Annotated in this window: 48 protein-coding genes and 1 pseudogene (1 of these 49 running past the window's edge); 37 read left to right on the top strand and 12 right to left on the bottom strand. The window is 40.5% G+C overall.

From position 1 onward, the window contains the following. On the bottom strand, positions 1 to 729 hold the 5' portion of the coding sequence (locus GSQ84_RS22720; protein ID WP_158799675.1) for a hydrogen peroxide-inducible genes activator. Its footprint begins 186 nt before the window's first position; only the first 729 of its 915 coding nucleotides appear in the window; it begins with the start codon at positions 727 to 729; its stop codon lies beyond the left edge, outside the window. Between the two features lie 284 nt (positions 730 to 1,013). On the opposite strand from GSQ84_RS22720, the gene GSQ84_RS22715 reads away from it, so the two are divergent. The 5 genes from GSQ84_RS22715 to GSQ84_RS22695 all read left to right on the top strand — a co-directional run bounded on the left by GSQ84_RS22715 (position 1,014) and on the right by GSQ84_RS22695 (position 7,352). Continuing rightward, positions 1,014 to 2,543, top strand: a complete 1,530-nt coding sequence (locus GSQ84_RS22715) for a catalase (protein ID WP_158799674.1) — start codon at positions 1,014 to 1,016, stop codon at positions 2,541 to 2,543. 50 nt (positions 2,544 to 2,593) lie between these two features. Then, positions 2,594 to 3,127 carry an ankyrin repeat domain-containing protein gene (locus tag GSQ84_RS22710; RefSeq protein ID WP_158799673.1) on the top strand — a complete coding sequence of 178 codons (534 nt, stop codon included), beginning with the start codon at positions 2,594 to 2,596 and terminating at the stop codon, positions 3,125 to 3,127. A gap of 131 nt (positions 3,128 to 3,258) precedes the next feature. Next, positions 3,259 to 4,734: a transposase gene (locus GSQ84_RS22705; protein ID WP_158799672.1), complete on the top strand. Its 1,476-nt coding sequence runs from the start codon at positions 3,259 to 3,261 to the stop codon at positions 4,732 to 4,734. Positions 4,735 to 5,017: 283 nt separating this feature from the next. Beyond that, entirely contained in the window at positions 5,018 to 5,857 is an 840-nt protein-coding gene (locus GSQ84_RS22700; RefSeq protein ID WP_158799671.1) for an outer membrane beta-barrel protein, read from the top strand. A gap of 58 nt (positions 5,858 to 5,915) precedes the next feature. Next, positions 5,916 to 7,352 carry a hypothetical protein gene (locus GSQ84_RS22695; RefSeq protein WP_158799670.1) on the top strand — a complete coding sequence of 479 codons (1,437 nt, stop codon included), beginning with the start codon at positions 5,916 to 5,918 and terminating at the stop codon, positions 7,350 to 7,352. A gap of 123 nt (positions 7,353 to 7,475) precedes the next feature. Here GSQ84_RS22695 and GSQ84_RS22690 read toward each other — a convergent pair whose 3' ends face one another. Further along, positions 7,476 to 7,766, bottom strand: a complete 291-nt coding sequence (locus GSQ84_RS22690; RefSeq protein ID WP_158799669.1) for a hypothetical protein — start codon at positions 7,764 to 7,766, stop codon at positions 7,476 to 7,478. 745 nt (positions 7,767 to 8,511) lie between these two features. Between GSQ84_RS22690 and ligD the strand changes: the two genes are divergently transcribed. Continuing rightward, positions 8,512 to 11,247, top strand: a complete 2,736-nt coding sequence (gene ligD, locus GSQ84_RS22685; RefSeq protein ID WP_158799668.1) for a DNA ligase D — start codon at positions 8,512 to 8,514, stop codon at positions 11,245 to 11,247. Positions 11,248 to 11,311: 64 nt separating this feature from the next. Here ligD and GSQ84_RS22680 read toward each other — a convergent pair whose 3' ends face one another. After that, positions 11,312 to 12,223 (bottom strand): DNA-3-methyladenine glycosylase, encoded by a 912-nt coding sequence (locus GSQ84_RS22680; RefSeq protein ID WP_158799667.1) that lies wholly within the window; start codon positions 12,221 to 12,223, stop codon positions 11,312 to 11,314. A 172-nt stretch (positions 12,224 to 12,395) separates the two neighbouring features. Here GSQ84_RS22680 and GSQ84_RS22675 point away from each other — a divergent pair, with 172 nt between their 5' ends. From GSQ84_RS22675 to GSQ84_RS22665, 3 genes are all read left to right on the top strand, one after another. Continuing rightward, a complete protein-coding gene (locus GSQ84_RS22675) occupies positions 12,396 to 12,674 on the top strand; it encodes an Ada metal-binding domain-containing protein (RefSeq protein ID WP_158799666.1) in 279 nt (92 codons plus the stop codon). An 80-nt stretch (positions 12,675 to 12,754) separates the two neighbouring features. Next, positions 12,755 to 13,444 carry a methylated-DNA--[protein]-cysteine S-methyltransferase gene (locus tag GSQ84_RS22670; protein WP_158799665.1) on the top strand — a complete coding sequence of 230 codons (690 nt, stop codon included), beginning with the start codon at positions 12,755 to 12,757 and terminating at the stop codon, positions 13,442 to 13,444. Between the two features lie 52 nt (positions 13,445 to 13,496). Continuing rightward, positions 13,497 to 14,348, top strand: coding sequence for a methylated-DNA--[protein]-cysteine S-methyltransferase (locus GSQ84_RS22665; RefSeq protein ID WP_158799682.1), 852 nt, complete (start codon positions 13,497 to 13,499; stop codon positions 14,346 to 14,348). Between the two features lie 5 nt (positions 14,349 to 14,353). Here the strand turns inward: GSQ84_RS22665 and GSQ84_RS22660 are convergent, their stop codons facing one another. Next, complete coding sequence (locus GSQ84_RS22660) at positions 14,354 to 15,121, bottom strand: DUF2625 domain-containing protein (RefSeq protein ID WP_174238686.1); 768 nt, start codon at positions 15,119 to 15,121, stop codon at positions 14,354 to 14,356. Positions 15,122 to 15,190: 69 nt separating this feature from the next. On the opposite strand from GSQ84_RS22660, the gene GSQ84_RS22655 reads away from it, so the two are divergent. Both GSQ84_RS22655 and GSQ84_RS22650 read left to right on the top strand, forming a co-directional pair. Next, a complete protein-coding gene (locus GSQ84_RS22655) occupies positions 15,191 to 15,772 on the top strand; it encodes a Crp/Fnr family transcriptional regulator (RefSeq protein ID WP_158799664.1) in 582 nt (193 codons plus the stop codon). Between the two features lie 82 nt (positions 15,773 to 15,854). After that, positions 15,855 to 16,544, top strand: coding sequence for a hypothetical protein (locus tag GSQ84_RS22650; RefSeq protein WP_158799663.1), 690 nt, complete (start codon positions 15,855 to 15,857; stop codon positions 16,542 to 16,544). Positions 16,545 to 16,795: 251 nt separating this feature from the next. Here GSQ84_RS22650 and GSQ84_RS22645 read toward each other — a convergent pair whose 3' ends face one another. Next, a complete protein-coding gene (locus tag GSQ84_RS22645; protein ID WP_158799662.1) occupies positions 16,796 to 17,104 on the bottom strand; it encodes a hypothetical protein in 309 nt (102 codons plus the stop codon). A 142-nt stretch (positions 17,105 to 17,246) separates the two neighbouring features. On the opposite strand from GSQ84_RS22645, the gene GSQ84_RS22640 reads away from it, so the two are divergent. After that, entirely contained in the window at positions 17,247 to 18,560 is a 1,314-nt protein-coding gene (locus GSQ84_RS22640; protein WP_158799661.1) for a DUF3887 domain-containing protein, read from the top strand. 96 nt (positions 18,561 to 18,656) lie between these two features. After that, a complete protein-coding gene (locus GSQ84_RS22635) occupies positions 18,657 to 19,322 on the top strand; it encodes an HAD family phosphatase (RefSeq protein ID WP_158799660.1) in 666 nt (221 codons plus the stop codon). A 21-nt stretch (positions 19,323 to 19,343) separates the two neighbouring features. Here GSQ84_RS22635 and GSQ84_RS22630 read toward each other — a convergent pair whose 3' ends face one another. Next, positions 19,344 to 19,574, bottom strand: coding sequence for a hypothetical protein (locus tag GSQ84_RS22630; protein ID WP_158799659.1), 231 nt, complete (start codon positions 19,572 to 19,574; stop codon positions 19,344 to 19,346). Positions 19,575 to 19,580: 6 nt separating this feature from the next. Beyond that, positions 19,581 to 19,829, bottom strand: a complete 249-nt coding sequence (locus GSQ84_RS22625; protein WP_158799658.1) for a hypothetical protein — start codon at positions 19,827 to 19,829, stop codon at positions 19,581 to 19,583. A 125-nt stretch (positions 19,830 to 19,954) separates the two neighbouring features. Here GSQ84_RS22625 and GSQ84_RS22620 point away from each other — a divergent pair, with 125 nt between their 5' ends. Then, complete coding sequence (locus GSQ84_RS22620) at positions 19,955 to 20,470, top strand: DUF892 family protein (protein WP_158799657.1); 516 nt, start codon at positions 19,955 to 19,957, stop codon at positions 20,468 to 20,470. A 13-nt stretch (positions 20,471 to 20,483) separates the two neighbouring features. On the opposite strand, the gene GSQ84_RS22615 is transcribed toward GSQ84_RS22620, so the two are convergent. After that, positions 20,484 to 20,828 carry a hypothetical protein gene (locus tag GSQ84_RS22615; RefSeq protein WP_158799656.1) on the bottom strand — a complete coding sequence of 115 codons (345 nt, stop codon included), beginning with the start codon at positions 20,826 to 20,828 and terminating at the stop codon, positions 20,484 to 20,486. A 401-nt stretch (positions 20,829 to 21,229) separates the two neighbouring features. Between GSQ84_RS22615 and GSQ84_RS22610 the strand changes: the two genes are divergently transcribed. The 10 genes and pseudogenes from GSQ84_RS22610 (at position 21,230) to GSQ84_RS22570 (ending at position 42,076) form a co-directional block, all read left to right on the top strand. Continuing rightward, entirely contained in the window at positions 21,230 to 23,833 is a 2,604-nt protein-coding gene (locus GSQ84_RS22610) for a PAS domain S-box protein (RefSeq protein WP_158799655.1), read from the top strand. 83 nt (positions 23,834 to 23,916) lie between these two features. Beyond that, complete coding sequence (locus tag GSQ84_RS22605; protein ID WP_158799654.1) at positions 23,917 to 28,107, top strand: two-component regulator propeller domain-containing protein; 4,191 nt, start codon at positions 23,917 to 23,919, stop codon at positions 28,105 to 28,107. A gap of 116 nt (positions 28,108 to 28,223) precedes the next feature. After that, positions 28,224 to 31,076, top strand: a complete 2,853-nt coding sequence (locus tag GSQ84_RS22600; RefSeq protein ID WP_158799653.1) for a TIM-barrel domain-containing protein — start codon at positions 28,224 to 28,226, stop codon at positions 31,074 to 31,076. A gap of 51 nt (positions 31,077 to 31,127) precedes the next feature. Beyond that, positions 31,128 to 34,268: a TonB-dependent receptor gene (locus GSQ84_RS22595; RefSeq protein WP_158799652.1), complete on the top strand. Its 3,141-nt coding sequence runs from the start codon at positions 31,128 to 31,130 to the stop codon at positions 34,266 to 34,268. 18 nt (positions 34,269 to 34,286) lie between these two features. Further along, positions 34,287 to 35,879, top strand: coding sequence for a RagB/SusD family nutrient uptake outer membrane protein (locus GSQ84_RS22590; protein WP_158799651.1), 1,593 nt, complete (start codon positions 34,287 to 34,289; stop codon positions 35,877 to 35,879). A gap of 23 nt (positions 35,880 to 35,902) precedes the next feature. Beyond that, positions 35,903 to 36,775 carry a hypothetical protein gene (locus GSQ84_RS22585; RefSeq protein ID WP_158799650.1) on the top strand — a complete coding sequence of 291 codons (873 nt, stop codon included), beginning with the start codon at positions 35,903 to 35,905 and terminating at the stop codon, positions 36,773 to 36,775. A 6-nt stretch (positions 36,776 to 36,781) separates the two neighbouring features. Continuing rightward, positions 36,782 to 37,054 carry a hypothetical protein gene (locus GSQ84_RS22580; protein WP_158799649.1) on the top strand — a complete coding sequence of 91 codons (273 nt, stop codon included), beginning with the start codon at positions 36,782 to 36,784 and terminating at the stop codon, positions 37,052 to 37,054. 12 nt (positions 37,055 to 37,066) lie between these two features. Continuing rightward, positions 37,067 to 38,287: pseudogene (locus GSQ84_RS28230) on the top strand (glycoside hydrolase family 2 TIM barrel-domain containing protein); the annotation flags it as partial. A gap of 36 nt (positions 38,288 to 38,323) precedes the next feature. Continuing rightward, a complete protein-coding gene (locus tag GSQ84_RS28225) occupies positions 38,324 to 39,214 on the top strand; it encodes a DUF4982 domain-containing protein (protein WP_371416423.1) in 891 nt (296 codons plus the stop codon). Between the two features lie 819 nt (positions 39,215 to 40,033). Continuing rightward, a complete protein-coding gene (locus GSQ84_RS22570; RefSeq protein ID WP_158799647.1) occupies positions 40,034 to 42,076 on the top strand; it encodes a M13 family metallopeptidase in 2,043 nt (680 codons plus the stop codon). 80 nt (positions 42,077 to 42,156) lie between these two features. Here the strand turns inward: GSQ84_RS22570 and GSQ84_RS22565 are convergent, their stop codons facing one another. After that, positions 42,157 to 42,738 carry a YceI family protein gene (locus tag GSQ84_RS22565; protein ID WP_158799646.1) on the bottom strand — a complete coding sequence of 194 codons (582 nt, stop codon included), beginning with the start codon at positions 42,736 to 42,738 and terminating at the stop codon, positions 42,157 to 42,159. Positions 42,739 to 43,026: 288 nt separating this feature from the next. Between GSQ84_RS22565 and GSQ84_RS22560 the strand changes: the two genes are divergently transcribed. The 6 genes from GSQ84_RS22560 (at position 43,027) to GSQ84_RS22535 (ending at position 51,258) form a co-directional block, all read left to right on the top strand. Continuing rightward, complete coding sequence (locus GSQ84_RS22560) at positions 43,027 to 43,590, top strand: hypothetical protein (protein ID WP_158799645.1); 564 nt, start codon at positions 43,027 to 43,029, stop codon at positions 43,588 to 43,590. 184 nt (positions 43,591 to 43,774) lie between these two features. After that, a complete protein-coding gene (locus GSQ84_RS22555) occupies positions 43,775 to 46,690 on the top strand; it encodes a CheR family methyltransferase (RefSeq protein WP_158799644.1) in 2,916 nt (971 codons plus the stop codon). Further along, positions 46,683 to 48,308 (top strand): PAS domain-containing protein, encoded by a 1,626-nt coding sequence (locus tag GSQ84_RS22550; protein ID WP_158799643.1) that lies wholly within the window; start codon positions 46,683 to 46,685, stop codon positions 48,306 to 48,308. Before GSQ84_RS22555 ends, GSQ84_RS22550 begins: the two co-directional genes overlap by 8 nt. Before the next feature lie 13 nt (positions 48,309 to 48,321). After that, positions 48,322 to 49,341 (top strand): chemotaxis protein CheB, encoded by a 1,020-nt coding sequence (locus GSQ84_RS22545; RefSeq protein WP_158799642.1) that lies wholly within the window; start codon positions 48,322 to 48,324, stop codon positions 49,339 to 49,341. Between the two features lie 28 nt (positions 49,342 to 49,369). Next, positions 49,370 to 50,020, top strand: coding sequence for a response regulator transcription factor (locus GSQ84_RS22540; protein ID WP_158799641.1), 651 nt, complete (start codon positions 49,370 to 49,372; stop codon positions 50,018 to 50,020). Positions 50,021 to 50,142: 122 nt separating this feature from the next. Further along, on the top strand, positions 50,143 to 51,258 hold the full coding sequence (locus GSQ84_RS22535; RefSeq protein ID WP_158799640.1) for a cell wall metabolism sensor histidine kinase WalK: 1,116 nt from the start codon (positions 50,143 to 50,145) through the stop codon (positions 51,256 to 51,258). A gap of 23 nt (positions 51,259 to 51,281) precedes the next feature. Here the strand turns inward: GSQ84_RS22535 and GSQ84_RS28220 are convergent, their stop codons facing one another. Next, a complete protein-coding gene (locus GSQ84_RS28220) occupies positions 51,282 to 51,413 on the bottom strand; it encodes a hypothetical protein (RefSeq protein ID WP_256377544.1) in 132 nt (43 codons plus the stop codon). Between the two features lie 70 nt (positions 51,414 to 51,483). On the opposite strand from GSQ84_RS28220, the gene rpiA reads away from it, so the two are divergent. The 5 genes from rpiA to rplT all read left to right on the top strand — a co-directional run bounded on the left by rpiA (position 51,484) and on the right by rplT (position 55,449). Further along, positions 51,484 to 52,176, top strand: coding sequence for a ribose-5-phosphate isomerase RpiA (gene rpiA / locus GSQ84_RS22530; protein ID WP_254070952.1), 693 nt, complete (start codon positions 51,484 to 51,486; stop codon positions 52,174 to 52,176). Between the two features lie 112 nt (positions 52,177 to 52,288). After that, positions 52,289 to 54,214 (top strand): threonine--tRNA ligase, encoded by a 1,926-nt coding sequence (gene thrS / locus GSQ84_RS22525; protein WP_158799639.1) that lies wholly within the window; start codon positions 52,289 to 52,291, stop codon positions 54,212 to 54,214. Between the two features lie 13 nt (positions 54,215 to 54,227). Continuing rightward, entirely contained in the window at positions 54,228 to 54,797 is a 570-nt protein-coding gene (infC, locus tag GSQ84_RS22520) for a translation initiation factor IF-3 (protein WP_158799638.1), read from the top strand. Positions 54,798 to 54,827: 30 nt separating this feature from the next. Continuing rightward, complete coding sequence (gene rpmI, locus GSQ84_RS22515) at positions 54,828 to 55,028, top strand: 50S ribosomal protein L35 (protein ID WP_158799637.1); 201 nt, start codon at positions 54,828 to 54,830, stop codon at positions 55,026 to 55,028. Positions 55,029 to 55,104: 76 nt separating this feature from the next. Beyond that, positions 55,105 to 55,449: a 50S ribosomal protein L20 gene (rplT, locus tag GSQ84_RS22510; RefSeq protein ID WP_037439531.1), complete on the top strand. Its 345-nt coding sequence runs from the start codon at positions 55,105 to 55,107 to the stop codon at positions 55,447 to 55,449. Positions 55,450 to 55,514: 65 nt separating this feature from the next. Here rplT and GSQ84_RS22505 read toward each other — a convergent pair whose 3' ends face one another. Together GSQ84_RS22505 and GSQ84_RS22500 are read right to left on the bottom strand one after the other, a co-directional pair. Next, on the bottom strand, positions 55,515 to 55,916 hold the full coding sequence (locus GSQ84_RS22505) for a hypothetical protein (RefSeq protein ID WP_158799636.1): 402 nt from the start codon (positions 55,914 to 55,916) through the stop codon (positions 55,515 to 55,517). 63 nt (positions 55,917 to 55,979) lie between these two features. Next, positions 55,980 to 56,756 carry a LexA family transcriptional regulator gene (locus GSQ84_RS22500; protein ID WP_158799635.1) on the bottom strand — a complete coding sequence of 259 codons (777 nt, stop codon included), beginning with the start codon at positions 56,754 to 56,756 and terminating at the stop codon, positions 55,980 to 55,982. A gap of 134 nt (positions 56,757 to 56,890) precedes the next feature. On the opposite strand from GSQ84_RS22500, the gene GSQ84_RS22495 reads away from it, so the two are divergent. Together GSQ84_RS22495 and GSQ84_RS22490 are read left to right on the top strand one after the other, a co-directional pair. Beyond that, on the top strand, positions 56,891 to 57,241 hold the full coding sequence (locus GSQ84_RS22495; RefSeq protein ID WP_158799634.1) for a GIY-YIG nuclease family protein: 351 nt from the start codon (positions 56,891 to 56,893) through the stop codon (positions 57,239 to 57,241). Between the two features lie 42 nt (positions 57,242 to 57,283). Further along, a complete protein-coding gene (locus GSQ84_RS22490; RefSeq protein ID WP_158799633.1) occupies positions 57,284 to 57,604 on the top strand; it encodes an ORF6N domain-containing protein in 321 nt (106 codons plus the stop codon). The last annotated feature ends 67 nt before the right edge of the window (positions 57,605 to 57,671 follow it).

The raw sequence follows: 57,671 nt of genomic DNA, 5'->3' as shown, positions 1-57,671 counted from the left end.
GAGGATCGTAGCGCCGTTATTTTCGTCTACCATGCGTTTTAACGTTTCGATACTGCCTGTATTGTATTCGTAGTGTTTAAATCCAATAGTACTTTCACGGCGCTGACAAATATTCAGCACCTGGTCGCGCATACAATGTCCTTCATTAAGAATCCAAAGCTCATCGATATTGATATCATCGGGGTGAATCGTTTTTTTCTTTGCCAGCTCGCTGTTCCGGGATACGTAGGCTACGAAGTTCTCGTAAAATAGGGGCGTTTTAATAAATTGGGTTTCCAATATCGGAGTGGAAAGAATACCGCAGTCAATTAAACCAAGTTTAAGTTGCTGGATAATCTCCTCTGTAGTTTGTTCCCATATCACAAGTTTCACCTGCGGAAATTTCAACATAAACTGGATAATGATTTTTGGAAGTATATAAGGTGCGATGGTAGGAATGATTCCAATCTTAAGTTCACCCATCAGTTCTTTCTGATAGTCGCCAACAATTTCCTTTATCCTTTGATGTTCGGCGATCAGTACCCTTGCCTGGGCAATAATATTGCTCCCTATTTCCGTAGGTAACACTGGCTGCTTCTTGCGGTTGAATATCTGAACGCCTAGCGTATATTCGAGCTTCTGAATTTGCATGCTGAGCGTTGGCTGTGTAACAAAGCACTTTTCAGCCGCCATCACAAAACTGCGATATGTATCAACAGCAATAATATATTCGTATTGGGTAAGACTCATTTATAGGTGATTAATCATTCGCTACTACAGCTGGTATGCTATAAAGTTTTATCCTTCTGATCATCGAAACCAAAAAGGATTTAACAAACATAACATGCTTCAGATTTGCGAGGCGCAAGTAACCACTATTATCCTGTTCCATCAAATAGATATAATTGAAGCAGCATCGACAGAATCGATAAGGTTGCCTTTTCCATTGAATATCTCTATAGCACATCAAGATTTGTGATTTTCTTTCCTGTATCCGCGCCTATACTTTTGGGCTTTCAAAAAAAAGATTTTCTATGAACTTTAAACACTTATCACTTGTCTTATTTTCGGCTGCTACTGTATCCCTGCATGCACAGCAAAAAGTACTGACTACAAACACCGGTACACCAGTTGGCGATAACCAGGATTCCAAAACAGTTGGCCAAAACGGACCTGTACTTTTGGAAGATATTCATTTAATTGAGAAGCTGTCCGCATTTGACAGAGAAAGAATCCCTGAAAGGGTGGTGCATGCCAGGGGAGTAGGTGCATACGGAGAATTTGTAGCTGCAGACGATTTTTCTGCCTCAACTGCTGCTGCCCTTTTCAGCAAAAAGGATAAAGTTACCCCTGTTTTCGTTCGTTTTTCTACCGTAATGGGTGGTGGTGCTTCCCCCGAAACTCAGCGTGATCCAAGAGGATTTGCTGTGAAATTTTATACTGAACAAGGTAATTATGATATCGTTGGTATCCACTTTCCAGTATTCTTTATCAGGGATGCGATTAAATTCCCGGATTTTGTGCATGCTTTAAAACCTTCCCCAATATATAACAAACAAGACCCCAACCGTATTTTCAACTTCTTCAGCCATGTGCCTGAAGCGACAAATATGTTGACGAGATTATATACTGATAACGGAATCCCTGCTAACTACCGGCAGATGGATGGTTCTGGTGTGCATGCATTTAAATGGGTAAATGCTGCCGGACAGGTTGTCTATGTAAAATACACCTGGAAAAGCATGCAGGGAATCAAAAACCTGACTGCAGAAGAGGCGAAGGCGATTCAGGGTAAAGATTTTCAGCATGCAACAGTTGATCTGTACGAGAACATCAGCGAACATAACTTTCCTTCATGGGAACTGTATGTGCAAATGATGAAACCGGAAGATCTGGATAAATTTGATTTTAATCCGCTGGATGATACTAAAATTTGGCCTGAAACCATTGCCAAGCCTATTTTAGTCGGCAAAATGACGTTAAACAAGATCCCCGGCAATTTCTTTGATGAAGTAGAGGAATCGGCTTTTTCGCCTGGCGAATTGGTTCCTGGAATTGCCCCTTCTGAAGACAAAATGTTACAAGGACGTTTATTTTCTTATTTCGATACCCAACGCTATCGTATAGGGCCTAATTTCCAGCAATTACCCGTAAATGCGGCCAAATCTGAAGTTAACAGTTATAATCAGGATGGCCCGATGAGTAACCGTGGTAAAAACTCTGATATTAATTTTCAGCCAAGCACTGACCCGAAGGGTAATGTAGACAATCCAAAATATAATTACCCTGCGGAAGTGTATACCAACGTAAGTACAATGCAGAAAAAGATCTCAAAACCTGATGAATTTAAACAGGCCGGAGAGTATTACAGGTCGCTTAGCGAAACTGATAAAACTCACCTGATCAATAACCTAAGTGGCGATCTGGCTGTTGTGACCGATAGAAATGTGGTAAAGAAAATGGTTGGTTATTTTTATATGGCTGATAGCGATTATGGCAAACGCCTGGCCGCTAAATTAAACGTCACCAGGGAAGAAGTTGAAGCCATGTTTATGGCTAAATAATGCTTTCAAACCCGAAATGAAATCAATTTTCATGTGCTAATAACAGACTGATGAAAAACAGAATATTATTTTTTACCATTGTCATTACTACGCTATTGGCAATTGGAACTAGTGCAAAAGCTCAGGATATTTTTGACGCAGCCAGATCAAATGATACCGTGACGTTAGCGCGGCTTTTAAAAAATCATGTAAAAACCGATACTGTTGATCATCGTGGATCAACGCCTTTGATCGTAGCCGTTTATAACGAAAATGAGGCATGCACCTTACTTTTATTAAAAAACGGAGCTGACCCAAATGCCATGGATTTTTCAGGTAATACAGCATTAATGGGCGCATGTTACAAGGGTTTCCTGCCCATGGTTAAGTATTTATTTGAACACAAGGCGAATTTAAATCAGCAAAATTACAATTCCGCTACTGCCTTAATCTTCGCAGCCACCTTTGGCCACGCAGATATTATAGCCTATCTGCTCTCAAACGGAGCGTTAAGCACCAAAAAAGACAGATTCGGAAAAACGGCCTTGGACTATGCCTTAAATCAGGAAAATGATAGCATAGTAGCTTTATTAAAAGCGAAATAAAGAAAAAAATATCTTTCTCTAAGGTGCCAGCCTGTGGCTGTTGCACAACTCAAATAGCTTGTGTAAATTCATCTTTAAAAATTGTATATTTAATTGATATTCAGTATATTGATTGCAATTAAAACGGTTTTATGCAGGGCAGTAAACAATATCAAGAAAAACTATTTCTTAGTTTTCGTTTGTCAGAAAGAATACCTGAAAACAACTTTTATCGTAGATTAAAAGAAACGCTTAATCTTTCATTTTTGCGAGAGCAAACCACGGGTTATTATGGAGTCGAAGGACAATCTAGTATTGACCCAGAAGTTTTCTTCAAACTAATGTTAATTGGGTATATTGAGAATTTCTGCTCTGATCGTAAGATAATAGAGCATGCATCCATGCGGATGGATATGCTCTACTTCTTAAATTATGATGTTGATGAGCCTCTACCGTGGCATAGTACGTTAAGCCGAACTCGAAAATTGTATGGAGAGGAATTGTTTCTTAATGTTTTTCGCCAAGTCTTAAGTATGTGTGTAGCAAAAGGCATGGTGAATGGAAGTAGGCAAGCTATTGATAGTGCATTCATCAAAGCAAATGCATCTATTTCGAGCTTGACTGAAAGGCGGATAGAAGAAGATTGTTCCGTCTTTTACCAGGATCTTTTGAAAAATGAAGATGAAAGAGGTAATTCTAAAAGTAAGGCAAGAGAGACTGAAAATAAGAAATATGTGAGTACTTCTGATCCCGACTCTCGCTTATCTAAAAAGGCCAACAAACAAAAAGCGCTTAATTATTTTGGTCAGATTAGTGTAGATACAGCTTCCCATGTGATTTGTGGGGCAATGGCTGACTTTGCAGACAAGAGAGATTCTCAGTGCCTACCTGGCATACTAGATCAGACGGTTGAAAATTTAAAACAGAATGGACTGGATGTGGAAGAAGTTTTGGCAGACTCAGGTTACAGCAGCGGTTCGTCTTTGAGATACCTAGAAAAAGCAGGAATACAAGCCTACATACCATGTATTGGTAATTATCTACCTTTCCGAAAAGACTTTAGCTATAATGCATTGGGTGATTTCTATCAATGTAAAGCTGGAGTGAAAATATCTTTTAGGGGAGTACGTACAGATTATCGAGATAACAGTAAGACGAAGTCATATTATTCTTCTGCAAAAGATTGTCAACCTTGTACTTTCCGCACAGAGTGTATCAAGAACGCAAAATATAAACAGATAGGTGACACAATAGATAAACCCTATTATGACAAAATGTATGTACGAACGCAAAGCAAAATAGGTCAGAAAATGAAAAATCTCCGATCATCTACTGTAGAACCAGTCATTGGAACTTTACTACATTTTAGGGGTATGAAGAAAGTTTATACAAAAGGGATAGATTTAGCCAAAAAACATGTGCTTCTTGCTGCTACAGCATATAACCTCAAGAAGTTACTTGCCTTTAATACCAAACGAAGCATCCAGATCGATGCTTCGTTTGCTCTAAAACATAAATTCAATCAACTGAAAGGTTTTATAAAGAAGAAAATAGACCGGCTATTAGAAAATAAAAAAATCTTGGCGCATTATTGGATAATTCGAGTCCGTGGCGCAGCTTTAAATTGAAAGTTGTGCAACAGCCACAGCCTGGCGCCTTAGAGAATTATAATTTTCACCTGTTTCTGATCTTACAGGTTAATCGCATTTTCAATTTTCCTGACCAAGCCGCACGGTAAGCACGTTAGTTCTTATTCCTAACCGTTACGTCTATTTTAATATGAAAAGGAGGCGGTGATTGAATTAAAAATTGAGATCGGTATAATGCGCTATATTGAAACAATAAAATAATAAATGTTTATTTATAATCTTAAATAAAAAAATATATAAACTTTGAAATTAATTAATATTTTTGCATCCTATTAAAACACTCTTTAGCGCTCTAATGTTCTCTATTTTTAAAATTAATTTCCAACTACAACTAGCTTTTAGAATTTGTTCCGTTTTTATTTTGACAATTTTTTTAACAGATATTGCTGCCGGGCAAACAGTTAAAGAAAACAACAAGAATAATTTAGCTGCTGATTCATCAAAAAATAGGTATGAAATTGGTGTAAGTGGCGGAGTTAGCCTAAATCAATTTACCAAGGGCCAGCCCCACACAAGTTTGAATACTGGTTACACCGCTGGTCTGTCTGTAAACTATAAATTATTTAAAAATATAAGTGTACAACTGGAAGTAAACTCTTTACAGCAGGGAGGGAGAATGCTTCGTTTTATAGACGATACAAGCATTGGTTTGCCTGAAAGTTTCGAAACAAAAAATGTGACGAATAGTTCATATGTGTTAAATAGTATAGAAATTCCCTTTTTAATCAATTATACCTTTAAGATAAAACCAACCTGGGCACCGTCTATATATGTTGGGGGAAGTTATGCCCATACATATAATGTGACAGAAAACTATCAGAAAACCGGCGATTTGCTTCCAGGAGAAGATATTATCGTTACCGCAAGTGACTCTCGAAATGTTACCAGTTCATTTAATGGGGGCAGGATTAATTTAATATTTGGAGCAAATATCAAATTGCCTCTGACTTCAAGATTACTATTGTTGATTGACATGAGGTACCTGGAAGGGTTAACATCTGCTATCGATAACTATTCTTACATGAACAAAGTTGGTTTTGGAAGTAATCTCAGAACTAATTCTTTCCTATCAAAGATAGGGATCATATTGCCTATAAGGTAAGATCTATCCAATATACCACAGCACTTTAATAAAAATTAATTTAATATAAAAGCAGAATATGAAGTCAAAATTTACTTTGGTTACGGTAATCCTACTTTCCATTCTTATTACAAGCTGTAGTAAGAGCGATTTTAATGAAAATGACGCACTGGCAGCTCAAACAGCGTTGTTAAACTTAAAATATCAGCATGAGCTTGATTTAGAAACATTAAAACAAAAAGGCGCCACTGCAATGCAGGAGCTGATTAATAGTGAGGCGCTTCAGCAGATTAAACTAAATGACAGTTTAGCTAACGCAAGTGCTATCGCTGCCAAAAAAGCGGATTATAGCGTAACAGTTGTAGACGTATATACCAATGCACCTGTTGCCGATGCTGATGTGGTCGTATCATCGGAAGGTAAAGTGTATGCCGCAAAAACCAGTACACAGGGAGTAGCTACATTTACCTCTTTATATTTATTTCCTACAAGCACTTTCCTGATCTCAAAAACTGGTTATGCTGCAACGCAGATATTACAGCAAAACATCACTACTGGTGCTGCCAGATTGTGGAATACCGCAGATCTGTCGAACGAAATTGCAGGTAACTTATATATTGATACCGATTTAACCAACGTGACTCCCGAAAAAGTAGGTGCTAATGTTTTAGTTACAGCTTCTACCATTATACCGAACGGATCTTTGGGATCTTATACAGTTTATTTTCCTACCTATACAACTGCAGCCGGGGCTTATTCCATTAAACTTCCTCCTGCACCAAGCGGTTACAGCCTTTCATTTCAGCAAATTACTGCTGATCAAAAATTATATGTAAATGCTACCGAAGATGATGCTGTAAAATCATTTCCAGGCAGCTTACCAAGACTTACCACCATAAAAACCTATTTTAATGTAAATAGCTATGGTGCAGTTGTGCCAACAGTAAATAATTATTATTACTTTAAAATTGCAGCTGATAAAGCAGGTAAGACATTATATATACCGGGCTATTCTAACTACAGCGGTTACAACCAGGTGCTCCTGTCTCCTATAAGTGGTAAATACCAGGTAGAAAAGCTCCTTACCTACAATTATTATTATTCAAACGGATCGTATATCGATTATTCTTCCACTAGTTATGATCCTAATACAAAGATTGATGTAGATTTAGTGGATGTTGCAGGAAACATCGTAGAAACTGCACCAAAACTATCTGCAACATCCGGAGCAGACGGAAAATTATTAAATTATACTTCACCGGAAGGTGGCAGTGGCTATATACATCTTAAAAGAGATGCTACCGGTGCTTTGGTGCCAAATGCCAAAGGTGTGATCTTGAAAGCTGTATTATATGATTCCTATTCAAATTTATATAGTTTGAACTATACCGGTAATTTGAATGCAACAACAAACAATTATGCAAGCAGTACTTATTTGCTCATCAATAAAGGCGATAAGAAAGTAGTTAACTTTTATTACGGCTCTGGCGATAGCAGAGATAAGGATGTTTATTAATTAATACAAACTATTATAATATTTAAAAACCTCAAAGAAATTTGAGGTTTTTTTATTTTCTGTGAGTTCTTTTTAAACCGCGCGGTAGACTGATTTCTTTTTTCTAGCAATTCACTAAGATATCTATAACAGGTTGATCGCGTTTTCAATTTTCCTGACCACTGCCGCACGGTAAGCATGGTACTTATCTACATTGGTTTGGCTGGTTCTGGCTTCTTCAGCAGATTCCTCAAATTTTTCAGCAGCATCGGGTAGATTACCAAATTTGCTGCCATCTGTTTTTTTAAGTTCAATAACTACCGCCTCATAATCTCTGTCTGCCGTTTGCACCAATCCGAGGTTTTCACTGTTAAATATCCCGGCGTCTTCTATACTCAATAAAATATTTCCTAAGGTTTCTTTTATCTGTTCCATAGTTATAATAACCGATTAATTTCGTTATTGTTTGATTTGGGGCGGGCGATGCCCTCGCTAGAGCCAGACCCTTATTTTACTATCCCTGACGGTTGTCTTTGTGTAGCAACCTTATTTTTAGAATACGCTGTAGCGGGGAAAAAAGGGCTGGAGAATTTTAAATAGCAAAAAATTCAATGCCTGTAATATTCCAGGAAATCAAATCACTTCGGACGTTTATCAAAACGACAATAATAGGTTTAGGACACCAATAAACTCTTTTGAGGGATGTACCTGTTGGCTAGACTTAAGGCAACAAGGATTTGTTCCTGTTTAGACAGGCAACATTGAAAATAAAAGAGAGGAGGAGCAATATTGAACTTCCTCTCTTTTATTTTATGATTCAGTCACATAGACTGTATAATATGTATTGCTGATTAATAATTTAATACTGCTATAAAAGTCACAGTCCAAACTACAAGGTAAAATAAACCGATTGAGATTGCTACAGCGTTAGTGTTATCTTTTTTAGTGTGATTTTCCATGTGATTTTTGTTTAATTCCCAAACGTAGTAAATTATTTTAAATTATGTAATATCGGTTTGATTAATATTACATCTTTTAGCTGTTTGGCAGGATAAGCCGGGTGCTCGTCAAAAAATCAAAACCTTTTTCTATTCATTTCGCTTTAATAGGAAAATTGAACATCACAGACCATACGAAACAGCAGGTGAATTACAGGATTGGTCTGAAAAAATAAATGTCTATGGGTCTTTCAAAATACGTCTCCAAAAGAGATTTTACCAAAACCGCAGAACCTAAAGCCGGTAAGAGTAAAGATAAAAACAAGTTGATGTTTGTTATCCAAAAACATGATGCCTCCCATCTGCATTATGATTTCCGGCTGGAAATGGAAGGCGTATTAAAAAGCTGGGCTGTACCTAAAGGTCCGTCTACCGATCCGAAAACCAAACGTTTAGCCATGATGGTGGAAGATCATCCTTTTGATTACAGGAATTTTGAGGGTATTATTCCAAAGGGAGAGTATGGCGGGGGTACCGTGATCGTATGGGACGAAGGTACCTATGAGCCGATTGAACCCATTAAAGGTAAAAAGGCACAGGAAAAACATTTATTGCAACAGCTCAATGCCGGTTCCCTAAAAATCATCCTTCATGGAGAAAAACTGAAAGGTGAATTTGCATTGGTAAAAACCCATGGCATGGGGGAAAATGGATGGCTCATGATTAAACACAATGACGAGTTCGCTTCAAAAGAAGATATCACCAAACTGGATGAATCGGTCTTGTCTGGCAAAACCATAGCGGAAATGGAAAAAAACAGTGATAAGGTTTGGAAAGCCGGTCATGAGGAATTCCTTCCAGCTGAAGGAAAAAAAAAACTGAGTAGAAGTAAAGCTAAAAAGCAGGAGTCAAGCCTGGCTGAGGATAATGCCAAACGAGAAGATAGTACTGGGGAAACAGATGTAACATCCCTGCTGAAGCAGGCACCCAAATCAAAAATCCCGATAGGTATAAAACCGATGCTGGCTACACTGATAGATGAGCCCTTTGATGATCCGGATTGGGTATTTGAAGTCAAATGGGATGGTTACAGGGCCTTAGCTTTTATGCAGAAGGGCGATGTTCAGCTATTGTCCAGGAACAATAAGCAGTTCAATGAAAAATTTTACCCGGTATATGACCTCCTGCAAAAATGGGATTTGGATGCTGTTTTTGATGGGGAGATCCTGGTGATTACGGACAAAGGGATTTCAAATTTTGGCAATCTGCAAAACTGGAGAAGTGAAGCCGATGGAAATTTGGTGTATTACGTATTTGATTTGCTCTGGTATGGTGGAAAAGATCTGAGGGAACTCACCCTTGGTCAGCGTCAGGCTATCCTGAAAAGTATACTGCCGGTAGACAATGACCAGGTTAGGCTAAGCCAAGTTTTTAAAGCTAGTGGTATAGAGTTATTTCATGCAGCAGAAAAGATGGGCCTGGAAGGGATCATTGCGAAAAACTCAAATAGTATTTATATCCCCGATGCCCGGTCTAAAGACTGGCTGAAAATTAAAACCCATAAAAGACAGGAAGTAGTAATTGCCGGTTTTACTAAAAATGAAGATACTTCCAAACAGTTTAGTGCGCTGTTGCTGGGTGTGTATGAAGATGGGGTATTACAATATGCAGGTAAAGTAGGCACAGGTTTTTCTGATAAACTGCAGAAAGAAATGATGGCTCAATTTAAGCCATTGATTACCGATAAAAGTCCGTTTACAACCATTCCTGATGTGAATAAACCTTCCAGGTTCAGGCCCAATCCTCCCAAGGCTAAAGCTACCTGGCTTAAACCGGAATTGGTAGGGGAAGTGGCCTATGCAGAGATAACCACTGATGGTGTTTTCAGGCAAGCTTCCTTTCAGGGGATGCGCGTAGATAAAAAAGCAAAAGATGTAGTTAGGGAAATACCATCTGATATGGAAAAAATTGTTGAAGAGGTGAAACAGGAAGACAAAAATCCACATAGCGAAGCAGTTAAACCACCCGCATCAAAGGAACGTAAAACCTTACTCAATCCAAAAGACGAAACCCAGGTGCGCAAAGTAAGCGGACATGAATTGAAATTTACCCACCTGAGTAAACTTTACTGGCCGGAAGATAATGTAAGTAAAAGGGATATGTTCAATTACTATTACCAGGTAGCCGAGTATATTCTGCCCTATCTAAAAGACAGGCCCATGTCGCTGAACCGATTTCCGGGTGGCATACATAGTAAGGGTTTTTACCAGAAAGATGTAACAGGAAAGGCACCTGAATGGGCTAAAACCTTTGCCCATGTAACAGATGAAGGAAAACATAACCAATATCTCCTTGGAGATGAAGAAGCGAGCCTGCTTTGGATGGCAACGCTGGGCTGCATAGAAATGAACCCCTGGTTTAGCCGTGCGCAGTCGCCCGATAATCCAGATTATTGTGTAATTGACCTTGATCCTTCAGATCAGACTACTTTTGATCAGGTAGTTGAAGCTGCGTTGCAGGTTAAAAAGGTTTGTGATGCAATTGATGTACCTTCATTTTGTAAAACTTCCGGATCTACCGGTATACATATATATATCCCACTGGGAGCCGCTTACTCTTACGATCAGTCGCAAATGTTTGCAAAGATCATTGTTAGTTTGGTACACAAAGAAATTCCAGATTTTACAAGTCTGGAGCGTTTTATTGCAGACAGAAAGGGCAGGATGTATCTTGATTTTCTGCAAAACCGTCCTGGGGCAACTATTGCCTGCCCATATTCGCTCCGGCCAAAACCTGGGGCAACTGTTTCTATGCCACTGCATTGGGACGAGGTAAAACCCGGATTAACAATGAAAGATTTTACTATTTTTAATTCCATAGATCGCCTGAAAGAAACCGGGGATCTTTTTAAAGGGGTATTGGGTAAGGGGGTCGACCTTGAAAAAACAATTGCGCGTGCGCAAAACACTTTCAAATAGCTTCATTTTTAATAGCTGACCAAAGCCGGAGTATTTGTCTAAACATTGCTTTGGCTTTGATCAGCTATTGACTGTTAGGATCAGGAGCCAGGCTTCTCCATAAATAAAAAACGAGGTAGGATTCCCAGCCACTGAAACCCCTGAAAAGTTCTTCTATTGCTGCTCCATCATTTTTATCTGTAATGATATGGTGCCGGAGCAGTGTATTGAGCAGCCCGGCATCTCCATGAGGAATAGAAGAGCGCTCTTTAAGGCTTTTCATCAATACATAATTAGCTGTCCACTGACCTATGCCGCGGAGGCTGGTCAGGTATTTAAGCCTGCCGGCAAAATCAGGCAGCGCATATAGGATCTTTTTACTCAGCTTATGGTCAGTAATTTCGCTGGCCATAGTCATCAGGTATTCTATTTTTCTGCCCGAAAGCTGCATCACCTTAAGATCATTTATCGATGCTCCGGCAACGCTTTCAGGCGATGGAAACAGGTAATGCCGATCGCCCTGATAGTCAATCAAAGATCCATAATGTTCTACCAGCCTTCGTTTTATTTTATAAGCAAATGGGAGGTTGATCTGCTGTCCGATAATGCTCCAGGCAAATGCTTCAAACAGATCGGGCATCCCCATAAACCGAAGGCCACGGAACTGAGTTGTCATATAAGCCAGTTCCGGGTAAAAGGAAAGTTTTTGGTAGAAAACCTCCAGTTCAATTTCTAAGTCGAACCAGCCATTCAAAAAATCTCTTATATGATCTTCTCCTTGTTCAGAAGGTTCAGCGGTTAACCAGTTTACCACCAGTCTATCTGGCAAAGGATAAATGTCAACAAGCATCTGCTCAGTTCCGCTTTGAAAAGCCCTCCTTACACGGTCGGGATAGACCCTGTATAGACAATCGTCATATCCACGGCTCAGAAACCACAGACATTCCTGTTCATTAAATAATCCTTTAATAGGAATTTCGATTGTTCTGTATATCATCCTCCAAAATAAAATATACGCTGCAGATCCGCAATCCGAATCCTGCGGTTTTGTCGGATCTATTTTAACGGATGAATAGGATAGATGTTTTTAATACCGCAAGATCCGGATTTTGATGTCTGCGATAAACTGTAATTTTGGAAGGAGAGGTTGATAGCCGTTCATCAAATTTATGTATCATCATTTAGAAACAGGAAAAGACGAGGCAGAACGAAAAAAAAATGTTGGGTCATTGATCCGGTCAGGTGCAATTGCTTTAGGCGGGTATAAAAAAGCAAAGATCTATGGATTACTAAGCTGCTCATCAGGTAAGCGGATGAAAATTGAAAACCGGATATTCTTTAAAAATGAAGCTGAGGCCTTAAAGCTGGCTTACAGGCCTTGCGGAAATTGCCTGCCTGCAAAATATAAAAAATGGAAAGAGGGCCTGGAGTTTAATGGTAAATTATAACACTTTGTTTAAAGCGCAAGAAACGGGTTTCTCGGGCTCCTGGCTTAGGGTAAATTTGTATAAATAAAATAGAGACGATTATGAACAATTTTGTGAAAGAATTTAGGGGCACAGACAATCATATCAATGAAATTACGGATGTCCCTGTAAGAAATTCAAAGTATAAACAAGCCATGAAAGCACGTATTGAGCATACCAAACTTTCGGCCATGCCAGATTCAATTCATATAAAAAGCTGGGAGGATGAGGATTTGGGACAACCTGTGGCTTACCAGTTCGCTATTTCTGCTTTTGGAGAGATTTTAATCGGATCTACAGCGAAAGGCGTATGTTTTGTAGGTTTTACCAATAACAACCGGGAAGAAACCTTAAAAGATTTAAAAAGAAGGTTTCCTGCCAGTGTAATGGAAGAAAAGGAAACAGAATGGCAGCGTGAAATCATTGTACAGATGAATCATCCTGAAGAGCAGTTGCCAGTACATCTTCATCTTAAGGGCACAGGATTTCAGTTGGACATCTGGAAGAAATTATTACAGGTTCCATATGGCGGGGTGATAACTTATGCACAACTTGGCGGCAGCTCAAAAATTGCAAGGGCTGCAGGTACTGCTGTAGGTAGAAATCCTGTCTGTTATATTCTTCCCTGTCACAGGGTTGTGCATGGGGATGGGAGTTTTAACGGCTATTTCTGGGGAAATGACTTGAAAAAAAAGCTGCTAACCTGGGAAGCTGCCGCGGAAGCCTTTGAAGTGATTAGAACATTGAATTAACAGCATTTAGAGCAGCTTTGCTACGGATAAATTATCCTCAAATTAAAAAATGATGGGAACACAGCAGGAGTTAGATTATAAAAGGGTTGCATCAGCGATCACTTATTTTAAAGAAAACTATAAGGCACAGCCTAAACTGGAAGATGTAGCCGAACATGTTCATCTGAGCCCATTTCATTTTCAGCGCATGTTTCAGCATTGGGCGGGAGTTACACCAAAGCAGTTTTTACAATACCTGAGTGTAGAACATGCCAAAGAAATCTTAAAGAATACTGGCGCGACACTGTTTGAAACGGCTTACGAGACAGGGCTATCAGGAACCAGCCGACTGCATGATCTGTTTATTAAAGTAGAAGGCATGACGCCAGGTGAATTTAAAAATGGAGGCGAAACACTTGCCATTAACTATATATTTGCCAATACCCCGTTCGGAACGGTTTTAGTCGCCTCTACAACCAAAGGAATTTGTCATATGGCTTTTGCAGACGAAGGCGAGACTGTTGCACTGGAGCAGCTCACATCCTCTTTTCCTAATGCCCATTATACTCAGATTGTTGACAAGATACAGCAAAATGCCTTATTTATATTCTCAAAGGATTGGAGTAATCTGGACGAAATAAAACTTCACCTCAAAGGCACGGCCTTCCAGATTAAAGTTTGGGAAACCTTGCTTAAAGTGCCTTCAGGAGGGTTAACTACTTATTCAAGCCTGGCAAAAAGCGCAGGTTATACCGGTGCATCAAGGGCAGTAGGTACAGCAATAGGCAATAATCCTGTTGCTTTTCTTATTCCCTGTCACAGGGTAATTAAGGCTACCGGCGAATTGGGGCAGTATCATTGGGGTACCGTGCGAAAAAATGTTATCATCGGCTGGGAGGCAGCCCGGCAGCACACAGCTATTTAAATTGTTTATTGAGCTTCGGTGGTGGTCTTTGCGCTCAATTCCTTTTGTTTAATTAGGTCAAACTTAAAAAGCTCTTCAGTGCTTACGAGTTTTCTTGTACATTTATCTATATCTGCACCTTCTGCTGTCCATAAATAGGGGCGGAAACTATAAGATTTACTTCCGTCGAGGTTTGCAATAAACTGGTTCCATGTTGACCATCTTAAGCCTTTATAAAAGGAAGAAAGGTCACTGTCAAAACAGAAAAGAATAAATTCGCCATAACCAAAACCCAGGGGTTCCCAATTTAAGCTATTTGGGGCGAGGTAGTAAATGTTTTTGATATCCTTGCCAAATGCACCATAATTAATGGCAAAAAAACCGCCAACGGCATCATCCGCAACCAAAAGAAATAAAGGTTTATCTCCGTATTCCTGGATTGATTTTCCCTTGTTCCATTCTGATACAGAACGGTTTAACCTGGTGCTTCCTGAGCCTAATATCCTGACCCAGCCATTATCAACCATCATACCGCCGGTATTATAAATCACGCCCCCCAAAGTGGAGTAGGTAGACACCTGGGTATTGTATAATACTTCTTTTGCTTTAGCAGAATCCAGTTCGAGAACTTCAACTTTATTTTTTGCAGAATCGATCCACTTTTTGATGAGTGGCCAGGACGGATCCTTTTTGTTGACCAGTTCATCCAGGCTTTGCATTTTGTTTTGTGCAAAAGTGCCGGAAGAAAGTAAGACTAAAAAAAGTACAGAGAGGGTTTTAATAGCGCTTTTCATAAACGAGTAATGTATCTTTCAAAGATAGAATGATAATTTCTTATATTACTATCCTTTTAGCCTGTTGTTATGAATAAAGAAAACTTAGTCAGATTTCTTCAAAATACAAGCCTGGTGTCTTTTCACACTGCCGTGAAAATTGCCGGGCAGTTTCACGAAAAGGTGATCCCAAAAAACCAGCTTCATCTGGAAGAGGATAAAATATGCAATGAATACCTGTTTCTTGAGAAAGGGTACATGCGCGCATTTGCCCACGATACGGAGGGAAGTGAGGTAACTACGAACTTCTGTTCGCAGGGACAAATGGTATTTGAAGTAAACTCCTTTTTTAACCGCACAAGGTCGAAAGAAAACATACAGGCACTGACAGATTGTGAAGGGTTATATATTAGTTTTGAGGAGCTGAATAATCTTTTTCACACCTTACCGGAGTTCAGGGAGTTTGGCAGGGCCGTGCTGGTTAAAGGTTATGCAGATCTAAAAGGGAGGATGCTGTATATGATTACAGAAACAGCAGAAGAGCGGTATGAAAATCTGCTTAAAACCAATCCGCAGATTTTTCAGTTTGCCCCCTTAAAAAATATTGCTTCTTATCTTGGGATCACCGATACTTCCCTGAGCAGAATAAGAAAGGAAATTCTAAAAAAATAGCAGGTTTTTATTTCTTGTCATTTGGCAAGATGCTGCCCTCTATATTTCATTTCCTTTGTTTTATAAATTAATCAATAGAACAATGGAACATTTACCCTCTTATATCAGCATTGTGTTTACGCTAAGTACTGCTTTGATCATTCTATTAATATACAAAGCCAGTAACTATTCAAGATTCTTAATCACCCTGATAACCATCTGGCTGCTCCTGCAATCTGTTGTTAGCCTTTCGGGATTTTACACAGTAACCACAGGATCACCTCCAAGGTTTGCTTTACTGCTGTTGCCGCCAATATTCCTTATCGCGACTTTGTTTTTTACAAAAAAAGGAAAGGTCTTTATTGATCCGCTGGATATAAAGATGTTAACCTTGCTTCACGTCGTCAGGATACCGGTAGAACTTACCTTGTACTGGTTGTTTCTGCATAAAACGGTACCGCTGGTGATGACATTTGAAGGAAGGAATTTTGACATTTTCTGCGGGATTACGGCGCCATTCGTTTATTATTTTGGGTACGTTAAAAATTCTCTTCAGAGAGGTGTGCTGATAGGCTGGAATATACTTTGTTTGTTACTTCTGGGCAATATCGTTATCACAGCACTCTTATCCGCACCTTTTTCTTTTCAGCAATTTGGATTTGACCAGCCCAGTATTGCGCTTTTTTATTTTCCTTTTATCTGGCTTCCCAGTTGTATTGTACCTATTGCTTTGTTTGCGCATCTCGCTACTTTAAGAAAGCTACTTAAAAAAGATGATTTTAACCTGGGTTAATATGATCCCATTGTCGTCTCCTTAGATTTGAATTTTCAAACAAATAATTTAAAGACAGCAAACATGAAAACTCTACAGATAGGGGACAAGATACCCTCATTTAACTTGAAAGATCAGAACGGTAAACTTTTTAAATGGGGATGCACATGCGGAGAAAGTACTGGATTTTCTTCAAGTTTAAGTGTAATCACCATAGCTATATAAAAAGCCGGAGTGGGTTTTGAATAAATCTCCTGCCCCGGCTTTATAAATTAAACTTTGTCCTTATTGACAAAATTCATAGCACCCATTATACTGATGCAGACAAATCCGACAAAAAATATAAATATGGAAAGGTTATCTTCAGTAGAAACCTTACCTCTTTTAAAAAGTATATAAGCTATTACTAAATTAAACAGTGCCCAGCAGACATTGACGATTGGAGAGGACAGGCCTTTACCGGGAGGTTTTGCAAAAGGAGTGGGGAAGGCATCGCCTGAGATTCCCTTCACAAAATGAGGGATAAAGTTTCCAAAAAAGCTTCCGGCCCAAAAGCCTGCAAAATAATGATACCACTGCATAATAACGGGTTTTAATGTGAATATATACTTGATTTAACTTATCGACGATATTTGTTTATGTGTCGAAAGTAATGCAATTTTTTTAACAATCCTATATCTATGATTTAATATTATATTTGGCCTACAAAGCGATATTAATCACATGAAGAAAATTACGTTAGTTATTCTGGCACTATTCATTACCACTGCCTCATTTTCACAAGGTATGTTCAATTTGTTTAAACGCTCAGATGATTTTTTTGACTTGATGCAACAGCATAAGTTTACAGAAGCACATGATGCTTTTGATGCCAACCTGCAAGCTAAAGTATCAGTTGCAGATTTGGAGAAACTGTGGGGCGAGCTGGATACGAGATATGGAAAATATGATTCAGCAGCAGCAACACAGGGAAAAGCAGAAGGCGAATTTTATGTAGTTACGGTAGATGCGAAATTTGCGAAAGACAGCCAGTCGTTCATCATGGCTTATAATAAAGCTGAAAAAGTAGTCGGTTTTTTCCTGAAGCCACGATCGGTTTCCAGTGTATACTTAAACCCTGCCTATGCAGATACCACTTTATATGCACAAAAAGAGATTTATGTTAAAACTGCCGGCCATGTGTTGGTAGGGGTGCTCACCACTCCGAAAAAAGTTACCAACTTCCCGATAGTGGTACTGGTTCATGGTTCAGGACCGAACGATATGGATGAAACCGTTGGCCCGAATAAGCCATTTAAAGACCTGGCAGCAGGTCTGGCGGCAAAAGGAATAGCCAGTATCCGTTATGTAAAAAGAACCACGATCTACTCTGGTGAATTTAATGGGGCATTTACAGTAAAAGAAGAAGTAACGGATGATGCTGTAGCTGCTGTAGCTTTAGCGGCAACTATTCCGGGAATAGATAAAAAACAGATCTACCTGCTGGGGCATGGTATAGGAGGGATGCTTGCACCGAAAATCGCTGCGCTTACTCCGGAGCTGAAAGGGATTATCCTGGCAGAATCTCCAGGAAGGAAATTTACCGATGTATGGGTAGACCAGAATAAATATATGTTTGATGCGGCAAAAGATACCACTCAGGCTGGTAAAAAGCGTTATGATATGATACTGGCCGAACTGGAAAGAACCAGGATCACCAAAGCGGGAACAATGAAACCGGATTCTACGATCTTTGGTATGCCGGCATCTTACTGGATCGATATCAACCAGTACAACCAGGTTGAAGCTGCCAGGAAATTAAACAAGCGTATCCTGATCATCCAGGGGGGAAATGATTTTCAAACTTATCCTGCAGATTATGCGGCATGGAATGAAGCTTTGGGCAAAAAAAGTAATGCGACCCTTAAATTATATCCCGATCTGAACTATTTATTAAGCTCTCAGGTAGAAAAAGGTACTACCAGTCAGTATCAGAATGCATCAAGTGTTTCCGAGACCCTGATTAATGATATAGTGGCATGGATTAATACTAAATAATACTTAAATTGGCTATTTTCTGATAAAAACATCAATAATGTGTAAAATGTCAAATTGAAATGAGGGTCATCCCTCATTTTTTTTATATTTGGTCAGATGGCAAAATTTAAAGCACTACTCTTCGATCTTGATGGTACCCTTGTTGACTCTGAACACTTTCATTGGAATACATGGAATGAATTATTGGCAGAATCTAATGTTCGGTTAGAATATGAAGACTTCCTGAAAAATTACGCGGGTATTCCATTACCTGGTAATGCAGTAAGACTAAAAGAACTCTATGAAATTGAATCTCCTATTGAATTGTTGATTTCCCGTAAGGAAGACCTTACTGTAGAACGGTTAAAGACCAGTATTATTGAGCTGATGCCCCATGTACAGGATACACTTGATTTCTTTTTGAGCAAAGGGGTCACAATGGCGCTGGTTACAGCGAGTAAAAGACCTGATGTTGATGAAATGTTTAAGAAAAACGGTCTGACAAAATATTTCAGCCTGTTAATTACCCGCAGTGATGTAGTTAACAGTAAACCTGATCCGGAATCTTATAACCTGGCTGTAGAAAAACTGGGATTGCAAAAATCAGAATGTCTGGTATTTGAAGACACGCTAAATGGTTTACGCGCGGCAAAAGCTGCAGGCCTAACCTGCTTTGCTATCCAGGGAAATGAAGAAGACCATTTGAAATTGGCAGCTGCTGATCAGATATTCCTGAATTTCCAGGTGGCTAAACAATATTTAATAGATAACGAATTGATTTAAATGATTATTGAAAGCAGTAAGTTATTTACTGCTTTCATATTTTTCTGTGATCAGCGTCAGCAGATCGTCGTTGATACTAGTATTAGCTTCTGCTTTCCACTTCAGTGCTATATCTGGTCTGATCTCAAAATTCTCGTGGCCGTCAATAGATACAATATGATTGGTTCCATCTTCGTCCGTTACCGCATGAATAGCTACAGGGATATTTTTCCCTTTAAATTCTACTTCGAATCTGCTGATATGATAACTCATAGCCGGTTAGTCCCTTTTTAAATTCTCCAGGTAGGTAGTCAGGATGTCTTTTAAATAGATCTCTGGTTTTGGCATCGTGATCACTGTTCCGGGAGCTTTATCCTGTGATTGTTTGATATAGTTTGCTTTAATCTTTCCCCAGTCTTTTGAATACAACTGTATAAAGGTATCTACAAACTGTTTGTCGGTATAATCTTTTGGAAGCTTACTCAATACAACTTCAATTTTCTCTTCTTTCCTATGTAATACTGCCATAATGATTTTATAATATTTCCAAAGCTATAACTCTAAATTGAATTATATAAACTTTTATCTTTTTCAATTGTTTTAAGGAAGCCAGATTAAAGGGCAGGGTTCATTTTGTCACTAAGATCATCATCATGACAGATCAATTGAAAGAACGGGGGTTACTGAATTTCTTTATACAGTGTTTGCAGGATTTGTATAGTGCAGAAAAGAAATTTATTAAATGTGCAGCAGCTTTGTCCATTGCTGGTTATACAGAGGAATTACAAAGTGCTTTAGTAGCTCAGTCTCATGAAGCAGAGATACATAAAGAGCGTCTGGATCTGGTGTTTAAATTACTCAAAAGGCAGCCTGGCGAAGGTAAATGTAAAGTGATCGAGATCCTGACTGATAAATCTGCTGAGATTGTGAAAACAGTGGAAACCGGCACCGCATTGCGGGATGCTGCTATCATTTATGCTGTTCAGCTGATTGTACATTATAAAATTGCCAGTTACGGAAGTTTGATTTCTTTGCTTGGCGAAATAGGTGACGATAGTGCCCAGGTATTACTGGAAAGATGCCTGGCAGAAGAAAAAAATGCAGATGCTTATCTAACGCAGATAGCAATCAATTTTATTAACCCGGCAGCTAAAAAAGAATCTTCCTGATCTGCAGTTATGATTATTTATTATTGTTTTTAATGGATTGCAGGTGAACCTCTTTGATCGCAAAATATTTATCTCTCCACATATCCCGGCTTCTTTTCATACCTTCAAAATCAGTAGGTTCAGGTTCATTCTCATGCTTGTCTGACGGGTTGTCGTTCAAAGCGAGAAAATCATAATCCAATACTTTGCCATATTTGTCTAATACCGAATCGGGAAGAGTGGGATCTTTGATATGGTTATAATAACTGGATCTGTCAAAACCTGCTGCCCTAACCAGTATTGTGATTTTTATACCTTTCTTACGAACAATCCCGTTTAAATATTCTCCTCTGTGTTTCTTGAAATCCCCGTTTTTCACTTTAAACAAGGTAAATATTTCCTTAATAAAAATATTCTACATTTTATTTCTATTATTCTACATAAGTGTTTATTTTTATGTGAATTGTGTAGAATAGTGCAGGTTTTTTTTAAAAATACTCTACAGTATTGACTACTCATCAAATGAATGTGTAATAAATTGAGATGGAAACTTATTTCAGATTTAAACTTATTGGCATGATTAGCCGGCGGCATAAAGCTGGCTTATTTCCCTTGTTGCAGGTCGTCATGTCTTTTAACAATGATAAAATATTCTATTCATAATAGTTTGTATCTTGGCATGATTGTAATAAATTTGTTATACTCACTAAAAGAATATTATAATATAACTGATAGAACCCTATAAAAGTTCGTAAAGGCTATTTTATCAAAACAAAAATAATGGCAGGTTGTATACCAAAATCCCTTCATCACCTCATAGTGAACGCCCCTTATGCTGTAGCTATTCTGGATGGCCAGTTGAATTATATCACTGCTTCAGTTCAGTGGCTTAGTGATTTTAGGCTGGAGGGCGATCTGTCTGGCAAATCTTTTCTTACGGTTTTCCCTAAAATAGGTCCGCAATGGATGCCACTTTACCTGGAAGCCTTGAAAGGAAACCATAGTAGCGGGGATGGGGAAGAGGTCGTTTCCCTGGACGGCAGTTTACAATGGCTGAAATGGGATATACAACCCTGGCTTAATGATACAGGAGCTATTGGCGGAATAATCATTTATCTCAAAAATTCTACTGTCTGCAGGAAAGAGCAGGCAGCGCTAAAAAGAAGTCTTGATCTTTATCAGCAGGCCAATGAAGATGCGCGTTTAGGTTTGTGGGAAATTGATTTCAAAAAAAAGGAGTTATTCTGGTCTGCGGTTACTAAACAGATCTATGGGGTGGCAGATGACTATCAACCACAGCTTACTGCAGCGATTGACATTTTCAAAGCCGGGACTTTAAAGGATAACCTGATTAAAAACTTTATTAATGCAGTGGAAAGCGGTACGGGGTATGAACTGGAAATTGAACTCACAACAGCAAAAGGCGAAGATCTCTGGGTAAGAACTAAAGCTGCCACTGAGTTTGAAAACGAAGTTTGTGTCCGTATGTATGGTACCTTTCAGGATATTCAGCAGCAAAAATTACAGGAGATACAATTGGCCAATAGTGAAATTAAATACCGCTCGCAGATTGAAAATTCACTATACGCATTTTTGCTGATCATCCCTGGAGGCGTAGTGATCGAAGCCAATCAATCGGCCACAGATATGTTTGGTTATACTTTGGAAGAGTTTCATCAGATAAGAAGACATGACCTGCTTGATCGTCAACACCCGGATTTTGAAAATTTTATGCTCACCAGGCATACCGTTGGCAAAGTAAATATGGAATTAACCGGAATCCGTAAAAACGGGGAACACTTCCCCTGCCAGATTTCGGCTACAATTTATACAGATAGCGAGGGAATCATCTACAATAACCTGGTGATTGTAGACTTGACAGAAAGACAGCGCGCGGAAGAGCAGACCCGATTGATGATCAGTGACGAACGTAAATTGTTACGCACATTGATAGATAACCTTCCCATTAGCGTATATATAAAAGACAGGGAATTCAAGCGGACAATGGTTAACCGTTCTGAGATCATCTATATGAATGGCTCATCAGAAAATGATCTGCTTGGAAAAACAGATTTTGATCTTTTTCCGGCTGATTCTGCGGCAATCTGGCTGGAGGAAGATCAGCATGTATTTGAAAGCGGCAAATCTATCATCAGCAAGGAAACCGTCGATAAAAAAGCAGATGGAACAGTAAATTATATGCTGACATCCAAAATTCCTTTATTCAATACGGCCGGTGAAATTATTGGCTTGCTGGGTATCAATTATGATATTACCCAGATCAAAGAAGCAGAATATGCCCTGGCGGTTAGCGAAGAAAAGTATCGTGAGATTTTCGAGAATATACAGGATATCTATTACCGCACCGATCAGAATGGGATTGTTACCGAGATCAGTCCCTCAGTGGAAAGATACTCTTATTATCAGCGGGATCATATCATAGGAAACCCTGTATCAGATTTTTATTTTTACAGGGAAGACAGGGAGAAGATTGTCGAAGCCTTAAAAGCAGATTTTGCCGTGACAGATTTTGAGGTGAAACTAAAAACCAGAAACAAAGATCTGGTGTATGCTTCCGTAAATGCGAGGCTGATTATTCAGGATGGCGTGGTAATAGGTTCTGAAGGCAGTATCCGTGATATTACACAGCGGAAAAAGCAGCAAAATGAACTCACCCTGCTGAATACAGAATTGCAGGCCCTGAATAACCACCGGGAAAAACTGCTTTCTGTAATTGGGCACGATCTTAGAAATCCTATTGCAGCCAGTCTAAAACTGGCTGAGCTGGCATTGATGGATATGGAGGATACCACAAAAGAAGAATTGACCGAATACCTCTTAAGAATGAAATTAGGTCTTACCAATGCCAATGAATTGCTGGAAGATCTCCTGCACTGGGCAGCGAACCAGTTTAATTCCCATAATTTTAATCCCGTCCTGATCAGCGATGTAAAGATGCAGGTGCTTACCTGTATACAGCGGCTAAAACCTATGGCACATGAAAAAGGCCTTGAACTGATAGAAACTATTGAAAGTGGCTTGTCAATTACTGCCGATAAAGATATGCTGGATGCTATTATACGTAACCTGGTATCCAATGCGATCAAATTTACGCGTAAGGGACATATTACTGTCACTGCTCAGTCCCGTGAAAAGGATGTGCTTTTTGCTGTGAGTGATACAGGAAATGGAATATCCGAACAGGTGATTGGTCAGTTATTTAGGAAAAGTTCCATTTATACCACTTATGGAACTTCAGGTGAAAAGGGCACTGGGCTCGGTCTGGAGCTTTGCCGTGATTTTGTGGAAAAACACGATGGCAAAATATGGGTGGAAAGTACTGAAGGAAATGGCAGTACCTTTTATTTCACGATACCGATTTAAACTTTATTTTATTAATCAGGACAAAAATTCTATATTTAGTCGGTTGGCAGCTGCTGCTAATTCGTTATACCAGATATAAACCGATGTGTTACCGGAGACTCTTCCTGTTATTTATAGGCTGTTTATTATCCTCTTTGGCTGTTGCTCAGCAGGATCAGATTCAGTTTTCCCGCATTGATATCTCCAATGGCCTGTCTCATAACCAGGTAAATGCCATTTTGAAAGATGCCAAAGGTTTTATGTGGTTTGGCACACTTTCCGGTCTTAACCGGTATGACGGTTATGAATTTAAGATTTTTAAACATGACCCAAGGGACAGCACCTCGCTGACCGATGATTTTATCACCAGCATTTATCAGCTGCCAGACAATAAGCTATATCTCGAAACCCGCAGCGGCCCAAATATCTATGATCCCCAGACGGAAACTTTCGTCAGGAATGTTAAAGGCTACCTGAAAGGCTTGCACATTCAGGCTAAGGTGATCCGTGATGTGATCAAAGATGATGAAGGTAACTTCTGGTTCAATGCCGCTGACGAAGGCATATTTAAATACAATACCACTACCGGATTAACGCATCATCTGCTTTGTGATGGAAAGCAAAGCTTTTCCCTGAAACAAACAGCGATAGCGGCATTGCAGAAAGATAGCAGAGGAAACATCTGGGTGATCCACAGCGATAGAACCATCGAAATGCTCAATATCCGCTTAGACAGGGTACAAAAACGTATCAATTTGTTCCCTCAGCAACAAAATGTTGTTTCGCAGGATTACCGTTTGTTTATCGATCAGTCCGGGGCTTTGTGGGTATACAAGCTCAATCAGCAGGAAGGTGTAAGTTATTATGATCCCGCCACCGGCGAAAAACGCTTTATCGATAAAACACCGGGCGGATTAAATAACAATCTGGTCAATAGTATCCTGCAGGATGCCAATGGGCTGATCTGGATAGGTACTGATCATGGAGGGATTAATCTCCTGAATAAAAAAGATTTTACGATCAGGTACCTGGTGAGTAAAGAGTATGACCCTAAAAGCTTGGGCCAGAATAGCATACTGAGTATGTATAAAGATGTTTCGGGAATCATTTGGGTAGGAACGTTCAAAAAAGGAGTGAGTTTTTACCATGAAAAAATACTAAAATTTCCACTGTACAGGCACCAGGACGGGAACGCGGAAGGTTTAACCTATGAAGACGTAAACCGCTTTGCGGAAGACGAAAAAGGAAATATCTGGATTGGAACCAATGGCGGGGGACTCTTTTATCTGAACAGGACAACAGGAATTTTTAAACGTTACCTGCACCAGTCTGACCAGCCAAATAGCCTCAGTAATGATATTATAGTCAGCTTATACATCGACCGGCAGAAAAAACTATGGATAGGGACTTATTTTGGCGGGCTGGATAGTTTTGACGGGCAGTATTTCAGGCACTATAAACACAATGTCCAGGACCCGGCAAGTTTATCTGATGACAGGGTATGGGATATCCTGGAAGACCACCGTGGTAATTTATGGGTGGCAACACTGAGCGGAGGGCTGGATCAGCTGAACAGGACAAACGGTGAGTTTAGTCACCATCGGGCGCATCAGCCCAATAGCATTGGCTCAGATTATATTTGCTGCCTGATTGAAGATCATGAAAGTAATGTTTGGATAGGTACCTCAGATGGTATTGATGAGCTAAAAAAAGACGGTCATTTTGTACATTATCAAAGTAAGGCCGGGCAACCCAACAGCCTGATCAATAATATTGTGTACGACCTGATGCAGGACAGTTACGGTTTTATTTGGGTAGCTACCCGCGATGGGATCAGCAGGTTCGATCCGCATAGCGGTCATTTCAGGAATTTTGACGCTAAAGATGGTTTAACTGAAAAAGCTACCCTCAAAATAGTAGAAGATGCAGGAAGAAACCTTTGGTTAAGTACTTCCAATGGTTTGTTTAATATCCTGGTCACGAAAAACAAAACAGGAGATTTTAGCTATGCGTTCAGGAAATATGATGAACAGGATGGATTACAGGGCAGTGCGTTTAATGCCAATGCGGGTTATAAAACCAGGTCGGGGGAGCTGCTGTTTGGCGGTGCAAATGGTTTTAACCTCTTCCAGCCCCTGCGGATAAAAAATGACAGGACTAAACCTGTAATTGTACTTTCGGGCTTGCAGATATCCAACCGTAATATCAGGATCGGTGAAAAAGTGGATGGTCATACAGTTTTAAAAGAATCGGTTTCCCTGACAAAAAAACTGCAGCTGCATTATAACGAGAACGGGTTTACCATTGCTTTTGCGGCACTTAATTTCTTCAATCCGCAAAAGATCAGGTACAGGTATATGCTGGAAGGTTTTGATCACCATTGGCAGGAATTGCAGGATGACAGCAGAAGGGCAACCTATACCAATATTGATCCGGGAAATTATGTGTTCAAGGTGATGTCTACCGATGCGTCTGGAAACTGGGTGAACAATGAAACCCGGCTGGGCATTGTGATTTTACCTCCTTTCTGGAGGACAACCTTTGCGTATCTGTTGTATATGATGGCTGCCGGTGGTACCTTATTGCTGATTAGGCGCAGAGGTATCCGGCGGATAAAGAAGGAATTTCTGGTAGAACAGGAAAGGCAGCAGGCCAAAAGGATGCATGATCTGGATTTGTTGAAAATCAAGTTCCTGACCAATGTGAGCCATGAGTTCCGCACGCCGCTTTCACTGATTATCACACCTCTGGAAAAACTTATTAGAAGGGCTCCTGAATCCGACAAACAGCAATTGCAAATGATCCAGCGCAATGGCAGGAGGTTGCTGAACCTGGTAAACCAACTGCTGGATTTCAGGAAGATGGAAGTGCAGGAGTTAAAGCTGCACCCCAAAACAGGAGATGTGGTGCAGTTTATTCAGGAGTTGTCGTGGTCATTTAGTGATGTGGCCGACCGCAAGAATATTTGTCTTGATTTTATAACGAACAGGAAAAGCCTGGTTACCCGTTTTGATCACGATAAACTGGAAAGGATCATCTTTAACCTGCTGTCCAATGCCTTTAAATTTACTCCTAACGGAGGGCAGGTGAAGGTAAGGCTGGAAGCAGGTACAAGCGCAGCCGGACAAACCCAGTTGATGCTGAAAATAAGCGACACCGGTATCGGCATACCTGCCGATAAACAGTCGCAGATCTTTGATCGCTTTTTCCAGGACGATGTACCCGATTCAATGGTGAACCAGGGAAGCGGGATAGGTTTATCTATCACCAGGGAATTTGTAAAACTGCATGGTGGAACCATCGGTGTGCAAAGTGTCCCAGATCAAGGGAGTACGTTTACGGTAATTTTCTATTTCCCCGAGTTAGAAAGTAATTTGGCAGGAGCCGGAGTCATTGCTGGTAGTGAGGAAAACGTGGCACTGCCGCAGCATGCTGCATTTTCTTCTCAGCGATCGCTGATTACTGCCGAGCTAAAGGCCCCTTCAGTTGTAGAACAATTCTCCTGGAAAAGCAAAAAGCCGGTGTTGATGCTGGTAGAAGATAACGAGGATTTCCGGTTTTACCTGAAAGATAACCTGAAGGAATATTACCAGATTGCCGAAGCCGCCAATGGCAGGGAGGGATGGCAAAAGATACTGGGGCTGCACCCCGATCTGATTGTGAGCGATGTAAGCATGCCCGAGATGAACGGGATAGACCTTTGTAAAAAGATTAAATCAGATAAACGCACGGCACATGTACCTGTGATCCTGCTAACGGCACTGACCACAGAAGACCAGCAGTTAACTGGTCTGGAAACCGGGGCAAACGATTACATGACCAAACCTTTTAATTTTGAAATCCTGCTTTCTAAGATCCGGAACCTGCTGCAACAGCAGGCCTTGTCCAAAAAGACTTACCGTAAGCAGGTTGATTTTAAGCCTGCAGAACGCGAAATTGAATCGGTTGATGATAAATTTATCCGTCAGCTTTCGCTGCATATAGAGAAACATCTGTCAGACCCCGCCTATACCGTAGACCAGCTGAGTGCAGATATGAATATGAGCAGGGTAGGCCTCTATAAAAAGATTTTGCCGCTGACCGGTAAATCGCCCATAGAATATATCCGTTCTTACCGTTTACAGCAGGCTAAGCCACTGCTGCTTAAATCGCAGCTCACCATTGCTGAGGTGGCTTATGAAGTTGGTTTCAGTAACCCCAAACACTTTAGCAAGTATTTTAAACAGGAATTTGGTATCCTGCCTTCTGTCTTCGCCCTGCAAAAAGAAGAATTAAACAACTCCGAATACATTTAAAGCCGTTTCGTTAACATTTGAATACCCAATTGTTATCATTTGGATGCCTTCCAGTCGCGCTTATCCTTATACTTTTAGAAATAAAAATAACCATTTATAAACAGTATTTTATTTCTATGCACAAAATTAGGGTAAGCTCCGTCATTTTTATCTGTGGCATTCTTTTACATCTTAGCGTTAACGGACAGGAAAGCAAGAGCTTTGTTCAGACCAGTTCAGGTATACAAATTGATATCAGGCATTCCATATCCGGTATCAAAAAGATCAGTCTTCAGCCCGTAACCGACCAGATCATTCACGTGACTGAAATTACAACTGATGATTTTCCTTCAGATCATAGTCTGATGGCCATTAAACAAAGTAACCCGGATGGCGTGTTTTCTGTACAGCAGGATGGAGAGCTCGTTACGCTGAGTACCGCGGCCTTAAAAGTTGAAGTTTCTACTGCAACAGGGCTTATTATATATTATGATCATCGGGGAACTTTATTGCTGGCACAGAGTAAGGTTCCTGATCTGGCACTGGTACCAAAGATCTTTAATGGTGAATCTTCTTATCAGGTTTCGCAATTATTCGAGGCACAGGAAAATGAAGCTTATTATGGTTTAGGTCAGCATCAGCAGGGCCTGATGAATTACAGAGGACGCAGGGTAGATCTGGTACAATACAACACAGATATCGCCATACCTTTTGTGCTTTCTAATAAAGGATACGGATTGCTCTGGGACAATTACTCGATTACCCGTGCAGGAGATGTAAGGGATTATCAGCCGCTCAGTGCGCTGAAACTCTTTGCCGAAAATAATAAAGAAGGATGGTTAACAGCCCATTACAGTAACAGGAAATCTCCGGCTACAGTTTTATTCAGTCGCCCGGTATCAGAGATTTCCATGAACTGGCTCACAGATCTTCATAAATTCCCCGACAGCATTAGACCAGCAGATGCTATAGTTGAATATGTGGGAAGTTTATCCAGTGATTTGCCTGGTTTATATCAGTTTCAGCTGAAATACGCCGGTTATATTAAAGTATGGTTTGACGGTAAACTAGTGGCCGACTACTGGCGTCAGGCCTGGAACCCAGGTGCTGCGCTGTTAGACCTTACGCTGCAAAAAAATAAAAAGGTAAGTGTTAAAATAGAATGGACTCCCGATGGCGGCGAGTCTTACCTGGGTTTAACCTGTTTGCCTCCTGTTCCGGAGACCATCAAAAATACATTTGCCTTAAGTTCTGAATCCGGCAAAGCCGTCAATTATTATTTTGTTGCTGGTAAAAATGCCGATGAAATCATCAGTGGTTATCGTACGGTAACCGGCAAAGCAGTCCTGATGCCAAGATGGGCAATGGGATTCTGGCAAAGTCGCGAGCGTTACAAAACTGAAGATGATATCTTAACTACGGTTAAAGAATTTCGCGACCGCAAGATCCCGCTAGATAATATTGTGCTGGACTGGTCTTATTGGAAAGAACCAGAGTGGGGCAGTCAGGAGTTTGATCCTGCTCGTTTCCCGCATCCCGAAAAAATGATCAATACCCTGCATCAGGAACATGTAAACATCATGATCTCGGTATGGCCAAAGTTTAATAAAGGCTTTGATGTCTACAACGATTTTGATAAAAGCAATTTCCTGTTTAAAAGGAATATTGAGGATGGCAGGAAAGATTGGATAGGAGAAGGTTATTCAAATACCTTTTATGATGCTTTTAACCCTAAAGCCAGAACTGCTTTCTGGAACCTGATGAACAAAAGGTTGTATTCCAAAGGTATTGATGCCTGGTGGATGGATGCTACAGAACCAGATATGCACTCTAATTTGCCGGTAGAGATCAGGAAAGAACTGATGACGCCAACTTATGAAGGTTCGTCCACTACCTATTTTAATGCTTTTCCATTGGTTAATTCCAAAGGCGTATACGAGGGGCAGCGGAAGGCTAATCCGGTAAACCGCGTATTTATCCTTACCCGGTCTGCTTATGCGGGTTTACAGCGTTATGCCGCTGCAGCCTGGAGCGGTGACATCGCTTCTAGGTGGTATGATATGAAAAACCAGATCAGTGCCGGACTGAATTTCTCGATGTCTGGTTTGCCTTACTGGACCATGGATGTTGGCGGTTTCTCCGTAGAAACACGTTATGAGCATGCCCAGGGTGCCGATCTGGAAGAATGGAGGGAGCTGAACACCCGCTGGTATCAGTTTGGTGCTTTTGTACCGCTATTCAGGGTGCACGGACAGTTTCCTTACCGCGAGATCTATAATATTGCACCTGCAGATCATCCGGCTTACCAGAGTATGTTGTATTACAGCAAACTGCGCTATCGCCTAATGCCTTATATCTATTCCCTTGCAGGGCAAAGTTACCAGCAGGATTATACCATTATGCGCGGTTTGGTGATGGATTTTCCGAAGGACTTAAAAGCTTCCAATCTGGATGATGCCTATCTGTTTGGCCCTTCGCTGCTGATCAATCCGGTACATGAATATAAAGCACGTAAAAAAGAAGTTTATCTGCCGTCAGGACAGGGGTGGTACGACCTGTATAGTGGAAAATATTACAAGGGTGGTCAGGAGATCAACGCAGCAGCGCCTTATGACAGGATGCCTGTTTTTGTAAAAGAAGGATCTATTATTCCTACAGGACCTGAGCTACAATATACATCAGAAAAACCTGCCGACCCGCTAACGCTGTTTGTGTATACCGGTAAAGATGCATCCTTCTCTTTGTATGAAGATGAAGGAACCAATTACAATTATGAAAAGGGGGAATTCAGTACCATCACCTTTAGTTATGATGAAAAGGCTAAGCTGCTGACCATAGGAGACCGTAAGGGAACCTTCACCGGAATGCTTAAACTCAGAACTATCAATGTCATTTTTATTTCGCCAGAATCCGCTAAAGCCTTCATTTTTAACGGTAAAGCCGACTATATTCTAAAATACACGGGAAAACAGACCCGTATTTCTTTGTAAACAAAAACCAAATATATATGCATCTAATATTTACTAAATCTTATGAACGGGATGAAACAGAATTATAATTTGAAAAGAAAAAACATCTTTTTGCTGGTGTTTATTTCTATGCTGGTATGCAGCCAGGCCTTATTTGCGCAGCAGCGGCAGGTTAAAGGAACCGTGGTAGGGGCAGATGGAAAGCCCATTCCCGGCGCAGTAGTTAAAATAAAGGATAAAACCGGTGGAACGGGGACGAATAATGAAGGTGTATTTGCCATTAGTGCCATTACCGGGGATGTGCTGGTAGTGAGCTCGATTGGCTTCCAAACCAAACAGATAACCGTTACACAAAACAGTAGCTATAACATCAGCCTTGCAGACAACAACCAGAACCTGGATGAAGTGGTAGTGGTAGGTTATGGTGTGCAGCAGAAGAAACTCGTTACCGGTGCTTCGGTGCAGGTAAAAGGTGATGTGTTGCAGGGACAAAGTACACCCAATCCGCTACAGGCTTTGCAGGGGCAAACGCCAGGAGTACAGATCACCACTGCTTCCGGTCAGCCGGGTGGATCGGTAAACGTAGTGATCCGCGGATTGGGAACCATCGGCAATGCAAGTCCCCTGTATGTAGTGGATGGAGTATTAACTGCTGATATTACTTATTTAAATTCAGCAGATATAGAATCTATTGATGTGTTAAAAGATGCGGCATCGGCAGCGATATATGGTTCGCAGGCTGCAAACGGTGTGGTACTGGTTACTACGCGTACAGGGAAAAAAGGACAGTCAGGGCAGCTTACTTTTGATGCTTATACAGGTGTGCAGAATGTAGCCAACAAGGTCCACCTGCTAAATTCTCAGCAGTATGCTACTATAATGGATGAGGCAGCGATAAATAGTGGTAAACAACCCTATTTCACCAATGCGCAGATTGCAGCGATGGGAAGCGGAACGGACTGGATCAGCCAGTTATTTGTTCCTGATGCCATCACGCAGAATTATTCTTTTGGCGCTTCTGGTTCATCAGAAGCTTCAGTTTACTCTATGGGTGGTTCTTATACCGATCAGGAAGGCGTGGTTGGCGGTTCAAGTCTCTCTAATTATCAGCGCTACAGCTTCAGGGTAAATACCGAACATAATTTTTATAAAGACATTATAAAAGTAGGACAGCATTTAACTTACACTGACATTAAAAATAATGGCGTAGCTACTGGAAATCAGTATAACAATACCTTACGCGGAGCATTTAATACCAGTCCTTTTGTACCAGTATATGATGCCAAAGGTAATTTTTATGACAACAGTAAGTCTACCTGGGACAGTGGTGAAGCCAATCCTTATGCATTAGCTGTTTATAATAACCAGAACAGGAGCAATACACAGCGTTTGCTGGGTGATATCTATTTGCTGGTGCAGCCATTTAAAGGCTTAACCTTTAGAAGCAGCCTGGGCCTGGATTACAGTTCTTCTGATTACCATTCTTTCCTGCCGGTTTACAACTTGTCTACCTATGCCTATAATACAGTAACCAAAGCCAGTCAATCGATGACCAAAGGGCAGTCGCTGATCTGGGACAACACCCTGACCTATAAATTTAAAATTAAAGAGAACCATAATTTTGAAATACTGGCCGGAACTTCTGCCTATCAGGCTGACGGAAGTACGCTTTACGGAACCAATACCAACCTGATCTTTGATGACCTGGATCATTCATGGCTGAGTAATGCCACCAATAAAAACAGTACCGGCATTACCATTGGTGGCGGGCCTTTTGACCCTGACAGGAGGCTGTCTTATTTTGGCAGGATCAATTACAATTACAAAGAAACCTACCTGGTAAATGCCACTTTCCGCGCCGATGGCTCTTCAAGGTTCTCTTCGCAGAACCAATGGGGATATTTTCCTTCGATATCTGCCGGCTGGGTAGTAACCAATGAAAGTTTTATGAAAGACCAGAAAGACTGGCTTGATTTCCTGAAGATCCGCGCCAGTTGGGGACAGGTAGGTAATCAGAATATTCCTGCTTTCCAGTATTTGGCACCAATTACGCTGACCAATGTGAACTATAATTTTGGTCCTACGGAAGGCAACAATACTGCAGGTGCTTATCCAAGCAGGTTGAGCAACCCGGGTTTGAAATGGGAAGTTTCTGAACAGACAGATTTCGGTTTTGATGCCAGCTTGTTAAAAGGTGCCTTGTCCATCAATTTCGATCTATACGATAAAAAAACAAAAGACTGGCTGATTGCTGCGCCAATATTGGCTACAGCAGGTGCTGCAGCACCATTTATCAATGGCGGTAATGTAACCAACAAAGGAATAGAGCTGGGCATTAGCTATAAAAATAAAATTGGCGAGGTAGGTTATAGCGTTGGTGTAAATGGAGCTTACAACAACAATAAAGTGGGGCAGATCCCTACAGCAGACGGAATTATCCATGGTTCTACCGCACAATTATATGACAACTCCGGAGAGTTCTACCGTGCACAGGATGGTTATCCAATCGGTTATTTCTGGGGCTTAAAAACTGCAGGCCTCTTCCAGACTGAAGCGGATGTACAGAATTACAAATCGAAAACAGGAAAGGTGATCCAGCCTACCGCCCAGCCCGGTGATGTGAAGTTTGTAGACCTGAACGGCGATGGTGTGATCGATGACAATGACAGAACAAAAATTGGTAAGCCAAACCCGGATTATACTTTTGGTATTAACCTTTCTGCAACGTATAAGGGTTTTGATATTTCTGTGGTAGCTTCTGGTGTTGCCGGAAATGATATTGTACAGTCGTACAGGAATGAAGCCAATCAGTATGCCAATTATACCACCGCTATTCTTGATCGCTGGCATGGGGAGGGTTCTTCCAACACGGTTCCCCGGGTGACGGAAGATAACCGCAACCACACTACTTTTTCAGATCTGTTTGTTCAGAAAGGTGATTATCTGAGGATCAGTAATGTAACTGTGGGTTACGATCTGGGTACGATTATTAAAAAAGGTTTCCTTAAAAAGGCCAGGATATATGCTACCGCATTGAACCTCTACACTTTTACCAAGTATAACGGTATGGACCCTGAAATTGGTTACGGAGGCATTCAGTCTACCAGTGCAACCGGGCAGGCAATTGTACAGGATGCTTTTGCATCAGGTATTGATGTGGGATATTACCCAAGACCAAGAACTTTTCTGCTGGGTACAAATATCAAATTCTAATATTTTTTAAGCGACAATATGAAAACGATAAAAATATATATCATGGCCACTTTTCTGTTAATGACAGGGGCCTGCAAAAAAAGTTTTTTAGATGTACAGCCATTGACGTCTGTAACGGATGAAAACTTTTATAAAACACCGGCGGATGGATATAAGGCACTGGTTGGCTGTTATGATGGCCTGCAGCTGATCTGGAGTGCCGGCGTATCCCTTCCTGTTGCCTCAGAGGTGTTGTCTGACGATTGTTTTGGCGGTACAGGAAATTCTGATGGTTTCGGCTATCAGATGCTGGATGAGTTTGATAAAGCACGCTCTCCTTCAGATCAGAACCTGTTTGGCTCCAACTGGTCTTATTATTACCAGGCAATTTACCGCTGTAATGTGCTGCTCAGCAAAATGGACCAGATCCAATGGGGCAGCGATACCGCGTTGAAGAATACCTATACTGCCGAAACCAGGTATATCCGTGCTTTCCTGTATTTTGATATGATGCGCCTATGGGGGCATATCCCTTTACTGACAGCACCCTCTGCGGCTAATTTACCACAGGCTGCACCGGATGATGTATACAAGGTAATTGCAGGTGATCTTAAATTTGCAGCTGCTAATCTGGCTGCTGTTCCCTATGGATCACAAAATGCCGCTGATCATGGCAGGGTAACCAAATATGCTGCTGAGGCGTTACAAGCTCGGGTATTCCTGTTTTATACAGGCTATTATGGGAAAACTGATCTGGTGGGTGTGACCGATAAAACTGCGGCTTTGAGCGGCCTGGAAGATGTGATTAGTAATGGCGGTTACGATCTGGAAGAGAATTTTGCCAACCTGTGGCCTGCTGCTTCACTGGCTAACTATGCGGGAGAAGATAATAAAGAGACGGTTTTCGCTATTAAATATACCTATACCAGTGATTATAACGGAAATATTGATGGTAATTATTGGGTAGTTCTTTTGGGGCTGCGTGAGCAGGCTATTTTCCCTTATGGCAATGGCTGGGGCGGTGCAACGGTAGATCCAAAGTTATGGAATGCCTATGCTGCAAATGATACCCGCAGGGGGGCCTCCATTATTTCTATCAATGACGAGAACCTTGCTTTTACCAATCAGGGTAAACAAAGAGAGTATACCGGTTATTATGTGAAAAAATATACGCCAATGATCAATGCAGATGGTACTGCCTTGCCTATCGTTAATGGTAATCCTGATTTTCAGATTGGCCAGTTCCAGGATTATGTATGTATCCGTTATGCAGATGTATTGCTGATGGCCGCGGAACTAGGCAGTCCTAATGCACAGGCTTATTTCGATAAAGTGAGGAAAAGGGCTTATCTGACCAATTTTGTGTCACTTCCCGTTACCCAGGATAATATCATGAAAGAACGTCGCCTGGAATTTGCGCTGGAAGGTATCCGTTATTACGACCTGCTTCGTCAGGGGGTATCTGTAGCCGCACAGACCATTGCTGAAACTGCCTCTGTGCTGAATGGTGGCGCGCCGGCTACGGTAACTATTTCTGCTTCCAATATCATGGCTACCCAGGGTTTGCAGCAGATTCCCAATACACAGATTACCCTTTCCAATGGGGTGCTGAAACAAAACGCAGGCTGGTAAATGAACATTTTAAAAATAAAGAGATGAAACACGCGATAAAAACACTGATGATGATCCTGCTGCCGGTACTAGTCATGGTATCCTGCAAAAAAGATGATCCTAAAATGGGCAGGCTGCTCGATAAATCTGAAATTAAGTATGAAGTAGTACAGGATTTTAAAGCTGATTCCGGTGGAAATACCGTGATCCTGAGAAACCTTACTGCGGGAACGATCTCCATGTGGGATTATGGGTCGGGAACGTCTATCCGGAAAACCGATACCGTTCATTTTGCTTTTACCGGCAATTATGTGATCAAATTCTCTGCAGAAACAGGTGGAGGTGTGGTTAAAATGGATTCTGTAATTGTTAAAGTAACCCATGAAAATTTGGGTTACGTGACCGACCCAATGTGGTATAATATTTCCGGTGGTCCGGGAAAACAAAAACAATGGGTGCTGGATACGCAAGGTAAATACTTTGCAGGCCCGCTTACCTTTATTGATCCAACTAATTTTAATACCGTATGGTGGGATGCGGGACAAAGCATTTATCCGGACAGCATGGCGCCGGGTGATTATGGGGTAATGACTTTTAGTTTAATGGGCGGTCCTTATTTTAATGCTGTAAAACCGATGGAAGGTAATATTGTGCAAAATGGCACTTACACCATTGACCTGCTTAAGAAAAGACTGACCATTAACGGAGGAACCATTTTAAGAGGATATAAGCCTGCTAAAAATGGGATATCGGGTATTAACTGGAGTTACTATGAAATCATAGCCCTGGATGAGAATACGCTTCGTTTAGGCGTATATCGTGACCATGATGTAGATGGTGAAGGTAATGCCCTGCTTGTTTATAATTTTATTTCTAAAACTTATTCCGATAACTATGTTGCCCCGGCAACTAAATAATTGCAGATGACCAGACCTTATACTTTTTATTCGCTGATCCTTATTTTTTTTAGCACCGTTGCTCATCTCTCTGCACAGACCAATGTTCGTTCGGTGCAGGATTTTGATCAGCAATGGAAATTCTTTTTAGGCGATGATCCTAAAGCCTCGGCTAGTAAATATCCCGATGGTAAATGGCGGGTGCTAAACCTGCCTCACGATTGGGGTGTAGAGGGCGCTTTCAGTAAATCTAATCCTGCTACTTTTGGCGGTGGCGCATTGCCAGGTGGAACGGGCTGATACCGGAAGAATTTTACTGTTCCGGTTTCGTCTAAGGGCAAGTATGTGGCTATTGATTTTGATGGGGTATACCGGAATAGTGAGGTTTGGATTAACGGGCATTACCTGGGTTTGCGGCCTAACGGATATATCTCGTTTCGCTATGAACTGTCTCCTTATCTCCATTATGGCGGGCAGAATACGATCGCTGTAAAAGTGGACAATTCGAAACAGCCTAATGCCCGATGGTATAGCGGTTCGGGGATCTACAGGGATGTAAGGCTGGTCACGTTAAATAAGGTACATGTAGAAAATTGGGGTTCATTTGTTTCTACACCAGTAGCTAATGAATCAATAGCTAAAGTAAATATTCAGCTTAAAATTAACTTCGGTTCCGCTCAGGTAACGACTGTTCTGGTAAAAAATCTGATCTTTGATCAGGGCCATAAGCTGGTGGTAACGGCAGAAAAAACCGTAAAGCTGACTGGTGTAATCACTGCGCTGCAGGAAGAGTTAGAGGTGAAAAATCCCAGTTTATGGTCGGATGTAAGGCCATATCTTTATACTGTCCAAACGCAGGTCCTGATAAAAGGAAAACTAACAGATACGTATGAAACTCCTCTCGGTATCCGTACTTTTAGTTTTGATGCCGATAGAGGTTTTGTCCTCAATGGAAAGGAAATGAAGATCAAAGGAGTATGTAACCACCATGATCTGGGCGCCCTGGGTACGGCATTTAATGTCCGTGCTGCAGAACGCCAGCTGGAGCTGCTCAAAGCTATGGGCTGTAATGCTATCCGTACTTCACATAATCCACCGGCACCGGCCCTGCTCGATCTCTGCGACCGGATGGGTTTCATCGTCATGGACGAGGCTTTTGACATGTGGGTAAAGAAAAAATCGGAGTTTGATTATCACCTGTATTTTACCAAATGGCATCAGAAAGACCTGGAAGACCAGATCCTCCGCGACTGTGATCATCCCTCTGTTTTTATCTGGAGTGTGGGTAACGAGATTCAGGAACAGTGGGGGACAGGGAAAGATACTACAGGTAGGGTGATTGCCAGGGAGCTGGTTAAGATTGTTAAAAGCCTAGATCAAACCCGTCCGGTGACTACAGCAAATAACGACGTGAACTTATACAACAATGTGATCCAGTCGGGTGCAATTGACCTGATCGGTTACAATTATAACCATGAAAAATGGAAGGATTTCCATAAAACATACCCTGGTAAAAAACTGATTGCTACAGAAACTACTTCTGCGCTGCAAACGCGGGGACATTATGATATGCCGTCAGACAGTATTCGTATCTGGCCAACGGCATGGGATAAACCTTTGCTGATGGGTAATGAGGACTTCAGCTGTTCGGCCTATGATAATTGTTATTCGCCATGGGGTTCTTCTCATGAGGCGAGTTTGAAAGCTTTTATAGATGACCCGCTGGTTTCAGGGATGTTTGTATGGACAGGATTTGACTACCTGGGCGAACCCACACCCTATGAATGGCCGGCAAGAAGTTTCTACTTCGGGATACTTGATCTGGCCGGATTTCCGAAAGATGTATACTACCTGTACCAAAGCGTGTGGACAGATCAGCCGGTGCTGCATATCTTCCCGCACTGGAACTGGAAAGCAGGACAAGTTATCGATGTTTGTGCTTATTATAGTCAGGCAGATGAAGTAGAACTTTATTTAAATGGGCAGTCCCTGGGAAAAAAATCTAAAGCTAACGACGAGATGAAAGTAACTTGGCGGGTGAAATACGAACCTGGAACACTGAAAGCTATTTCCAGGAAAAATGGGCAGGTGGTTCTCGAACAAACTATACAGACTGCGGGCAAAGCAGCGAAGGTGATACTCCTTGCCGATCGATCAAAACTGAAGGCCAATGGAAAGGATCTTTCTTACATCACGGTAAAAGTAACGGATCTTCAGGGTAACTTGATTCCTGATGCCGGCCAGTTGTTAAGCTTTAAGCTCAGTGGAGACGCATCCATTGCCGGTTTGGATAATGGATGTCCGGTTAGCCATGAATCGTTTAAAGGAAGTCGCCATAAGGCCTTTAACGGGCTGGCTATGGCAATCATTAAAGCAGGCCATACAAAATCATCCATTCAGCTTACCGTAAATGGCGAAGGTTTGAAGCCCGCCACCATCGCACTCGATCTGAATCCGTAATGATGAAGAAACATTTTTTTGCCTGACGGGCCTTTTAGCGGGCCTGTCAGGCGTTAATGCGCAGCAGCCTATTGAGCCTGGGTGCGGATTTACCAGCTGGCGGATTATTACCTGTATACCGGTGATAAGGATTTTTTAATTGTAAAGTTTTTTCCGTATCAGACCATTAGCCACAATTAGTGGATAATATGTGTTTTAGATACTTCATGGATTAGGTTTAGCTCGCTATTAACAAGATTTTTCTTTGTTATTTCTATAGCGTTGGTATAACCTTGGTATAACCCCGGGTTATACCAAGGTTATACCAACGCTATAGAAATAACTACTCTGGATCTTCTTAAACCAAAGCTAATCACGATCAGTGTCAGGGCCAAAAGATTGTTCCTGAGCGCCTATTTAGGGCCATTACCTGATGGAGGGAGAACATAGCGATGTTAGCCTTATCTACACTAAAATCTCAGCAATGTCTAATTCTCTGTATGTTATTATTCTTTATTTTTTTTGTCTTAAATATAGAGAAGTCTTGTCTGAAATAATGAGACTAAGCTAAAATATTTGAAATATGAATAGGCAAATTATGATATGAATAGTTTGTTGAATACGATTATTGTAAAATATTGATAGATAGTATTTATATATTTATATGCTTTGTTGAAACGTTCAAATAAATTGGCTATTTTATCGAATAATGAGTTGATGTTAGCTATGTTTTATTCAAAACTATAATTGCAACATCACTTGTTTTTTTGCTAGATATATACCACAGTTAGCACCGGCTTACAAAATTTATTAGATTTGGTGCTAACTAACTCAACAAATATGTACAACTATAAACTCTCTTTTGGGATACCAATTATAGCTGGATCAATGCTTGCCCTGGCAGCATTTCATTCTACTCATCAGAATGACCAGCCTAAATCTGGGATCATTATTGAAAACATGGACAAACAGGTATTGCCAGGCAATAACTTTATGGAATATGTGAATGGCAGCTGGATTAAGAAAACCGAAATCCCTGCAGATAAACCATCCTTTGGTGCCGGCGCTATCATCAACGATAAAGCCCAGGAGGATGTAAAAGAAATTATCGAAAAAGCTGCTTCAGGTAAATTCACCGATGGATCTGAAGAGCAAAAGATCGGTGATCTATATGGTTCTTATATGAACACCGCAGCAAGAGACGCCATCGGTGTTAAACCACTTGCAGCAGATTTGAAAAAGATCGATGCGCTTAAAACCTATAAGGACCTGGCTGCCTATTTTGGTTATGCAGGTAAAATTGGTAATATGGCACCTTTTGGTGTTTCTGTAAGCGAAGATTTTAAAGACCCTAAACATTATATGCTGCTTACCTGGCAGGGAGGCTTAGGCTTACCGGATAGAGAATATTATTTCCTGAAAGACGCCAAATCAGAAGAGATTAGAAACAAGTATACTGCCCATATAGAGAAGATGTTTAGCCTTGCTGGTATTCCTGATGCAAAACTGGCATCGGTAGAAATTATGGCGCTGGAAACCTCGCTGGCTTCCAAACAAATGAAAAAAGAAGAAACCAGGAATATGGCTGGTTTATACAATAAATATTCAGTTAATCAGCTGAATACACTGATGCCTGACTTCGACTGGACGGCAATGCTGACGGAAGCAGGGATTCAGCATACAGACAGCGTGGTGGTAGCGCAGGTAGATTATACGAAAGAGTTGAATGCCATCATTAAGGATACCTCACTGGATACCTGGAAGATCTATCTAAAATGGAGCCTGGTAAATGGTTCTGCCGGAAGCCTGAATACAGCACTGGATGAAGAGAACTTTGCCTTTAACGGCACTGTCCTTAACGGCATACCTAAACAGCGCCCGCAATGGCGCAGGGGAGTTTCTGTAGTCAACGGATCACTGGGAGAGATGGTAGGAAAGCTGTACGTGGAGAAACACTTCTCTCCTGCGGCTAAAGCGCGTATGCTGCAGCTGGTAGGTAATCTATTGAAAGCCTACGAATCCAGTATTAACGAACTGACCTGGATGAGTCCTGAAACTAAAAAGGAAGCACTTAAAAAGATCAGCAAATTTACCCCTAAGATTGGGTATCCTGATAAATGGCGCGATTACACTTCATTGAAGATCGTTAAAAATGATCTTTATGGAAATCTTACCCGTGCCAATGCATTTGAATACAACAGGATGGTTAACAAACTGGGCAAACCGGTTGATAGAACGGAATGGGGCATGACACCACAAACGGTAAATGCTTATTACAATCCTCCTTTGAATGAAATTGTATTTCCTGCCGCTATCCTGCAGCCTCCATTTTTTGATCAGACTGCTGATGATGCTGTAAACTATGGTGGAATTGGTGCTGTGATCGGTCATGAGATAGGGCATGGTTTTGATGACCAGGGAAGTACTTTTGACGGAGATGGCGTAATGAGAAACTGGTGGACCAAGAGTGATCTGGATGAGTTTAAGAAACGTACCAATGCACTGGTAAGTCAATATAGCAGTTTCAAAGTATTTAATGATTTGAGCCTGAACGGTGATTTCACCCTTGGAGAGAACATTGGCGATCTGGGTGGTTTAACAATCGCCCTGAAAGCATATCATACAAGTCTTGCAGGTAAAGATGCTCCTGTTCTGGATGGTTTTAACGGCGATCAGCGTGTGTTTATAGGCTGGGGACAGGTATGGTTAAATAAAACAAGGGAGCAGGCAGTGAGGAAACAGGTATCTACTGATCCGCATTCTCCGGCACAATTCAGGGTAAATGGGGTAGTTCGTAATATCCCTGAGTTTTATACCGCATTTAATGTGAAACCTGGTGATTCACTTTATCTCGCGCCGGAAAAAAGAGTGAAGATCTGGTAAAGGATAAAAAATCAATATTAAAAAACCCTGTTCAGGTATTTACCTGAACAGGGTTTTTTAATATAAATCAAATTTGAGAATTAGTTTTTAACAAATTCAGTGTTTGCATTTAAAGTGATCTCATCACTTACAATTGCATTAGGGTATTTAGAACCAATTCCGAAATCAGCTCTTTTTAATGTTCCTGTAACTTTGAAACCTGCAGTTTCTTTTTTAGACATTGGGTTAGCCATTACGCCTCTTAAAGTAGCATCTAAAACAACTGCTTTAGTTACACCGTGAAGGGTTAGCATACCATTAAGTTTGTATTTTGTAGCAGATACTTTTTTCAATGAAGTGCTTTTGAAAATCAGTTTAGGATATTTTTCGGCATCAAAAAAGTCAGCACTTTTAATGTGTGCATCTCTTTTTTCATCTTCAGTTTTTACTGAACTGATATCTGCGCTCAGGTTAATTACAGCATCAGAAAAATCTGGTTTTGAGGCTACAATAGTTGATTCAAAGTTGGTGAATGAACCTTCAACGTCAGTCATCATTAAGTGAGTGATTACAAACCCTAATTTAGAATGTGATTTGTCTGCTACCCAAGTGCTTGGTTCAACAGCTTTAAAAGCGAATAGGGCTGATGATGCCACTACTAATAGTACAAGTAATTTTTTCATGTTTTTAATTTTTTCTATGTTACAAAGATTAAAAAAAAAGTGCGTTGCGACATTGATGTATGGTAAGAAATTCTTTTTGCAATAATGGAAAGGGAAAAAATTTAGGGTTATTGTCGGTAAGATTAATTTCTATCCATAAAATCAGTATTTAACGCATTGAAAAACAGGTATTTATCGCTATTCGTGTTGAAATATTCATTTTATTTTTGAACAAGGAAAGTTGTAATAAGATCATCTTCTTAAAAACAATCCTGAAAAAAATGATAGTGTAGGAAAACATGATGGAGGATGAATAGTGCTTTTAGCAGGCCAAGGAATATACTTTGCTTTTCATCACAGCGATGGGATTTTGTCATGCGGCGTCCGCAGCAGTTGTTATTGCGTTTTGCGGAACAAGATACCAACGTTTATTTTTTTGAAGATCCGCTGTTTGATGCCGCAGAAGAGGCATTTCTCTCTTTTGGTACCCGTTCAGAAACTTTGTGGAAAGTTGTTCCCCATATTAAACCTGGCCTGACCCCGGCAGAGGTTACCTCTTGCCTGGCAGAACTGCTTGCCAGGTTTCTTAAACATGCAAAGCTGGATAACTGGATCTTCTGGTATTATACCTGTTCAGCACTTTCCTTTAGTAAAAATTACCGGCCAAAAGTAGTTATCTATGATTGTATAGATGAATCTGCTATTTCGGCTAGCGCCATTACTAAGGTAGACCCTCTGGAAAAAGAACTATTGAAACGCGCTGACCTTGTTTTTAAAACTGTCAGTTTCCACTGTCCTGTACGTGTGGATTGGGATAACGTCTATCACCATATTGTTCATCAGATCAGCAAGGTAGTTCCAGGGATTAATTAAGGTTGTCTGTCGTCAGCACCAGAATCATTCATCTAGTCATTTCTTTGTTAGTTCATCTATTTCATTGATTTAACACTTATATATGTTATTCAGATTTTATTTTTTTTATAAGGTTTAATATATTTTTGTAAATAGAAATTTTTAAGGGTATTTTTAGCTTTGTAATTTTTTTTGAAATAATTAAATGACTCAGTTTAAGAGTAAATCTACAACAGCAAACGAAAAGAGATCGGCTTTTCCTATCATAGGAATGGGAGGATCTGCGGGCTCTTTTCATGCTTTTCAAAAGTTTTTTTTGCATATGCCCATCAAAAGCGGGATGGCATTTGTAATTATCATGCATTTGGATAAATCTCAGCATATCAATGTGGCTGGTATTCTTCAGCCCGTAACTTCAATGACCATTGCGGAGGCAGAGGATGGAACGCAGGTTAAACCCGACCATATTTATGTGATCCCTCCTGGCAAAGATATGGGTATCCATAACGGCCGCTTATTATTGATGGAGGCTTCGCGTTATAAAGGCGCCCATATGTCTATAGATTATTTTTTGCAAAGCCTGGCAGAAGACCAGTGGCATAATGCTGTAGCAATAATCTTTTCGGGAATGGGTGCAGATGGGGAAACAGGTGTAAGAATGATTAAGGAGAAATTGGGAATGATAATGGTACAGGATCCTGCGACAGCAGAATACCCGAGTATGCCCAGTACATCAATCAAAACACATATGGCAGATTATGTACTGCCCCCCGAAGATATGCCGGTTAAACTGATCCAATACCTGAGCCATCCGGCCATCCGTGAATCGCAATCTGAATCAGAGCAGTCTTTAAGTCAGGCGAACCATACGCATTTACAAAAAATACTAATGCTTTTGCGCTCGCATACCGGGCATGATTTTACATTGTATAAAAAAAGTACTATCGTCAGGAGGATTGAGCGGCGTATTGCCTTTCATCAGCTGCATGATTATGTTGATTATATCAATTATTTGAGGGAGAACCCTAATGAACTGGTATTGTTATTTAATGAGTTGCTGATAGGTGTTACCAAGTTTTTCAGGGACCATGATGCTTTTGATGCGCTAAAAAATAAACTTTATCCTCTGCTTGCTTCAAAAAAGGACGGGGATACCATACGGGTATGGATTGCCGGATGTTCTACCGGTGAAGAGGCTTATTCTATTGCAATTTTGTTAATTGAGTATTTGGATACGGTCAGATCAGTGAAAATGCCTAAGCTGCAAATCTTTGCGACAGACCTTGATCCGCAGGCCATTGACCACGCACGTTCTGCAAGTTATTTCTCCAACATCGCATCGGAAGTTTCGCCGGAAAGGCTGGAACGCTTTTTTATTAAGGTAAATGAAGGTTATGTAGTGAAAAAGGAAGTCCGTGAAATGATTGTTTTTGCACAGCACAACCTGATTAAAGATGCCCCTTTTACGCGTCTTGACCTGCTATGCTGTCGCAACGTACTGATTTACCTGACATCAGAACTGCAAAAGAAGATTATCCCTGTGTTTCATTATTCCCTGAATTCAAGCGGATTGTTATTTATGGGGCCTGCAGAATCTGTAGGTAGTTTTAGTGACAGTTTTATCAGCCTGGAAAACAAATGGAAGATCTTTAAAAGAAAAGAGGGGACTTCCGCAGTGGGGACGATGCTTGATTTTCCTTTTCATGTAGCCAATCAGCATACTAAAAACGTAAAGAGCCAGTTACCGATAAAAAGTATTAAAAACCCGCTTGCAGAAACTTTCCATAAAATTTTACTGGATAGTTTTACACCAACGGCACTGTTGCTAAATGAACGTGGAGACATCCTTTACATTAACGGACAGACTTCAAGATTTATGCAGATCAGTTCCGGGGAAGCCATTTTTAATATTCACCGCCTGGCTAAAGAAGAACTTAAATATGCATTGGGAAATGCACTGCACCAGGCGTGGGAGCGAAAGGGAAATGTTGAAGTTCCAGAAATTAAAGTAAAAGATAATAACTTTATTTATATCGTTGGCTTCAGGGTAGATTATCTGACAGAAATGCCCTTGCAGGATTTACTGCTGGTCACTTTTCATGACCATGGCCTGCAAAAGAAAAGACGTACATCAAAAGGCAAAAATATTGACCCTTCAAGAGAAGGTGCGGTAGAAGAACTGGAAAAGGAACTGATCTATACCAAACAACAGCTGCATAGTACGATAGAGCAAATGGAAACTTCGCTGGAAGAATTGAAGTCTACCAATGAAGAATTACAGAGTACCAATGAAGAATTACAAAGCACCAACGAAGAAGCACTGACTACAAAAGAAGAAATGCAGTCGCTGAATGAGGAGCTGATGACCATCAATCTGCAGTACCAGAATAAAGCAGAGGAGCTAACTCAGCTCAATAACGATATGAAGAACCTGCTGGACAATACGGAAATAGGAACCATATTTTTGGATAACCAACTCAATATTCTTCGTTTTACCCCACAGGTAACTAAATTATTCAATGTTATTCCAGGGGATATCGGCAGGTCAATCACACATATCGTGTCAAATTTTGATTATCCATCGCTGGAAGATGCGATCAAAGAAGTAATTGAAAGATTAGTAGGGAAAGAGATGGAGGTCAGTACGAAAAAAGGGGAATGGTATAACCTGAGGATCATGCCTTATCGTACAATGGATAATTTTATCAACGGTGCGGTAGTTACTTTTACCAAAATCACACCGGTAAAGGCAATGGAAAATAAGCTTATCGGTACACTGATTTATGCAAAGGCAATGATAGACCTTTTACCGGATGCAGCGGTTGTTTTGGATAAGGACAAAAAGGTGCTTATAGTAAACAATACGTTCTTGCAGCAATTTAATTTAAAAGAAGAAGATATCAGTGAACAATCTTTTATGGAAATTGTTCACAACAAATGGAAAACGTCTAAGCTGGATCAGCTGCTGCTTTCTGGCGTTCCGGATGAAATATTTATACAACATGATTTTCAGGCTTCCGGGCTTAAAGATCTGTTTGTAAGTTTTAAGCCTATTAGTTATAATCAAAAAGGCAAGAGTTTAGTATCATTAGTTACATTTAAAAATCAGGACAGTGAATAAAGATCAAAATTCGGCTAAAGATAAAAATAGTATTCTGGTTAATAAACCTGCCGGCAGATGGCTTCGTCATAAAGAGTCGTTTCCGGAGAATACAAATCTGAGCGCTGATGAGATCAATATCCTGTTAAACGAATTACAGGTTTACCAGCTGGAACTGGAAATGCAGAATGATGAGTTAAAGGCATCTTATTTAACTATCGACCAGGAAAGGGCAAAGTTTGTTGGTCTGTATGACCTTGCCCCGGTAGGTTATTTTATCCTGGATTACCTGGGGATAGTAGAGGAAGCCAATCAAAATGGGGTTGACCTGCTGAATATTTCTAAACAAACCATACTCCGCAGAAGATTTCAAAGTTTTATTGCCCCTCCATCCTGGGAAGATTTTTATAATTTTCTGCACCGTATGCAGCACGGGGATGGGAAGCAGAGTGCCGAAATCAGGTTAACGCTGCCCAGCGGACAAATCGTTTATACACGAATGGAGGGCATAGCGATACCCAATATCGTTGTGGCCGATATTAAGTATTATATCACCATAATCGATGTTACGGAAAGCAGAAATGCGCAGCATATCCTTAAAGAAACAAAAGAACGGCTCGAAATGACGTTGAAGGCTTCTGCTACAGGAACCTGGACTATCGCTTGCGGTTCAAATACTGTTTTTCTGGATACCCACAGTTATAAAATTATGGGTATTAAAGACTGGCAATTCAATGGCACGATAAAGGGATTAATAGAGCGGGTGTATCCCGAGGATCAGCTTTATGTCCGTCATCAGCTCATGAGTGCCGTAAACGGCCTGAAAGATATAGATCTGGAGTTTAGGATTACCGATGAGGCCGGGGAGATAAAGTATATCGCTGCGAAAGGACATGAAATTGAAATGCTGGATGAAAGTAATTGTTTTGCAGGTATACTGATGGATATTACGGAACGTAAAAAGATGGAACAGGAAGCTGAACTGCTAAAGAACGGTCAGCAAAAACTGATTCTTTCCGCAACGTTAACCGCACAGGAAAAAGAACGCAATACGATTAGCAGGGCACTCCATGATAGTGTATGCCAGCTGCTTTATGGGATACGATTGAACCTGGAGAGCATACAGCGCAGCCATAACCTTAAAGGAGAATTTAAGAATGTGAATGCTATGCTGGACCAGGCGATCAAGGAAACCCGGGATCTTTCTTATGAGCTTACTCCATCGGTACTTAAAGATTTCGGTTTTGCAGCTGGAACAAAAGAGATGGCCCAGCGCACCAGTACCCCCGATTTTCAGATTGATACTTTTATTGACGAAGACGCTGATCTTCTTCATCCTGATGTGCAGTTATACATTTTCAGGATGATCCAGGAGCTGATCAATAACTGTATCAAACATGCGCATGCTACCCGTGCTGAGATTAAGGTGAGTTTACAAAATGAGCACGTTCTTGTAAGGGTTACGGACAATGGAAGAGGCTTTTCTAAGGATACAGAAGAAGCCAGCAGGACAGGGTCTGGTTTGAGTGGCATCAGGAACCGGGTATATTTATTAAACGGAAAGATTAAATTTAACAGTACAAAAAAAGGACTGGTTGTAACGATAACATTTAGTAAAGTGCCGGAAATTTCGGCTTAAGATTTTAGCTCATATGATGGAACACGATGAAGCCAAAAATATAATTACAATAGGCACTTCCGCGGGAGGTATTGCTGCGGTATCAAGATTAATGGCCACTTTTAACCTTGATCTGGATGCTGCTGTATTTGTGGTGATCCACGTGTCCAGAATGTCTATGACTGAAGTCATTTTAAATACGATACAAAGACATACAGTGTTGAAATGTGTGATTCCCAAAGATCAGCAGCGGATCGAAAACAAAACGATTTATCTTGCTCCGGCAGATCACCATATGCTGATTGAGAAAGGAACGATCAGCATCACTAAAGGAGCATATGAAAATCACTGGAGACCTTCTATAGATGTGCTTTTTCGTTCGGCGGCAGCATCTTATAATGCCTGTGTAACCGGTATTATCCTCACTGGTTTGCTGGATGACGGTACATCAGGTATGCATGCCATAAAAAGAAGCGGAGGGTTGTGCATTGTTCAGGATCCTGCAGAAGCAGATTTTCCCGATATGCCAAATAGCGTAATACATCAGGTAGATGTAGATTATAAATTATCTGTAAATGAAATGGGGTACATCCTTACAGACCTTTTTACCCGGGGCTCATGTACGGAGATAGAAGTGCCGGCAGATATAAAACTGGAAGCGCAGATTGCTAAACGAATGACCAGCAGTTTAAATGATAACCTGCAATTAGGTGAGCCGACGTCACTCACCTGCCCTGATTGCGGCGGTGTTCTGGTAAAGGTTAACCAGGATATTATTCCCCGCTACCGCTGTTATACAGGGCATACTTTTACCGGGAAAATATTAGAAGAGGCACAGCTGAATGGAATTGAAGATTCGCTGTGGGTGGCCATCAGAATGCTGGAAGAGAGAAAAAACCTGTTATTGAATATGGGTAAATATGAGCTTGATGCGAATCAGGGGCAATCCGGTTCAGGCAAGCAAAAACATGCGGAGGAAATCCAGGTGCATGTAGACAGGTTGAAAGGGGTACTGATGGAACTCGGAACAAATAACGAAGCGTCAAATAATTGATCATCACTAATTTTTAAAAAGAAATTTTATGTTAAACTTAATGCTGGCAGAAGACCACAATATTGTTCGTAATGGAATCCGTATGCTACTGGAAGCTGATAAAGAAATCAGTATAGCAGGAGAAGCTACGAACGGCCTTGAGGTGCTGAATATGATTGCCGGCGGCCTTAAAGCGGATATAGTTCTGGCAGATATCAATATGCCGGAAATGGATGGTATTTCATTGATCAGGGAGCTAAAAGTGATTAGTCCTGAAACACGGATCGTGATGCTTTCTATGCTGGATAACGAGAAATATGTAGCACAGGCATTTTCTGAAGGTGCTTCTGGTTACCTGCTAAAAAATGTAAGTGCTGATGAGCTGGTTTTTGCTTTAAAGCATGTCAATGCAGGCGAGAAATATTTATGTTCGGAGTTATCTATCAGATTGTTGGACAGATTGATACAGATTGCAAATGTGCCTGTTAACCAAAATAATCCACCTGTAGATTTTTCTATGAGGGAAATTGAAATCCTGCACTTAATTGCTGAAGGTTTGACCAATAATGAAATGTCTGAAAAACTGTTTATCAGTAAGCGTACCATAGAAGGGCACAGACAAAGCCTGATTGAAAAAACAGGATCAAGGAATACAGCCGCATTGATCAGGTTTGCTGTTTTAAGTGGAATTGTACAGTAAAAAGATATATCATTTCTTTCGGGTGTTTTTAGCACTTATTTACAGTATTATTACGTTGAAAGAGTGAAATATTTTTAGTTAATATTAGGAAAGTTTAACTAATTACCCTAATACTAATTACAATGAATAAAGCTTTAGATCGCCTTAATTTTCCCGAAGAAACATTCAGGACAATCTGGAGGGATAAAAATATAACAGCAGAGACAAAGACGATGCGCGTATTAATCCCTCTGGTTTTAACTTTTCTCCTGATCTGTTCCCATCAGCTTTTTTTTAAGCATATCACTACGGTTCCTTATATTCTGTTATTTTGCATTATTCTGGTCAGTGCAAGTTACGGAGTAGGAAGGGGCGCTTTGTCTGCTACGCTGATTACTTTTTTTGGTGCTGTTGTTGATTATTCTTTCAGTAGCGAGACTGGTATCTTCACTCTGTTGTTATATCTGATTGCGGGGTTGTTCTTATCTGCACAGCTGCATTTTTTTATGCATCACCAGCGCAAACAGGATAACACACTGATAGAAACGAATGAAACCACTAAAGAGCTCATCAGGATGGAAAAAAATCAGGAAGACTTTGTAAATATGGCTTCCCACGAGCTTAAGCTACCCGTTACGATATTAAAAGCTTATGCGCAAATGGTTTATCTTAAAAAAGATAAACCCGGATTTGATGAGAATTACCTGAGTATTACGGAGAAAATGGATGTGCAGCTAGACAAATTATTAAATATCATAGCAGACCTTCAGGATGCCACCAGAGTCAATTCAGACTCGCTTACCTGTTTGATGAATGAGTTTAACCTCAACGAAAGTTTGAGAAATACAGTAGATGAAATGTTAGTCTCTCATCCGGATGTAGTGATAGAATATGAGCTGGCTTATCCGGATCCACTAATCAAAGGAGATAGAGATCGCATAGAACAGGTAGTCAATAATTTGATAGGTAATGGATTAAAGTATTCCGGAGCTGAGAAATTTATTAAGATCACTAGTGTGATCGAAGAAGATGGTATCAAAGTAACCATAGCAGATCATGGTTATGGTATTGCGCCTGAAAAACAGTCCTATATTTTTGACCGTTTTTTTAGGGCAGGCTCGGCACAATTGAAAAAATTACCGGGGCTTGGGCTGGGATTGTTTATTTGTAAAGAAATTATCAAACAGCATCAGGGCACTATTGGTGTAAAAAGTGAAGTGGGACGAGGTTCTGAGTTCTGGTTTTGTCTGCCAAGATGAATTGAACCGGAATTATTTATCTTTTATGGTTTATCGGTTTTTATAGTTTCATCGGCTGATGGCACTGGCTTGCTGTGGTAATTGACAACCGCTTCGTATATCTGCTGATCAGTAATATATTCTGATATGGTGTACACATTTAAATTTACACTCATAATTTATCGCAGCTTATTTATTTTGTTTAATTTTAGCGGCATTAAGTGATATCTCATTATTCTAAAAATTTTGGACAAGGAACCGACTCAGATAAAAGATCTTGAAAAACAAGTTGCGGCACGTGAGGCTGTTAAATTTATTCGTGATAACGACATAGTAGGATTAGGAACAGGGTCTACTGCCTATTTTGCTATCCTGGAAGTAGCCGAACTGGTGAAAAAAGGACTGAACATTAAAGGGGTGCCAACCTCAGAACATACAGCATCATTAGCTACTTCTTTAGGTATTGAACTGCTCGACATGAAGGATGTGCAGTCTATCGATGTAACTATAGATGGGGCGGATGAGTTTGATGAGCAGTTGAACCTGATCAAAGGTGGTGGTGGTGCTTTATTCCGTGAAAAAATCATTGCTTCTCTAACAAAAAAGGAAATTATCATTGCTGATTCCGGTAAAAAAGTAGCCCGGCTAGGCGCTTTCAAAGTGCCGGTTGAAATTGTTCCTATGGCGTTGAATTATGTAGTAAAAGAACTGGCTAAATTGAATGGAAAAGGGCTGGTTAGAATGAAAGACGGTTCTCCTTTTATAACTGATAACCATAATATCATTGTTGATGCAGACTTTGGCCTGATCAGTGATGCTGCCGCATTGTCGGAAAGTTTGAACCAGATTGAAGGCATACTGGGGCACGGGCTGTTTGTTAACCTTACCGCTATGGTGATCATGGGGAAAGGTGAGGAGACCATTACCTATACTAAATAAGAGAAATTCATTCCCTATTTGTTTCTAAAACCTTATCTTTGTATCAGAAAGATCACCTTGTAAGTGATTAGCAAATCATATTAATTAATTCACATATAAATCATAGTTGTAGATGATTAACATTACTTTACCGGACGGCTCAGTACGTCCGTATGAAAATGGGACAAGTGCCCATAAGATCGCCTTATCTATTTCTGAAGGCTTAGCCCGTAATGTACTGGCTGCAGAAGTTAACGGAGAAGTCTGGGATTCGTCCAGACCAATTGACAAAGATTCATCAGTTAAGCTGCTTACCTGGAATGATACTGCCGGCAAGGCTACGTTCTGGCACTCTTCTGCACATATTATGGCAGAAGCCCTGGAAGCACTCTATCCGGGTACAAAATTTGGCATTGGCCCTGCTATTGAAACAGGATTTTATTATGATGTTGATTTTGGCGACCATGAGTTTTCTTCGGATGACTTTAAAGCTATTGAAGCTAAGTTTATGGAGCTGGCCAAACAAAAAGAAGTTTTTGAGCGTACCAGTGTATCTAAAGCTGATGCCATTACCTATTTCACTGAAAAAGGTGATGAATATAAGTTAGACCTGATCCAGGGATTGGAAGACGGGAAGATCACTTTTTATAAACAGGGTGCTTTTACCGATCTGTGCCGTGGCCCGCACATTCCAAACACTGGTTTTATCAAAGCTGTAAAGCTGATGAATGTTGCCGGTGCATACTGGAGAGGTGATGAGACTAAAAAACAGTTAACCCGGATCTATGGCGTAACTTTTCCAAAAGCGAGCGAACTGACTGAGTACCTGCTGATGATTGAGGAAGCTAAAAAACGCGACCACAGGAAATTAGGTAAGGAACTGGAGTTATTTGCTTTCTCTGAAAAAGTAGGTGCAGGCTTGCCTTTATGGCTGCCTAAAGGAACTGCTTTGCGTGAGCGTTTGGTGAATTTCTTAACCAAAGCACAGGGGAAAGCAGGTTACGAGCAGGTAATTACTCCGCATATTGGCTCTAAAAGTCTGTATGTAACTTCGGGTCACTGGGATAAATACGGTAAGGATTCCTTCCAGCCTATTAAAACCCCGCAGGAAGGAGAAGAGTTCATGTTAAAACCGATGAACTGCCCGCATCACTGTGAAATCTATAAAGTTAAACCGCGTTCTTATAAAGACCTTCCATTGCGTCTTGCTGAATTTGGTACTGTATACCGTTACGAACAAAGTGGTGAGCTGCATGGCCTAACCAGGGTTCGTGGTTTTACACAGGATGATGCGCATTTATTTTGTCGCCCAGACCAGGTGAAAGAAGAATTTAAAAAAGTAATCGATCTGGTATTGTATGTATTTAAATCATTAGGTTTTACTGATTATACTGCACAGATCTCTCTGAGAGATCCGGAGAATAAATCTAAGTATATCGGCTCTGATGAAAACTGGAAACTGGCCGAAAGTGCAATTGTAGAGGCATCTGAAGAAAAAGGACTGCGCACAGTGGTTGAATTAGGCGAGGCTGCATTTTACGGTCCGAAACTGGATTTTATGGTAAAAGATGCTTTAGGCAGGAAGTGGCAATTGGGAACTATTCAGGTAGATTACAATCTTCCTGAAAGATTTGAATTGGAATATACCGGAAGCGATAACCTTAAACACAGACCGGTGATGATTCATAGGGCCCCATTTGGTTCCCTGGAGCGTTTTATAGCTGTTTTGATTGAACATTGTGCCGGTAATTTTCCATTATGGCTTTCACCTGAACAATTTATAATCCTTCCTATTTCAGAAAAGTATGAAGATTATGCCAAAAAAGTTTCAGATGAACTAAATAATTCCGATATTCGCGGTTTGATTGACTTCCGGGATGAGAAAATCGGGAGGAAGATTAGGGATGCAGAGGTGAAAAAGACGCCATATATGTTGATTATTGGCGAAAAAGAGATGCTGGAAGGCAAGTTATCCGTGAGAAAACATGGTGAAGGGGATTTGGGAGAGATGACCATCCAGGCATTTAGTGAATTATTAATTAAAGAAATAACAGTTTAAATAGTATATAAATTTGGCATTAGGCAGACCAGGATTTAATAGGGGACCACGTCCTCCTTTTAAGAAAAAAGAAGCAGAACATAATATTAATCAGTTTATCCGTGCCCAGGAGGTGAGGTTAGCTGGAGATAATGTTGAACCAGGGATTTATCCGTTGGCAAAAGCTTTAGCCCTATCTGAAGAACTGGAACTGGATCTGGTAGAAATATCACCTAACGCAGTGCCTCCGGTTTGTAGAATAATCGATTACAGCAAGTTCGTTTACGAGCAAAAGAAAAAGCAGAAAGAGATTAAGGCAAATGCTAAGCAAACAGTAATTAAGGAGATCCGTTTTGGTCCGAATACCAATGATCATGATTTTCAGTTCAAACTGAAACATGCGCAGAGTTTTTTGGAGAGCGGTGAAAAAGTAAGGGCTTATGTACATTTCAAGGGTAGGGCAATCGTTTACAAAGAGCAGGGAGAGATCTTATTGCTTAAGTTTGCACAGGCTTTGGAAGATATAGGTAAGGTTGAATTGTTACCTAAGTTAGAAGGTAAACGTATGTTCCTTACCCTGGCTCCGAAAGTTGTAAAAAAATAATATAATAAATTACATAAATAAGAATAGGTTATGCCAAAAATGAAAACCAATTCCAGTGCTAAAAAGCGCTTTAGGCTTACTGGAACAGGTAAAATCGCTAGAAAGAACGCATACAAAAGTCACATCTTAACCAAGATGTCTACTAAACGTAAGCGTAATTTGGGTCACACCTCAATGGTGTCAGCTGCTGATATGGGCAACGTTAAGCGTATGCTTGCTATCGGTAAATAATAAATTTTTTTAACCAGGTACCCGGTAGTAAGTTTGCTGAAATACGCAACACCGTTTATCAAAAAACAACAACACTATGCCACGTTCGGTAAACGCAGTAGCTTCGAGAAGAAGACGGAAAAAAGTCCTTAATATGGCCAAAGGCTATTGGGGATCAAGAAGTAAAGTATTCACTGTAGCAAAAAATACGGTTGAGAAAGGTTTGCAATATGCATACCGTGACCGTAAAGTTAAGAAAAGAGAATTCCGCGGTTTGTGGATTCAGCGTATCAACGCTGGAGCTCGTCAGCACGGTATTTCTTACTCTCAATTGATTGGTAAATTAGCAACTAAAAACATTGGTTTAAACCGTAAGGTTTTAGCTGATTTAGCTATGAATCATCCAGAAGCTTTCAAAGCAGTAATTGATACAGTTAAATAGATATAATGTCTTAACATAAAAAAAGGGAGCAATTTTGCTCCCTTTTTTTATGTCTAATATTTTGATTATTGCTTTGCAGCTGCAGCTTTTTTGCTCGCTTTTCTGGCAGCTTTTTTCTCTTTAGATTTTTCCTGCATGGCATCCCATTTTTTCTTTTGTACGGGAGTTAGTATCTGTTCCAGTTTAGCGTCAGTAGCTTTCTTTATTTCTTTATGCTCGCCTTTTTTTGCTTTTTTACTTTCACTGCTGTTATTATGCAGTGCGCCGGCCTTCTTAAACTTATCCAGTTCTATGGCATAAACCTTTGATTTCTGATCTGCAGACAGCGTTAGCTTTTTCTGTAACGCTGCTGTAGCTTTTTCTGCCCTTTGTTCTGCTGTAGGTTGTTTGGTACTTCCTGTAGTCTGTGCAAAGCTGCCAGTAAATGCAATTGCAGCGATGGCCAGTGTTAAAAATATTCTTTTCATGGCTTGTAATTTGATAGATAGAGTGTGAAAAAGTTGAATAGTTTAATTTTATCGGTTAAACTACTAATTTTTGTTCATCTGTGAAAGTGATTTCTGCATTTGCGACATCATATTGGTTAGGGTTTCTATGGTAGGCTCAGGCGTTGGGTCGGGCAGGGTAGAGCTGATATAGGCTTTTGCTTTCCAGATCTCCAGGATATCGTCGGCCGGAACCAGATAAGGATCGTATAGTTTATTATCCGATACCAGTTTCAGCTCTTTGTTTTCTTTAAACTTATTTCCGGCACGTTTATAAACTACCCCTTCATTCTTGCTGACAATCACATAGGTTTCACCGGTTTTTACATCATTCCAGTTGTCTACATATTCTCCAATGATCACACTTCCGGGTTGAATAGGGAGCATAGAGTCTCCAATAATTTCAAATGCCCTGAAAGTCCCTTGTTTAAGCGCAGGCAGGGGCAACTGGAATTTGGGTAGGTCTTTGATATATTCAGGGTCTGCAAATCCGTTCAGGTAACCTGCACTGGCCTTAACAGGAACCATTTCAATATTCTCATTGTCATCCTGATCAACAGAGATACTCAATATACGGAGGTTAGAACCCTGGCTTTTTAATTTTGGTTTCCACTTGTCATTGATGATTTCATTGATAAATTCATCAATGGTAAGTTCAAAGCTTTCTGCTATTTTTTTTAGTAATTCATATTTAGGTTCTGCGCGGTCTTCTTCATAGGCGCCAACTAATGATCTTTTAATTCCCATTAAATCAGCAAATTGCTGTTGTGTAAGGCCTTTTTTCTTTCTTAAGTATTTGAGATTGCTGGAAATATTTGACATAAAATAAAAGATTATAAATAATTTGTTTTTACTAAAATAGTTAGTATTATTGTACCAATAAAGTTAGTAATATTTATTCGCACTGCAAATATATATACTAATTTAATTAGTGGTAATAATTAAAGCTGAAAGCAATGAAAAAATTTGTCTACATCGTAACCGATAGAAACCGTACCAGTTTGCATGTTGGAATGAGCGCTGATCTGATTAAGACGCTTGATTTTTATAAACAGATGCCAAGCCTGTTTTTTGATAGCGGACAGCAGCTTACCAGGCTGGTTTATTTTGAAGAATTTAAAACTGAGCTTCAGGCATTAAACCGCTTTAAGCTGATCAGCAGGTTTACCAGAATGCAGAAAGAACGTTTGGTGCGTTCCTGTAACCCAGACTGGATCGATCTGACGATAGGCCTGGATTTTGAGCACATCACTATGAACAGGCCAATTCCAACGCAGGTGAAAATGGCATTGAACATGATGTCGTAGAACCGGTGTTTGAAGGTAAGAAATATTAACGTTTAACCAAATATGAATAGTAGGGAATCACAGAAAAATACGGTGACTGATGAGATGATCATGAACCGGATCTATGTGCTCAGGGGACAGAAAGTGATGATAGATATTGATCTTGCTGTACTTTACCAGATAGATGTAGCCAAAATGAGGATGCTTACAGGTAAAAAAACAGGTCGCTTTCCAGATGATTTTATGTTCAGGCTTAATCTGGAAGATTATGACTCCTTAAAACGTCAGGATAGTACCGTGAACCGCAATACGTTACTCACAGACTTTCCTTTTGCTTTTACTGATTTATGTAAAGCTTTACATAATTCTGTTTATGTAAGCTAAAAGATTATGTAAACTCTTTTCAAGAAGTGGCCTTATTGGCCATTTATGCTTGTGTTTTTTACATAAC

Source organism: Pedobacter sp. L105, assembly GCF_009765875.1.
GTDB lineage: Bacteria > Bacteroidota > Bacteroidia > Sphingobacteriales > Sphingobacteriaceae > Pedobacter.
The sequence above is the reverse complement of the archived record's forward strand: the minus strand, read 5'-3'. Positions and strand labels throughout refer to the sequence as shown.

Excerpts from the sequence above, each read along its gene's own strand:
- GSQ84_RS22630 (WP_158799659.1), bottom strand. The coding sequence starts at position 19,574 with ATGAGTTATCATATCAGCAGATTCGAAGTAGAATTTAAAGGGAAAAAT.
- GSQ84_RS22500 (WP_158799635.1), bottom strand. The coding sequence starts at position 56,756 with ATGTCAAATATTTCCAGCAATCTCAAATACTTAAGAAAGAAAAAAGGC.
- GSQ84_RS22695 (WP_158799670.1), top strand. The coding sequence starts at position 5,916 with ATGAAGTCAAAATTTACTTTGGTTACGGTAATCCTACTTTCCATTCTT.
- GSQ84_RS22620 (WP_158799657.1), top strand. The coding sequence starts at position 19,955 with ATGACAGATCAATTGAAAGAACGGGGGTTACTGAATTTCTTTATACAG.
- GSQ84_RS22675 (WP_158799666.1), top strand. The coding sequence starts at position 12,396 with ATGTATCATCATTTAGAAACAGGAAAAGACGAGGCAGAACGAAAAAAA.
- GSQ84_RS22565 (WP_158799646.1), bottom strand. The coding sequence starts at position 42,738 with ATGAAAAAATTACTTGTACTATTAGTAGTGGCATCATCAGCCCTATTC.
- GSQ84_RS22670 (WP_158799665.1), top strand. The coding sequence starts at position 12,755 with ATGAACAATTTTGTGAAAGAATTTAGGGGCACAGACAATCATATCAAT.
- GSQ84_RS22645 (WP_158799662.1), bottom strand. The coding sequence starts at position 17,104 with ATGCAGTGGTATCATTATTTTGCAGGCTTTTGGGCCGGAAGCTTTTTT.
- GSQ84_RS22715 (WP_158799674.1), top strand. The coding sequence starts at position 1,014 with ATGAACTTTAAACACTTATCACTTGTCTTATTTTCGGCTGCTACTGTA.
- GSQ84_RS22610 (WP_158799655.1), top strand. The coding sequence starts at position 21,230 with ATGGCAGGTTGTATACCAAAATCCCTTCATCACCTCATAGTGAACGCC.
- GSQ84_RS22595 (WP_158799652.1), top strand. The coding sequence starts at position 31,128 with ATGAAACAGAATTATAATTTGAAAAGAAAAAACATCTTTTTGCTGGTG.
- GSQ84_RS22635 (WP_158799660.1), top strand. The coding sequence starts at position 18,657 with ATGGCAAAATTTAAAGCACTACTCTTCGATCTTGATGGTACCCTTGTT.
- GSQ84_RS22680 (WP_158799667.1), bottom strand. The coding sequence starts at position 12,223 with ATGATATACAGAACAATCGAAATTCCTATTAAAGGATTATTTAATGAA.
- GSQ84_RS22570 (WP_158799647.1), top strand. The coding sequence starts at position 40,034 with ATGTACAACTATAAACTCTCTTTTGGGATACCAATTATAGCTGGATCA.
- GSQ84_RS22660 (WP_174238686.1), bottom strand. The coding sequence starts at position 15,121 with ATGAAAAGCGCTATTAAAACCCTCTCTGTACTTTTTTTAGTCTTACTT.
- GSQ84_RS22560 (WP_158799645.1), top strand. The coding sequence starts at position 43,027 with ATGAATAGTGCTTTTAGCAGGCCAAGGAATATACTTTGCTTTTCATCA.
- GSQ84_RS22535 (WP_158799640.1), top strand. The coding sequence starts at position 50,143 with ATGAATAAAGCTTTAGATCGCCTTAATTTTCCCGAAGAAACATTCAGG.
- GSQ84_RS22705 (WP_158799672.1), top strand. The coding sequence starts at position 3,259 with ATGCAGGGCAGTAAACAATATCAAGAAAAACTATTTCTTAGTTTTCGT.
- GSQ84_RS22555 (WP_158799644.1), top strand. The coding sequence starts at position 43,775 with ATGACTCAGTTTAAGAGTAAATCTACAACAGCAAACGAAAAGAGATCG.
- GSQ84_RS22665 (WP_158799682.1), top strand. The coding sequence starts at position 13,497 with ATGGGAACACAGCAGGAGTTAGATTATAAAAGGGTTGCATCAGCGATC.
- GSQ84_RS28225 (WP_371416423.1), top strand. The coding sequence starts at position 38,324 with ATGCCGTCAGACAGTATTCGTATCTGGCCAACGGCATGGGATAAACCT.
- GSQ84_RS22540 (WP_158799641.1), top strand. The coding sequence starts at position 49,370 with ATGTTAAACTTAATGCTGGCAGAAGACCACAATATTGTTCGTAATGGA.
- GSQ84_RS22490 (WP_158799633.1), top strand. The coding sequence starts at position 57,284 with ATGAATAGTAGGGAATCACAGAAAAATACGGTGACTGATGAGATGATC.
- GSQ84_RS22495 (WP_158799634.1), top strand. The coding sequence starts at position 56,891 with ATGAAAAAATTTGTCTACATCGTAACCGATAGAAACCGTACCAGTTTG.
- thrS (WP_158799639.1), top strand. The coding sequence starts at position 52,289 with ATGATTAACATTACTTTACCGGACGGCTCAGTACGTCCGTATGAAAAT.
- GSQ84_RS22690 (WP_158799669.1), bottom strand. The coding sequence starts at position 7,766 with ATGGAACAGATAAAAGAAACCTTAGGAAATATTTTATTGAGTATAGAA.
- GSQ84_RS22590 (WP_158799651.1), top strand. The coding sequence starts at position 34,287 with ATGAAAACGATAAAAATATATATCATGGCCACTTTTCTGTTAATGACA.
- ligD (WP_158799668.1), top strand. The coding sequence starts at position 8,512 with ATGGGTCTTTCAAAATACGTCTCCAAAAGAGATTTTACCAAAACCGCA.
- rpmI (WP_158799637.1), top strand. The coding sequence starts at position 54,828 with ATGCCAAAAATGAAAACCAATTCCAGTGCTAAAAAGCGCTTTAGGCTT.
- rplT (WP_037439531.1), top strand. The coding sequence starts at position 55,105 with ATGCCACGTTCGGTAAACGCAGTAGCTTCGAGAAGAAGACGGAAAAAA.
- GSQ84_RS22545 (WP_158799642.1), top strand. The coding sequence starts at position 48,322 with ATGATGGAACACGATGAAGCCAAAAATATAATTACAATAGGCACTTCC.
- GSQ84_RS22505 (WP_158799636.1), bottom strand. The coding sequence starts at position 55,916 with ATGAAAAGAATATTTTTAACACTGGCCATCGCTGCAATTGCATTTACT.
- GSQ84_RS22710 (WP_158799673.1), top strand. The coding sequence starts at position 2,594 with ATGAAAAACAGAATATTATTTTTTACCATTGTCATTACTACGCTATTG.
- GSQ84_RS22605 (WP_158799654.1), top strand. The coding sequence starts at position 23,917 with ATGTGTTACCGGAGACTCTTCCTGTTATTTATAGGCTGTTTATTATCC.
- GSQ84_RS22655 (WP_158799664.1), top strand. The coding sequence starts at position 15,191 with ATGAATAAAGAAAACTTAGTCAGATTTCTTCAAAATACAAGCCTGGTG.
- GSQ84_RS28220 (WP_256377544.1), bottom strand. The coding sequence starts at position 51,413 with ATGAGTGTAAATTTAAATGTGTACACCATATCAGAATATATTACTGAT.
- GSQ84_RS22625 (WP_158799658.1), bottom strand. The coding sequence starts at position 19,829 with ATGGCAGTATTACATAGGAAAGAAGAGAAAATTGAAGTTGTATTGAGT.
- GSQ84_RS22650 (WP_158799663.1), top strand. The coding sequence starts at position 15,855 with ATGGAACATTTACCCTCTTATATCAGCATTGTGTTTACGCTAAGTACT.
- GSQ84_RS22640 (WP_158799661.1), top strand. The coding sequence starts at position 17,247 with ATGAAGAAAATTACGTTAGTTATTCTGGCACTATTCATTACCACTGCC.
- GSQ84_RS22585 (WP_158799650.1), top strand. The coding sequence starts at position 35,903 with ATGAAACACGCGATAAAAACACTGATGATGATCCTGCTGCCGGTACTA.
- GSQ84_RS22600 (WP_158799653.1), top strand. The coding sequence starts at position 28,224 with ATGCACAAAATTAGGGTAAGCTCCGTCATTTTTATCTGTGGCATTCTT.
- GSQ84_RS22580 (WP_158799649.1), top strand. The coding sequence starts at position 36,782 with ATGACCAGACCTTATACTTTTTATTCGCTGATCCTTATTTTTTTTAGC.